This is a genomic window from Symplocastrum torsivum (assembly GCF_059505465.1).
Genome location: NZ_JCACKQ010000051.1, coordinates 1 through 48888, shown reverse-complemented (window position 1 = coordinate 48888; position 48888 = coordinate 1). Strand labels below are relative to the sequence as shown.

Below are 48888 nucleotides of genomic sequence, written 5' to 3'. Positions count from 1 at the left end.
GCTAATGATTAAAAGGCTTTCAGCCTCTTCTTAAGATCTCAAATGGGTTCTATAGGGAATATCTGAGATTATTCATTCACTACCTCGCTTGTTTTTTTACGCTCATAACCAACAAAATCCAAGTAATTCCTCAGTTCCTGAACCTTAGCAGAGCTAAGCTTTCGTCCTTGCAAACTGTCCTCTCGATCTTTCAAAGGACTACTTTCCTGAAGACGGAAATCGTAATTGTCCGGATCTACAAACTGAGGATCTATCCATTGATAATTAGCTTCTTCCGTAACATTAGCCCAACCTTGGATATCGGTCATCCTATTTCTCTTAAAGCCTAAGCCAAAGACTTTTTTCTCAGGAGCCCAGTAAACGTTATCCGAGCCAGCATATCCTCGTTCAAGAAACTCGCGGTAGACTCGTGGGTCTCCGGTATCTTGGACAATCAAGGCTTGGTTCGAGGCACCCGCAATGATGATATTATTTTCAAACCGTGTCGCTCCCAGGAAGATGGGAGTTTTCGCACCGTCATTATCGCCTAGTATCTCGCCAATTTCGTCAGTGAAAGTGCGTGACTTAGCCGAGGTAAACTCGACCGGATTGCTTCCATTGACTCCATGGATGATCGAGTTTTCAAAAATGATGTTCGTTGCATTGGAAATTAAAAAATTCACCTTGTTGTCGTCAGCCACCAGGGCTTTACGTACCAAGAATGGACCTGGTGAAATCTCCAAAAATAAACCGCAAATATTATGGATTGCTGTGAGATTTTCAATGAGAATATTTCTATTGGCAATGTCAAACCATAATCCCCTTGTCATATTGCCAATAGACTGGTGACCTCGAAATATCCCGTTCCGGGTGTGGTGGATTTTGGCTCCTCCAATTGCCCAGCTCACGAAATCCCCCATGTAGCCACGCCAATTGTTAAAGCTAGTTTCGTTGTTTTCCCAGATTGTGTTTATGAGTAGATGAACTCCTATTCCCATAAAACCGTTGTAGTTCGCAGTATTTCGGTAAAGGGTAACGTTTTTTGTATTTAGTAAACTCAGACCTCTAGCGTTGTTCCAGAGAAAATTACAGTCTTCAATGAGAATATTGTTACCTCGGAACTCATTTTTACCATACCAGGGACCGAACATAACTGCTGCATCAACTTCGATCTCTCCATTGCTGTGCTGAAAGGTTAGATTTCGGAGTACCACATTTTCCATATGAAAGAATCGTAGTAGAAATCTCTTGTTAGCCACTTCCACCGTCGCTTTGGCAAAGTCAAGACCATCCTTAGGACGGATATAGATTTTGTTGCCGTTCTCGTCTAACTCGACTACTCCGAAGCTGCCAGGTTTCAAGACATATTTCGGCTCATCTAAGCCCATGTATTCATGATTGCCCCTCCCTCCCCAGCTATCCGGCCAGGTATAGTTGTACTTCTCCAGCAAGATTTGCTTTAGAGGCTGTTCGTTAAGAAAAACCATCTCACTCCGGTGGGCGATGACCTGTTTAGGACCATATTTGCCCCAAGCCCCGCCGCGATTGCCGAAGTCATAGAGCCAGTTATGTTCGTAGTAAAGAACCTTACCTGTTTTGTCTTTAACAGGCTTCCATGTATCGGGTTTCCAAAGGTCAGAACCGCTTAAGATTACCTTTCCTTTTTCTGCACCTTCAATAACCAGCAGGGCATCTTTAGCTTTTGAGCCAAGGGCTTTACCATTAATGACAAATTCTCCTTCTCGATATACACCAGGGTGGACTAGAATTTTAATTCCCTTGCCTTTTTTTAAATACTGCTTTGCCTCTTCAAGCGCAGCGCCAAAAGTTTTTAACGGCTTTTCGTTTAAGCCTGGATTTTTATCGGATGCGGAAGGATTATTAATATCAACATGGATGACTTGCTGAATTTTGCTTTCGTTAATTTGGGCACCCGTAATTCCCTTAGAGTTAAACGTTTTATCAGTCCAATTTAGAGAATGGAATGGCTCACCCCAACTTCTATAATGAACAAATTGCAGACCAAAAACTAATGCAAAAAAACAGATAACTAAAATAAATTTATATTTTTTACGTCTTATGATTTTCATTTTTGGCTCTTCAGTACCTGTTATGCAAAAATCCAATATGGAAAATCTCTAAGCCTTACGGGGCAAGGATTTTCAGGAAGTAAATATTTTTTTAGGCTATGAGCCTTGCCCCGTAAGGCTTTTTGGCTGATTTTGCATACTAAGTACTGAAGAGCCTCATTTTTTTTTAAAAGTATGCTGAAAGCGACAGTTGATGCTATCTTAAAACCTGAGCGCTTTCTTATAATCTTGAAAGCGAACTTGCGGCTCGGTTCGTACGAGGGTGGGAACTCCACTAGGAGGCGTGATAGTTGCAGTCAACAGCAGTATATTAAATTGATTCCTCATAGTGACACTATTCAGGTGACGTGTGAGTGAGAGAATTACAAGAGAATTAATTGTACGCAATAACAGATCCTTTAAATGGTTCTTTTTCAGCTTCTATTACCATTTACAATTAGGTAGAGCCGTGGAAATTTCTACTATTTCTGTTTTAAGTTTGAGGAAGTCCCCTTACAGAGAAAGTTTTATTTAACCGATTGTGGATTAAACCTTAGTTCTTTCCCCTTGTTTAATCTGCTGTCTGAGAAGACGATAGAAGAATAATGGATTTCCGATAATATAGCGCTCCCATAAGCGTTGTGGTTCTGTAAAAAACCGGGTTATCCATTCTAGTCCCCGGTTAGTCATCCAACGCGGTCCTCGATATACATTACCTGTATAGAAATCAAGACACGCACCTAGAGGTAAAAATACGTGAGCTCCTATTCGATCTATATTGTCCAAAATCCAACGTTCTTGTAGTGGCATGCCAAATCCTACATACAAAACTCCTGGGTTGAATTCATTAATTTTTTCAATAACAGAATTGTTTTCCTCCCCAGATTTATCAAAATGTCCATGATGTCCTTGTATTCTTAAATTAGGCGCGATCGCTATTAACTTGGCAATTGCTTGGTCTACTACTCCGGGTTTTCCTGCAAGCAGAAATATAGAGACATCTTGCTTTTCACAGGCTAGTGCTAAGTCCTCTATGTAATCAGGGCATGTCATCCGATGTACGGATTGTAGAGGGTATCCTTGTAACTTTGCACCCAATAAAACGCCGAATCCATCACAAAATACTAGATCAGCGTTGTTTAAGAAATCTCGGTACCAAGAAAACTCAGAAGCAAAGTTCATAGCCCGGACATTCACATTGCCCACAACTGTCTTCTTTTCACATTTTGCTGCTTCTACTACATATTCTATTAGTTCAGTTACTGTTACTTTATGAAACCGCGTTTGTAAGAGAATTACATCATCAAAGTTTTTCATTGCCGCCACTTAAGTAATAAATATAGTAATTTAATCCTATCCACTACATTAGCCCTCAAATCAACTTGGGGTTACACTAATATAACCCTGCCACAAGCAGCAGTTTCTCAATAACTCAACAAAACACCCTTCTTCCTGATTTATGCATTTAGACGAGTGCTAGATATTGAGGATTTAATAACATCCTGAGAATGACATCAGCCGTGTATTAGCTTACCCTTTGCCATTATTGGCACCTTAATGTTTCTATGTTGTAGTGCGTCTTTAATAACTCACAACTCGTGAATTGCACGAGCTACATCACAAATAAATTTATCTCGCCGAGCCTGATACCAGTCCCGTGCCTCTTTAAAGGCTTGCGGTACATCTGGAGAAGCAATTGCTGAGACTAGAAGTTTAGCGAAATCCTCTGGGTGTTCAGCTACTTGCACTGTTTGTGGGGGATCGAAAATTCCACGCACAGCCACAGGAGTTGCCACAATTAACGACCCTGAGGCGATCGCATCTAGCGTCTTGATCTGTATACCACCACCGCTAAGGGTAGGAATAGCTACAACTTTTGCTTGAGCCATGAATTCCTGTGCATCAGGCACAATACCTCGATAATGAACATTTTGGTATTTTCCAGTTAACCAATCAGCCCCCTTCCCAGCAATATGGATTGACAGACTATTTGGTATTTTAGGATAAATGGATTCGAGAAACCATTTTAGTGCTTCTTCATTCGCTCTCCATGTCCAGCTGCCTAGAATACCAATATCAAAGTTTTTTCTTAGAGGCTTATTTAGTAACTTTTCCGAAGCAGGAGGCAGAGTAAATGCTATTGCTCTAGCTGCACCTGCAAGGCTAGAGCAATACTTAGCATCATTTTCCGTAACCGTCCAAACTTGATTAACTCTAGTGACTAACCTATCTTCCTGAGATTTTATCAAGAGCGCTTCTCGTCTGTAAATTGACTTTAATAGAAAGCTATTTGTCTTCCTAGCTGTTTCTTGATAAAGCTCATGTTCAAGATTATGAGAAATAGTTATTTTTTTATCTATACTTTCAATAAGATTTTCAAGCCAAAATAACTGAGGATGATCTATGACTGCAATATCATAGCTTTGACTTAATAGAAGGTTTTTTACAGTTCTTATATAGTTGTTTGAACAATATTTCACCGATGAATAAGGAAGCTGCTTAAGGAAGCTCCATAAAATCCAATAAAGTGTATAAAGCTTTGCAGTTTTCGTCTCAGTATAGCGTTCAGAAACCACGACGATATCTGGATCGGTATGTTCTATAGAATCACCCTTGCGAAGGTATCCGACAACTGAAACTTGATGTCCATTCGCTCTAAAAGCATCAATAAAACATTGGGTTGCAACTTCACTGCCGTTGCGTTTTTTACTAAGAAGAATCGTTGTCAAAAATAAGATTTTCATAGTTTTAATTAATTAAGAGTATTAGTATAAGGATTTCCTGAAAAATAGCTAGGTTGTAGGTTCTGGAAAATTACACTTGCAAATTTTTTCGCTTGATTTTGCTCTGCAAATCGTTTCATCTTTTCTTGATCGTACAACTTGCGTGGAGGTTCAAGGAGGAAACTCTGTAAACCTTTGGTAATTTCACTAGGTACGCTCGAATCTACTGTTAGACCCAGTCCATATCGACGAGTTACTTCTCCCATCAGTCCAAAATCTGAAGATAAAACTGGCTTTTGTGCGGCAGCAGCACGCACCAAGATAGCACTCATTCCAATATGACGCTGGTAGGGAGCAAGTATAACATCTGCTATTTGGAAGTAGGGCTGTATTGCTTGATCGGTGACAAATTCATGACGACCAATAATTTGAATCGGTAAGGATTGGGAAATCTCTGCAATACGCCTCTTTATTTGTTCTTGGGCGTTAAGCTCAAACGGTCCTATCAATAAAAGGCAAAGTTTTTGAGCAAGATTAGGTTGTAAAAGATTAATAGCATCTAGGAGCTGATGAATACCTTTCCGTTCAGTCAGTACCCCAAAAAAGAGAAATACTTGTCTGTCAGGCTCAATACCTAAACTATTTTTTATTTTTTCTAGTTGAGTCTCTGAGTCATTGTATATTTGCACTGGATCTGGCAAGTAGACCATTTGTGCCTTGCTCTGAAATTTATCAAGCTGTTCTACAGCAAAAGGATCAAGGCAGAAAACAGTTTGAAGCTGTGGATTGTTTAAGAGACGGGGTAAACAAAATTTATCACGCCATTGCCAAACACCTTCTTTTCCAGCAGGTACATAATTGGCAAAATCGCGATAATGAAATATCGGTCTGAAGTAAATACTGGAAAATAGGCAAGGAAACTTGGCTCCTAAAGCTAACCGTAATAGAATACTATCGAGATACATAATCAGGCAGTGAGTAGTACCTAGCGATATTGCATATTTACGAAGTAAATACAACTCCTGAAACGCCCGTTGGATACGACCTGTAAATGAATCAGCTAATTTTGGTCCTTCAACAAGTGCAGCTTCTTCTTTACTACTAATTGGAATAAATTCGATATTCTTCTGAGTTGAATTTAAAGCGATATCTACAATATTGGTATGTTGCTGCATGAATGTTGGTGAAACGAGCAGATCTAAATGCCCGGAAAATTTCTGCTCGCACCAATATTTAACTAAATGTTGAACATAGCCTGGATGATGTCCTCTATGATCGAGTTCAAACACCATGAATTTATCGCTACCACCTCTCTCGTTGTCTGAGGCATACTGTTTACCTTGACGAGGCGCTAACATAACGTACCTTCTCCTGAGTTAGACGGTGGTATTGATGATGGAATTGGCAGAGGCAACTCTAGGTATAGTTGCCCCAAATCCCTAGCTCAGCACTAAAGACGCGATATCTCTAGAAGAATCATCCTGTAGTGGCATAACGCTCTTTTTCTGCTTTAATTATTTCCTGGAAAATGTCAGTAAGGCTACGAGTAATTCCCCACTCTGGAAAATGCTCCTTAAGCTTACGCAGATCTGAGATATAGCAGATATGATCGCCAATACGGTTCTGATCGACGTAGACCCAATTTACCTTCTGACCTGTGAGGTTCTCGATTAAGTCAAAGGCTTCCAATATAGACACGCTGTTGTCACGACCCCCACCTAAGTTGTACACTTCACCCGGTCTTGGATTGCGACGAAACGCTTCAAAAGCTTGGATCACATCATAGCTGTGAATGTTATCTCGCACTTGCTTGCCTTTGTAACCAAAAACTTTGTAAGTACCGCCAGTGAGAGCGACTTTTACTAGGTAGGAAAGGAAACCATGCAGTTCAACACCCGAATGGGATGGTCCAGTTAGGCAACCACCTCGGAAGATTCCTACCTTCATGCCGAAGTAGCGACCATACTCTTGTGCCACAACATCACCAGCGGTTTTAGATGCACCAAACAGAGAGTGCAGACAACGGTCAATCCTGCACTCTTCAGAGATCCCGTTATAGTCCTCAGGATTAGCGTAGTCGTAGCGCTTTTCTAACTCAATGCGTGGAACTTCATTTGGAGCATCACCATAAACCTTGTTGGTACTGATGTGAATGAAAACGGCTTCCGGACAAAATAATCGAGTTGCTTCCAGGAGATTTACAGTGCCTAAGGCATTCACTTCAAAGTCCAGTAGCGGAATCTGACAAGCTTTATCGTGGGAGGGTTGAGCGGCGCAGTGGATAATTAAGTCGAAGGGATTAGCCTCAAACAACTCAAAAATACTTTGGCGATCGCGGATGTCGATACTGTGGTGTTCAAAATTTTTAGTAATGCCTTTTAATCGACCAAGGTTCCATGAAGTATCGCCCTGACTACCAAAAAACTCAGCCCGCATATTGTTATCCACACCCATGACCTGATGACCTTCACTGTCATAGTATTCGACGGCTTCGGAGCCAATTAATCCACTTGAACCTGTTACTAATACCTTCATCTACTTCCTCTCATTTTCAGATAAATATAGAACAAAAAAAGAATGCTTACCTAATAATTTGGGTTCTTCATCACTTAGTATGCCAAACTCTCAGATTAAATCGCTAAAAACTATGCTGTTCCTGAATTTATGCCTCTGCCGCCTAAATAATCTAAAATAATGCCCAAAAATCTTGCTAATCAAGATTTTTGGGCATCGCATCAGGCATTTTAGCATAACAGGCACGGAAGAGCCATAATCTTGAATTTATTGAAATTACTATTGCTGTGAATGTACCTAATATTGTTTGGATACAGGCAAGACTTCCTGATAATACATAGATATTTTAAGCGCTTTTTTTGACCAAGTTTGTGTCTTGGCAAACTCATATCCAATCCTGCCCATTTCTAGGCGTTCCTTTGGATTTCCATACATGTATTCGACTGCCTGAGCTAGTGCGCTGATCGTTTCAGCGGGATTTGTCACGGGAACTTTAATACCAGCACCATTAGGAATGAAATCTTGTGCGCCATGATGGTCTAATGTGACTACTGGTAGTGCTTGGGACATGGCTTCTAGCAATTGAGCACCAAAGGAGTCGCGTAAACTTGTGAAAATAAAAACATCATTTTCCAAATATGCGTTCTTGACTTCTGTCCAAGGAACGTGACCACGGCACTCTACTTTGCCTTCTAAGCTAAACTCTTTGATCCAACCAGGAACGTAATGGTCTAGAGAACCACTACCTAAGATAGTTAGCTTAAAAGGTATCAAAGAATTTACTTTTGAAAGTGCTTCAAGGGTTAGAAGCAATGCTTTCCTTGGAATTACCTTACCAACCCAAAGTAGTCGTAGCTCCTGAGAGGCTGTTCTAGTCGGAGGAGTTTGAGGAAAGTATTCATCAGGTAAGCCACCGTCTAAAAATAACTCAACACGGCGTGCTCCGAATCGTTGAGCTAGCTTAGCAGTGTCCTGGTTAGTCACCAAAACCAAGTCGGTATGACTAAAAGTTTTACGCAATGAAGGAATGAGGAAGATTAATCGTTGATAAACGAAAGTACGCATAGCTTCTGCACTCCAACTAGCGAGAAAGTACTCCTTGAAGGCGGTCGGAGCTACTTGTCCACCGCCAGCAGGACCAAAGATAAAGGGTTTGTTGAGGCGCCAAAGCCAGGAGCCACCCTGTAAGCTAGCCATAGTTAGATGGTGGACGACATCGAATCCATGCTCTTTATCCAGTTGCTGTGCAGCATCATACGCCTGTCTCTGCCATGCGAGGTAGCGTAGGATACCCCAAAATTTGTTATTAATGTGAGGCTCGTAGCGCTTCATCCAAGCAGGATGATCGACAGAGATAAAGTGCAGTTTTGGTTTTGGATGAGATGCTAATACCTGTTCGATTTTGACCATAAGTTCGGCAGTGGTCATTACCCAAACTTCATGACCTATCTCAGCAAGATGCCATGGGCAGTTCCAACCACGTCCTTCTTCTCTACCTTGACCAGGAATACATGCGTAAGCACAAATCAATATCTTCATATCTATTTATACTGCTCTACTTTTGTGCTGCTTGCATAATGGATATAAGAACTAACTATATAGTAGGAGGATTTTGATGGCTTTAGAATATCTTTAAGCCAAGCATTTCGTTGAATTTTATTCCAGTACATAATTATTGTATTTATTTCTCAAAAGTTTTGAACCTTGCTTTTTCCTAGTTCTGTCTTGCTGCAAAGCTGTGGAAAAAGCTATTGATACATACATAATCCACAATGAATGATTCCCTACAAAAGTCTTAGCTTCACTAAGATTATAAAGTACAAAAAGTGTCGTGCTAATAAGTAGCCAAAAACTTTCTATTGTTGGAATCAAAGGTATAAGAAAGAATAGTCTTAAAAAGACTCCAAATAAATGTAGTATAAAAATTGACACTCCTACAACCCCTAATTCCAAAAACAGGTCTATAAAACCGTTGTGTGCGTGAAAGCGAGCTTCTTCTTTTGCAGCAACTGATGCCCACGTATTATGTAGGATATATAATGCTTCATCTGAAGTCCAGAATCCCGCATAACCATAGCCTAGCCAAGGTCGTTTTAATCCTGCTTCGATGGACAAGTTCCATATCGGTACACGCCCGTTAAAGTCCATGTCCTTTCCCAAAGTATCAACTACTATGGTTTCTATGTTACTCAGTATTAATATAGCCACGACACTAGCTATCAGTAAGACAACAATGTAGAAAAACACTTGAAGTTTATAGTCTTGTTTAATAACCTTAGACAAGGGCACTACAGATAGAGAGAAGAGTAAAAGTATTAAAGCTGATTTGCTCTGAGACAGCAAAATTAGAGCAACCGCTAGCCCAGCTCCACTTAGTGCAATCCAACGGTGCTTTCGCTCATAAAAAGCCGTGAGTACAAAAAGCCCAGCCCCTATGGTCATCATTCGAGCTAGATATTGTTTGTGTACAAAGATACCTCTCCATTGACCTTCAGAATTTATCCCGTAGGCTGGTAGAACTAGGCTGGCAGGTACACTTAGAAGTGCGGATATGCTGAACAACCAGGTGAATATGTGCCTCTGCTCTCTCAGGGAGTAGCGTGTAGCCAAGTAAACTCCGAATAGAGTTGCACGTAGCACAGCTTTAGTTTCGTCTGAAGTATATTCCGGAGCCGCCGACCAAAAAATTGAGGATAAGGTGATTGCAATCAAGAGCAATAGAAGAATATCTCTTGTGATAACGTATATAAATTTCTTCCAGTGCCCAAGTATTAACAAAAGTAGAAATAGGTAGCTTCCTGCATTGATAGCTCCGCGTGTTAATGGGAGAAACGGTGGTATGGAAAAATCCCAGAAGCATAGAAGGAAGAAAACAATTATCACAGGTTCTAGCTTCTTTACAAAATGCCAGAGTTTTGAAATTTTCAATTTTCACCTCATAGTTATTTCCAATAGTTCTAGTGTTGCTAAAATTTATCTTTTGTCAGTTTTCGAGAATCTTAATCACACTCAGTAGCCAAATTTTAACTTTAGTAGTTTTAGCGTTCGCCTCCAACTAAAATTTCATAAAGAGACAAGTAACGATGCGCTTGGATGTTTAAGGTAAATTCTTGCTCTGCCTTCTCACGAGCGCGGAATGATAGTTTCTGATGACGTTCTTGGTTCTCTATCACCCAGGCAATTCCTTGAGCTAAGTCTTCAATTTTATAAGGTTGGGCTAAATACCCATTTTTCTGATGTTCAATCATATCTGGCATACCACCAATATCAAAAGCAACGCAAGGAATTCCACACGCGATTGCTTCCATGACGGTATTTGCCAAGTTTTCTTGAGTAGAAGGGAGGATAAAGACATCGGCTGCTGAATATACAAGGGCTAGTAAGAGATCGTCGCTTAATGTCCCCAAGTAGTTAGCCTTGAAACCAAAGTCAGGCGGGTTTTCCGGCTGAGATGCACCGAAAATAACTAGCTCTAATCTATTTTTCCACCCATACTTGCTTAACTCTTGTAATGCTGGTTGTAACAAGTAGAGTCCTTTCCTCTTATCACTAGTTGCCTTGAGTGAACCAAAAAGAATTAATTGCTTATCTTGAGGCAACTTGAGCAACTCTCTCGCTACCAGACGATTGATCGGTCGGTATATTTCAATGTCAAGACCATTAGGGATTATTTGAACTCGCAAATCCCTGAAAAGTGAACTGGAACTGGCAGATTTTGCTAACCATGAACTAGGAGAAACAATAGTCAGATTGAGGTTTTTCCAGCTCCTGGCTTTGCGCTTCCACACCCAATGGGATAAATCCCAGTCTCTACTGCTGCCAAGTTGAGGACAGGCACCACACGAAGCTGTGTAGCGGTCACAATCTGGACTGTAGTGGCATCCCCCAGTAAACGCCCACATATCATGAAGTGTCCAGACAAGAGGTCGCTTGAACTTGGCAACTGTTTCAATCTGAACGAATGCTTCATTAAGCCAATGCAGGTTGATGATATCAGGATTAATCCGTGCAGCTCTGGGAGCAACTGTATCTGGAAGCCACTGAGAAGAAAATCGAGGACTTTTCTGACGCTGAGGATAAAGTTTGTCAGGTAAATTATCAAAAGTTATCCTCATTCTTGCAATACCCTCTGAAACCCTATTGTTTGAGGAAACTACTGTTCTATCATTACTAGACTGGTTTTGCACCAACATTTTAGAATTTACACCAATATCCTGCAATCCCTGATGTAAGCGATAAGCAGCACGACCAGATCCACCAGTAATATCCGAATTGTTGAGTTGTAAAACCTTCACTTGAGTACCCACTTTTGCTGGAATATCAACTCTTTCTAGTATTCGACACCCTGTATTTTATCCATAAAGTTTTTAATTCTTAGCCAGGATTTAAATTCAAACCACTTAGTTTTTTAATAAAATTTTTCTAATCTTTTCTTTGAAGCGTGTCGGCAATTTTTTTTTATATAAAGTATTATGCGTAAATTTATCAGCTTGCACATCGCGAACTATATAGGGTGGATGTTTTAAGGGAAAGTCAATAGCTTCTACAGGCATACTGTCATATCGATGGGCAAATCTACCTTTCTTAGTTTTGATGTTAGTTCCCTCAGCACCAAATCCTATATTAGAAACTAAATTCACGTTAGAGAGAATACTTAGACCACTCTGAATCCAGCAAGCAAATGTCCATCGACAAGCCCAGAGATCTAAATGTCCATCATATGCAGATTGAAAAATGTCAGTCCAAAACTTTACTGCTTGGGGGTCTCCTAATATATCAGAAAGAAAACCTCCCGCTTTAATTTCTGACCAAAGCTTCATGTCAAAGTCGAAGTACTGCCAGGAGCGTCTCCAAGTAGCCCAACCCCAACAGTGGTTGTAGCGAGAGAAGTAGTAACTGTATTCAGTTCGTTTATGCCCAAACTGAACATTTTGACCTGAAATAGATACGATTCGGTTGTCGTATCTATATCGTTCAAGCATTTCCTCGCAGAAGCGAAAAAATGTAGGATGAGGAACACAGTCATCTTCTAAAATAATTGCCTCCTCAACTTTGTCAAAAACCCAATCTAGACCACTAGAAACACGCTTGGCACAACCCAAATTAGTCTCCGAGTAGTTCTTTAAAACCTCACAATCCCAATCAACACGCTCAATAATTGCACGGGCAGCAGCACAGTTTTCTGCCTCACCTGATCGCTCTACACGAGCACCGTCTGCAATTACTAATAGCTTTTGTGGTTTTGCTTGGCGAATTACCTCAAATACTTTCTCCGTAGTGCTCGGTCGTTTAAAGATGATAAAGGCGATCGGAGTTTTTAACGGCAAATTAGGCATTTAAGTTCTTATTTAACCAGTAGTTGTTGGTACATCTCAACCCGTCGATCATTAAGCTTATCGATATCATGGGACTTTTCCACATAGGCGCTATCTGCCTTGCCCATCTCCAGCCAGACTTCTGGGTGTTCAATTAAACCTGTAATTTGATTCAGAACAAAGGTCTGCGATAGGATTGGAAACTCTATAACAACAAAGGCTACTCTCATATTACTTATTGTTGACTATGGATTTCTTAAGCCAAGACCTATTGCTACTTGTTTAAAAAGTTCCCTGTAGCCTATCTGGACATTTTTTTCAGTTGTCAAAAGCTTTTTTTACCAGAACTCATGAACTCCATCAATGTTCCTCCTCCTGTTGGACAGAAAAAAATGCTTTTTATTTTTTATATCTCTAAACTTTTCTCTAAAACAACTTCTTGAAAACTACCTGACTTCACCACACGACCTTTCTCAAGCACATAAACCTGATCGCAATGCTCAACAGTAGAAAGACGATGAGCAATAATAATCAGAGTTTTTGTACCAGCCAGAGATTTAATAGCCTCCGTAACAAGGCTCTCAGTCTCGTTATCTAGTGCAGCCGTCGCTTCATCTAATACTAAAATTTCTCTCTCATGATAAAGTGCACGGGCAATTCCTATCCGTTGTCGTTGTCCACCAGACAAGCGTATTCCTCTCTCACCAACCCTAGTTTTAATCCCATCCGGGAGTTGATCAACAACATCAGCTAGCTGAGCAGCTTTAATAGCCTTATTTAATTTACTCGAATCAATTAAATTATCTGGAACACCGAAAGCAATATTTTTTTCAACTGTGTCATCCATCAAAAAAATCGATTGAGGAATATAGCCTAGTAGATTTTGCCAAGAACGTACCTCATTGTATATAGATACACCATCAACCTGAATATCTCCGCTTCCTGGTATTAAAAGCCCTAATATCACATCAACTAGTGTTGTTTTACCTGCTCCGGATTTCCCAATAAAGGCAATAGACTGACCCTTGTTGATAGTTAAAGATATGTCATTAATAGCATTTTCTGTAACATTAGGATAACGATAAGTAACTTTATCCAAAACAACCTGGTCTACAAATGTTATTGGTTGAAGTTTGAGTTCTTTAGAGAACAAGCCACTTTTGATTGAATCAGGAGCAACATCTAGGCGATTGCCTATTTTTATCTCTTCATCTATTTCTTTTAGATCCAAATAAAGCTTGTCAAGGATATAGCTGTTGTTCTGAAGCTGACCCACTGATCTTAAAACGTCGCTAAATGATGGTATCAGCCGAATTGAAGCTACTGCAAAAACACCTAGAACAGCGGTAATATTTTGCGTATTCTCCTCAAAGAAATTTATAGATACAGCTACAAAACTTATCAAAAACGTAATTAGAATCGCCTCAACTGTAATACGAGGTAGAGATTGAAAAGTGTGAAATAAACTAGCCGCCGTTGCATACCTTTGAGCTTCCTTACTTATTTGAGCTTCAAAGTATTGTTGACAACCAATGATATGTGTCTCTTTTAACCCTCCTAGACCATGGTTGATAATCTGAATCATTGCAGCATTAGCCTCAGAACCTTCCCTACCCCATCTCACTATTTTTTCTTTGGCTCTATAGTAAAGAAAAAATGCAAGGAGGAGAATTCCAAACAACCCTACTACAAGTACTAAATTTGCCTTTGCTAGCAGCAAAACTAGGATAAAGACTACAGTTAAACTTGCGGTTAACCTTAACAGAGGAATTATGCAGTCTTGACAAAATTTTTCTGTTTCGGTAGCTATATTTTTAATTATTACAGCCGAATTTCTATTTAAGTGAAAAATATAGGGAGCGGTCAAATAAGCATGAAGTAATCTTGCACATAACTTTCCCTTCTGAGTAAAGCTAAATTTGTAAATAGACGCTTGACTCAAATAGTATAAATATGCCTTCACACAAAAAATAACAATAATGATTAATCCTAGTAAAGAAATAAATTGACTAATAGAGTTTATACCTATTTGCTTATAAGCCCAATTTAGCCAAAAATTACTGAAAATACGCTCTGGCTCAGTCACTAACAATATAAACGGTCCTACAAGCCCAATCCCCACAGCTTCTAAAACAGAGGTTAATAGAAATGTAAAGATTAGAAGAAAAAGACTAGTCTTTTTCTCGTCCATTACATATAAAACTTTTGAAATATAGTTGAGCATTTAGTTTCCTCTCTGATGTATTAGTCTGCCAGCAGAAGTGTCGTCTTCTTGCTAATTTAGCAACAATCTATAAAGCTGGGAATTGTAGCTGAACTTAAAGTAGATGATTGTCAATAAGCTAAAAAGGCATTGGTTGGGGTAAAGTGATTAATCAGTACCCAGGAATAATAAATCGAGCATCACGGTGAAAGCTGGTAATTGAGCGAACGATTGCAGGGAACGGAAACGTTGAATCTAGAACAAGTGTTACAACAACTGATTGAGCTATTTCCCAGCAATTACATAGATTTGGCATAAGTTATGTCAACTATCGCTCTACAGTAGTTTAGGAGTTCTCAAGACCACGGCTAACACCAAGCGTAGCTTCTTCCTTAGTTGCAGAAATAGGCTTTATGTAGCGCTCATTGGTGTAGTAGAAGTAGCTGTCGGGTTCATTCTTAATACTCACGCCGTTGGCTACTAAACCTAAAACATTCTGACCCGATCGCTCTAAAAATTCCTTAGCCGCCTTAGCACTAGTAGCATCTACCACTCCAGGTCGGACTACCATTAAAATACCGTCAGCCATTTTGCCTAGAATAGGAGCATCGGCAAGACCAGCCAGAGGAGGACTATCAAAGATGACAAAATCATAGTTTTTTGAGAAAGTTTCAATTAATGAAGCCATCCGTTTGGAGTCGAGAAGAGCGACTGGATTTGGAGGTATTACCCCAGCAGGAAGAACATCTAGCCCAACCCTAGCTTCCTGTACAGTTCTACTGAGTTCAGCTTCACCAACAAGAATGTTGCTTAGTCCTGTTAAATTTGTTAATCCCCAGATATGATGCTGAGATGGATGGCGCATGTCCGCATCCACTAGCAGTACTCGGCGTCCAACTTGAGCAATAGTTGCGGCTAAATTAGCAGATACTTCAGACTTTCCTTCTTTAGCAACCGAACTCGTTACCACAATTGCTCTAAGTTCTTCATCTGAGCTAAGAAACTTCAGATTAGCTTGAAGCATTTGGTAAGCATCATTAATTGGAGAATGGGGAAGATCTCTAGAGAATATCCGAGGAATAGTCTGCTCCAGCTTTCCACTATGAATGCTAGGTTTTCCAGATTTGTCTGAGGCAGGAATAACTCCCAGAAGAGGGTAGCCAAACAGCTCTTTTGCCTCTTTGACAGTTTTAACCGATTTGTCTATTAGGTCTAGCAAAAATGCAATAGCTATACCAAGTAAGGTGCCTCCTAAGATCCCCCCTGCCAGATATTTCTTTTTACTAGGACCAGCCTTCTTATCAGGAACCTGAGCCTTTGAAATAATCCGAGCGTTACCTACTGTTTGATTTTCTGCTACCCGCGCTTCTTGAAGCTTGTTCAAAAGAGTTTCATAGGTAGTTTGCGATGCATCTACTCGCCGCTCAAGTTCCCGCTGGGTTTGCGCCAATTGAGGCAGGATGTTAGATCGGTTTTTATAAGCGGCTCGTGTCTTATACAGATCATTGAGCTGGTTACTCAAACCAGAACGCTGCACTTCTGACCGAACAAACTCTCCTGTCAAGCTTTGCTTGAGTTCTCCAATTTGTAAATTCTTAACAGCCACATTTTGTTGGCTCCCCAAAACTTGATCAACCCGCTCTTGCAGTAAAGTACTGAGTTCTACTTCTTTGCGCCTTAGCGCGATTACTGGCGGGGCTGTATCAAGAAAGCGTCTCCGCTCAGCCGCCAACTCAGTTTGCACCTTTTGGAGTTCTGTAAGTACCTCCTGTACCCCAGGCGACTGAGAGAGAGAAGTAACAGCTACAGCTTCCTCTCGATTTAAACCCAGTTGGTTGCGGAAAGATTCAGACTGGGCACTCAAATTTGCAAGTTGAGCCTGAAGTTGAGCGATTTGTTTATCTAATTCTGATATTGCTTTGACTGCTTCTGTTGATTCCTCTTGCAGGACTACCACGCGATTCTTTTCTTTAAATTTACGCAGCTCTGCATCGGCTTTCATAACAGTCTCTTCAACGCTAGGTAGTTGATTACTAATGAACTTGCGAGCTGTAGCAGCTTTTTCCCGGTTAGTGTTTATATCGTTCTCTATGTAAAGCCCCATAATTTTGTTGACCGCTGCTGCAGCAACTTTGGGGTCAGTGTCCTTAAAAGTGAGTTGTAGAACATCTGTCCCAGTAACAGGATTCACTTTCAGCTTTTTCGTTCTCATGATGCTCTTTGGCTCAAGGGGCTTACCCTCTTCGTCTCTGAGAGCTAGTGCATTTATAGTCTTTTCTAGAATGGGGAGGGACTGAATAATTTCTGCTTCCGTAGATAGCGGATTGCTCTTATCCCCAATAGAGGCAAGCTCTCCTATGTCGTTCTTCAAGCCTGTTAACGATGAAGAGCGGTCAGGCTTGAATAGAAGCTTACCTTCTGCCTCATAGATAGGCTTTTGTAGGAATGCAGCTAGAGTGGCGAGTCCAACAACAATTCCAAAAACTCCCGTTGCAGGAAGCCAGCGCCGTCTAAGAACAAGCCAGTACTTTTGAAAATCTATCTCTTCTGTAAATTCTGGGGATTCCATAAGCACTTAGGAAGAAGGGTCAGGAGCAGTAGGCAGTGTTAGGCAAGAAAACAGGCAGAAGTTCCTGAATTGAGCCAGTTCTCACGATAGCGTTAACGTAAGTATCCAGCTCGTCTTGTTGTAGCATCAGTTACATCACTTTCAAACACTCTTTGGTATGAGCCTAGTCTCGTTTCGAGCCAAGATTAGGAAGGTAATGTTTGTTCTGCTTGTCTAACATAGCCCGCTTTGTATTATATTAAACGGCAGAGTAGGCAGAGTCATTCCTTGTCCCTTATCTATTTTCCCATCAACTACTTAAAAATAAGTGATTTTTTGTTTGTCTTCACCAAAAAATCACAAAAATGTCGTAGTTCCCAATTAAGTTTCTATAATATCAGATGATTATACAGGTAATCATTCCTAATTTTTTGACTAAAACCTAAATTCTGAAATGTGATTCTTTAACCGAACACTAGTATTCAACCGTTTGCTCTGAAGCAGTATTCGTTTTTGGGAGAATGCGTAACCGCATAGATAGATTTAATACCTGCCATACGAATAGGTAAGCTATATGTAAAAAAAACGCTCCTGAGCTGAAGTATAAATTTATTTTGGTATTGTGCAATACGGTGCTGACACGGAATAAATCGGTTGACTTTGTAAATTTAGTGAATGGGGTGTCAATCATGGAACGTTCAGTCTTAGAAAAGTCCAAGTTAGATTTACGTGCTCCGCTTTCCACAAAACTACGCCAGGATACCTACGCTGTATGGCTACGGTTAGTAACTTTGCTTGTAGGTGATCTAAGCTTTCTGTCGCTGGCATGGATGATAGCAGTGACCTATGGTACTCCTGCCGATTCTTTCTTGAGAAATCCGACAGCCTTATTGGTAGTCCTTCCCCTTGAAGTCGGGATAATTGCTGCACGGGGACTATATCAATCAGGAGAACGGCGCTGTGACTATTTGGGTCTTACTAAAGCAATCATTTTGGCACACATTCTCTTGCTAGTTGTCGCTTTTTTATATCAACCCAACTTGCTCGCTGCTTCACGATCTACTTATCTTTTGTCTGCCATATGCAGTGTATTACTTGTATGTGTTGATCGATTTGGGATAGATCTACTACTCAAGCAGCTTCGTAAGCGTGGTGCAATTCGTTATAACACGGTCTTAATTTGTCCTCCAGAAGATGCTGAAAAAGCTTATAGTATACTAGAGAGAGAGGATTGCTATAGAAGCATTAAAATAGTTGATGCTTGTGCCCTTTCATTAGATAAGTCTAATGTTAAAAACCTCATTGAAGCTATACGTAATCTAGGTGTAGCGGAAGTCTTCGTTTGTTCTTGGACTAGTATGAAAGATCGAATGTTCCTTTACTGGAGCCTTCGGAATGCTGGTGTTTCCCTAAGAATTTTGAGCCTGGATTTAGAAGCATTCTATCGTCGATCAAAGATTTTGATGCTCGGTGGAACCCCTACCCTTAAGTTCTCTCCTCCTTTAGTTACCGGCTTTGATTTTTTGGTGAAGCGATGTTTTGATTTTGTGGTTTCTGCCTTGTTGATTATTTTAATTTTTCCCATTCTTTTATCTATTGCAATAATTGTTAAACTAGATTCTCCTGGACCTTTTTTTTATAAACAGGAACGTGTTGGTCTACATGGTCGTTATTTCAAAGCTTTGAAATTTCGGACTATGTATATCAATGCAGATAAACTCCAAAAGGAGTTGGAAGCTCGTAATGAGATGCAAGATGGTGTTCTCTTCAAAATGAAGGATGATCCACGTATCACTAAAGTTGGAAAGTTCTTGCGTCGTTCAAGTTTAGATGAACTACCACAATTGTTCAATGTTCTCTTAGGAGAGATGAGTTTAGTCGGCCCTCGACCTTTACCAATTAGAGATGTCCAAAAATTCTCTGAACATCACTTTATTCGCCAGGAAGTGTTACCGGGTATAACAGGTCTTTGGCAGGTTTCTGGTCGCTCAAACATTACTAGCTTTGAAGAAGTAGTGCGTTTGGACACGTTCTATATTGAAAACTGGTCGATTTGGTTAGATATGCAGATTTTACTGCGAACAGCCTTAGTTCTTTTGCAAAAGAAAGGTGCTTATTAACGGGACTGTCAGGAAAATGGTCTTGTTGTAACACCCTTCAAAGCAGGATTTGGGGAAAGATTATAGGCTCCCACAACCGACGCTTGACAGTACAAAGCTTATAATTGAGCCGTTCTAGCTTAAATGACACAGTTTATATGACTAAGGCTATTGCCGCTCGGTTTAGCTTAGCTCTCCTTGTTCCTGTAACTTTCTTAGCAGTGAGCTTAACTGCAGTGGCAGCAAGAGCGCAAGATCGACTCTACAATCCGATCACGATTCCTCCTAGTAACGAACTTTCTGATACGCTCACAGAAAACGATATTCCTACGGGCGAGGGGGGCTTTGCTCGTGATTACACCATTAACTTAAATGGCGGTGATCAAGTTGCTATTGACTTAATCTCTGAAAACTTTGACACCATTGTCACCCTTTTAGCATCCGATGGCTCTACCGTTGCTGAAAATGATGATGGTCCAGATGGTAGTACCAACTCTCTTTTATTTGCTCGGATTACTGAAACGGGTAAATACTTAATTCGAGTGCGTGCTTTTGGCGAAACGGGTGGTGGGGCATTCCAGTTGAAGGTGACGCGGCTGCGACCAATTTAGTCTATTAAAAATTTGGGTGAGTTTATTTAGATTTCTGGTCTTTTGCCGGTGGTCAGTGGTTTGTTGCTTCTGACCACTAAATAAGGGGCAAAGCAATAGAAGAGTTTGGCAACAAGCTTAACGCTAATCAAAATCTATTGAAGGCACTGTAGCTTAGTGAAAGAAGCTGGTAAGGAGACAAAGAAACAGTGCTTCTGTCCATTCCACTACGGCTCCATAAGTGTCGCCCGTGTGTCCACCGAGTTGGCGGTTAAAGTAAGCCCCAGTAAGGAGTGCGATCGCACTTCCTCCCACAACCATACCCAGCGATCGCCACCAAGCGCTCCCGTACAACCAGGGTAAGCCGCATAAACCTAGTAGCAAGAAGAATCCTACTGAGAGAATATCTTGGGGTGTGCGAATTGCCTCTTTGTGAAATGCGCCCTTACCCGTAGGTTTGAGATAGGGATAAAAGGCGATCGCAACGACTTGCCCCCAACGTCCCCAGCCTGCTGATGCCATCAACACCACACCACGATAGGTTTCCACGTCGGTCAAAGCAGCAGTTTTTAATAATAAAATAGCCGTTGCTGCCATTGCCCCAAAAGCACCCGTGGCACTATCTGCCATTACTTCCAGACGCCGTTGTCGGTCTTGAACCGCTAAGCCATCCGCTGTATCCATCACACCATCCAAGTGCAGTCCTCCAGTCAGAGCAATCCAGCTAACCACAATAACTGCACTCCGAGTCAGTATCGGCACTCCCAACTGTTGTAGCCCACTATCTACAATTCCCAGTATTGCCCCAATTAACAATCCAATTAACGGTGCCCAACGAGCAACCCATCGAAACTCTAACGCCCAACGAATAGGAATTGGAATGCAAGTGTAAAATGCGATCGCCCCAAGGAAGGAACCCCAGAATCGGCATCCCCATTGCCCCAACCGTCGTAATGTGAACCGCTTCATTGGGGACATCCAGTCTAGAATTTACAAGATTGCCGTATGACCAGTGGAGAATCTTAGGATACTATTGTCTCATACCCTACTGTCATACCTTCATTGTCTTACCTGTACGACACAGGTAATATCAAGTAGAAATCTAAAAAGCCCTGCGCCGTGTAGCCTTCTGAGGTATTTATTCCTGCCTAGTTCATCTTTGTCTTTACCTTTGCAGAGGCTATGATCTAAGCACCCGGTATTGAAATGTAGGGTTTGAACGAAGCGGTTACATCAACCTACCGCATGGAAATGTCAGCCCTTATTGCATCCTACGGCTTTTACCCATGAGTCATCACCAACCTCCGCATCAGCTTCCAGCCCCATGCATCATTGACACTGGCACCATCGTCAACAAGCAAGACATGGGACGCCTTCTCACAGATTTGGGTCGCGTCCGCTATATTCATACTCTCGATGGTAAGCTGCAAAATGAGGGAGAAGGGTGTGTGCTAGAAGTCTTTGCTGACCCCAACCGCTCTACCATAATTGCTAACCGAGCGCTTTACCTGAATGTTCAAAGTTTTGATTATTTGCAGCTAAATCAGTCCCCTGAACAAGAAACTTACTTTGATCTCATTCAAGATAATCGTCAGTTACGCCTGATTCCCCTATCAAACCCTTATCAAGAGCAATCTAACCAGCAACTTAATGCTGACGCTCTAGAAACGATGGTGGCACAAGTTCTTAGTGCTAAATGGGATGTGCAAATCGACGACGAAGGCGAGTGCCCGTTCTAAGCTATCAACCCTTTGGATCTTTGAGTTTGGATTAACGCTTGAGATCAGGTAAAAGATTGAGATAGCTGATGAGAAATATGAAACCTAGGCTTACACCTTGATAGAGAGCGTTGCAGCAACACAAAGCTTCATTTTCATTTCAATGTCAGGCATCCTGTAGCCAGACAAAGGCCCGTGCTGGTGTTTTTACTACGCCTCATGGCTGGGTTGAAACGCCCAGGTTTATGCCTGTGGGAACCCTAGCAACTGTCAAAACATTAACACCGGAACAACTAAAAGCCGCAGGCTCACAGATGGTGTTGGCGAATACCTATCATCTCCACCTGCAACCAGGAGAAGACATTGTGAAGCAAGCAGGTGGACTGCATCGATTCATGGGTTGGCAGGGACCCATTCTCACGGATTCTGGAGGCTTCCAGGTATTTAGCTTAAGCCAGCTACGAACGATTACGGAAGAGGGGGTGATGTTTCGCTCTCCCCGTGATGGACGGATGATCAATTTAACACCAGAACGGTCAATTGAGATTCAGAATGCACTGGGGGCAGATGTCATTATGGCGTTTGATGAGTGCCCTCCTTACCCTGCTGAACGCTCAGAAGTTGAGGCAGCAACAGAGCGTACCTATCGCTGGCTAAAGCGCTGCATTGAGGCTCACGCACGTCCTGTTGACCAAGCACTGTTTGGCATTGTACAGGGCGGTGTTTACCTAGATTTGCGTCGTGCTGCAGCTCAATCTTTGGTTTCATTAGATTTACCAGGTTATGCCATTGGTGGGGTTAGCGTGGGTGAACCCGCTGAATTCATTCACCAGATTGTTGAAGCTACTGCACCTTATCTACCAGTAGATAAACCGCGTTATCTGATGGGGGTTGGTACCTATCGGGAAATGGCACGAGCGATCGCATCTGGGATAGATTTGTTCGATTGTGTGATTCCTACACGATTAGGGCGTCACGGTGCTGCCTTAGTACAGGGAGAGCGTTGGAACTTAAAAAATGCTCGGTTTCGTGAAGATTTCACTCCCTTGGATGCCAGTTGCCCTTGCTATGGTTGTCAGAACTTTAGCCGCGCTTACCTGAGTCATCTGGTGCGCTGCAAGGAAGTTCTTGGTTATACATTGCTCTCCTTACACAACGTCACTGAATTGATTCGCTTCACCCAACAAATTCGAGCGGCAATTTTAAGCGATCGCTTTTTTACAGAATTTGCTCATTGGTTAGACACCCCAACTTCCGCTCAGCTGTGACCGGGTTCATGTTACGATCCATGTCAATTCTGAAAACTGTGTTGGAAAGGTAATTTAAACATGGAAGCTGCACTGCTGTTGGCGAAACTGCCTGAAGCCTATGCGATCTTTGACCCACTAGTAGATATCCTCCCAGTTATCCCTGTCTTCTTCTTGCTGTTAGCCTTCGTTTGGCAAGCGGCTGTAGGGTTTAGGTAGAAAGGATTAGGGGCTGGGGGATTAGGGAGTAGGAAAGACAACCCTGTCTACAGGGTGCTTGCTATAGCTAATTTCTCGATCTCTCCAGTCCCTAATATCATCAACCCCTACCGTCGTGCCCCAATCCCCTTTTGAAATGCAGGTCGTTCTGAGAGACGCTTGATGTAATCTACAACAGCCGGGTATTCGCTCAAGTCAAGCTTCAACATCATTGGTATGTAAGCCAAGATTGATCCAACTGCCACATCCGCTACACTCAACTCATCTCCTAGCAAGAATGGCTGCTTCTCCAGGATTTGATTGAGTGGCATCATCAATTTAGGCATCTCCCGTTCTCGATTTGCTTCCACAAAGATTCCTGGTCCCAATGTGGCATTAGCGAACAAGATCCACTGGATAATTGTTGATTTTGCTTCTAACGCTGCCGGAAGCTTGCCGTACTTATCAGCGAGATACATCAGAATTGCTCCTGACTCCCAAAGCTTAAAATCTCCATCTACAATTGCTGGGACTTTCCCAATCGGGTTAATCTCTAGGAATTCAGGTTGCTGATGTTCACCGGATTGCATGTCCAGCAAGATAAATTCGTAGGGTTCTCCTAGTTCTTCGAGGTACCACTGGACAATAGATGCCCGACTCCTCGCTCCTCCGTAAAGTTTTAACATTGTAAACTGCCCTCTAAAGAACTTTGTGAGTATATTCGTGTTGTTTAACGTCGTCTTCCTTACGGACAACGCGAGTTTGATTCAATACACGCTTACGTTCTGTAGAGTAGTTGAAGTCATTGCGCGTTGTGCCAAGAGGAATATGGGATTGCGCTTCCTGACGACTTTGGTAAGTACGTGCTGCCGCGATCGCACGGGCGGGAAATTCATCACAAAACTGTGCCTCTGTGGGAAACGCAGAGGGTTTCTGTGGTGTTTCACTAGTGAACAACTCACCGAGAGTAGTTCCACAAGCTGATGAATATGAGGTAGGAATTCCTTTGAGGATAGCTTCTAGCGCGGCTGAAGGGATGGGTTCGATGACTTTGACTTCATGAACTTCACCATCTTCTTTCAGAAAGCAGGTGGCTAAACCAACTACGAGATAGCTATCGGTTGAGACATCAGGAGCCTGATCTAAGGACGTTGCAGCTGCCATAGGATTATTCTTTGTTAACGAGCATAGAAACCAAGACAAATCAATGGCTTCGGTTGCATTTTACCAGCATCTCCACAAGCTCGGAGCAGGAACGTACACCGACTGGAGATTTGTCTCCATCCAATTGGGTGATTAAGGCTGAGAAGTTCATCTTCTTGTGCCAATTTCTTAAAAGTTACACACAGACAAAATCTACGAACCCTACTGATGGGGGAAGTAATTCTTAATGTCCCAGAGATATTGTTTCAGGAAAGGAGTTAAGCAGGATTGTAGTCTCTTTTAGAATGTCCAAATTTAGGACAGCTTGAGTGGTTTGTTGTTGACCTGAAGACGCATTAGTAAGTGACACACTCAGACCAACGAACAGGGTGCTGCAAGCCGTAATGTTGATTATAGATAGGCCGCAGGTACTGTTGAGGAAGATATGAACGCTGACACTTCTGTAAGCCGGAAAGACCAAAATAGACAGTGGTCACAGATGCCACACAAAAATCAAAGGCGTTTAACTCCAGTCAAACTGGTACCCAGAAAAAGCCCACAACTGTCAGATCAAAGCCTACGCGCCTCTGCACATAGCAGAGCAAAGCAAGGGGACTATGCTGGGGCGATCGCATTATTTAACCAGCTAATTATGCGTAACCCCGTCGATCCGATCAACTATAACAATCGGGGGTTGATTTACTTCCAAAGTGGTCAACACGACAAAGCACTGGCTGATTACAACAAGGCACTAGAACTCAATCCTGAATTGGATAGTGCCTACAACAATCGTGCTAATTATTACGCCTCGACTGGACAACTTGCAGAAGCGCTCACAGACTATGAGCAAGCGCTTGACCTCAATCCTGGAAATACTCGTACTTGGATTAACCAAGGTATCACGTTCCGTGAATTGGGACTTTATGATCTGGCGCTAGAAAACCTTGATATGGCTTTAATTCTGGGATGCTTAGAAGACTATATTTACGCCGAACGAGGTCGCACTTACCATTTACGTGGTGACTGGAACTGTGCGATCGCTGATTATCAACGCGCCTTGAGTCAGCTATCACACTCAGGTAGTTCTAGCCGTCTGCGTCGGAAAGTTGAAACCTGGATGAGTCAGCTGCTCAAGCCCCTAAGTGCTTAATTCATTTAATTGTTAACTGTTAGCAAGTTGACAAAAAGTTGCATCAAGGTTTTATGCAACAGACAACAGATATGTAAGCGATAACCCTTCAAGCAAGCTTCTCAAACAAGCCTGCTTGAAGCCATTAAAATCCATACATTCTTGCTTTCTCAGAACTTGTCAAAAACGTCTGCTCTTGTTGCACTAGTGATCATCCTTCGTACTGGGATCTTGCCAGACGATCTGACGCTGAGTTGGGTCAACCCGATAACTCTGCTCATGCATCACGCTTTTGGCTTGTCCAGGATCAAAAGAACGGCTGAAGTCAGTACGCAAGCTATTGACTCGTGTCTCCGTGCGCTTCACTTCCGCACTGACTTCTCGCAACTTTCCTTGCTGTGACAGGTGATAGGGCAACAACTGAATTAGTCCAGTGAGCGCGGCGGCTGAAATTACCAAGTTGACGACCAACTTCGCTGTCGTTTCACCAGCAACGGCACTGTAAGAATGACGACGCTGAGGGCGTTGAGTCCGACGAACCTTCCGGTGAGGTTCTAACGGTTGTCCAGTTGGTCTTGGGGGTTGAATTGCGTTCATCAGTGTTAGGCTACCGCGCTGGGAGAGCCAGCGCTGAAGGGTTCCAGTATAGCGTTAAGGTATGCGCTCCTGATGTGATCTCGCTGCTTTGTGTTTGACGACAATAAGAGCCAAATGAACAAAGAGCCTATCAAAGGCAGTAGCACGCCGATGTTATCAGATAATTTACAGCGTATTACTGTAATTATCCGGAAAACTTAAGCTGCGGGCTTTGAGGGAAGGATGTTGCCTGATGCTAGTTGCTGCGCTAACGCCCTCATTTGGGAGAGAACTTTCAACGCCAACTCATCAATCGCCTCTTGTCTGCCTTTGATAAGCTCTCTGTCACTTTTTTTAAGGGAACTCTACTTGTACAGTTCCGTCGCTAGCCGGAATGCCATGATACCGGGAATTAGGGCAACGACAAGAGCCACGTAAACCTGGACATCTGATATGGATGACATTATTTAACTTCTCCTTATTTCAAAGGTAATTACCCATTAATTTGCGTCAAATTGAGCATTTGCGAAATATCTTGTTACAAGATGCAATATAAATTGCTTCCTGGCTGTTAGAGAACGGGAATCAGGAGGTTGTCTGGAAGTGGAAGCTGGGCAACAGAGCTTAGAGTTGAGAAAGCAATAACTTACTGCCCTTTTTCCATTTCCGACACCCCAGTTCTCAGTAAATAGCTAGCGATTCAAATTTTGCAGTCTACTCGCTCGTCTTCCGCCTTTTCGTCAGAAACTACCCATGAGAGGTTAAGCTAAGTTAAGGTAGCCGTGGTTTTCGCGTATTTTAGAGGATCGCGTACTAGACGAGCTTTTACAACTTTATCTATTTAAAATCGTTACTTAATGCTAGACCAAGTTTTTAACTCCCCTTTTCATGCAGGAATTGAAGCCTCGATAGTGCTGTTGATTCTTGTTGCACTAGAGGCAGTGCTTTCTGCAGATAATGCGATCGCATTAGCTGCGATCGCGCAAGGTTTAGAAGACGGCAAACTCCAGAATCGTGCCCTCAACTTCGGCTTAGTAGCGGCATACGTCTTACGCATTACCCTAATTCTCACAGCGACTTGGGTGGTACAGTACTGGCAGTTTGAGCTACTTGGCGCTGCTTATTTGCTTTGGTTAGTCTTTCAGCATTTTAGTGCTGAGGAAGATGAAGAAAATCAACATCATGGTCCTCGATTTACTTCACTCTGGCAAGCGATTCCACTAATTGCTGTAACCGACTTAGCATTCTCTTTAGATAGTGTAACGACCGCGATCGCTATTTCTGACAAAACTTGGCTCATTGTTACAGGTGGCACAATTGGTGTTATTACCCTGCGGTTTATGGCGGGGTTATTTATCCGCTGGCTCAAGGAATATGCCCATCTTGAGGATGCTGGCTACATTACCGTTGGCTTTGTCGGCTTGCGACTCTTAGTAAGAGCGATTAAACCCGAACTTGTGCCACCTGAATGGTTGATGATTGCTGCCATTGCCTTAGTGTTTGTTTGGGGATTCTCTGAACGCATTGAGCCTAAGCCAGTAGTAGAGGCTGAGACATCGGCTATTGAAGCCCAGACAAAGGAACCTGAAGAAGTTAAATAAGATTCCAGTTCCTCATCCCCAACCCCACTCCCAAATCGACCTTACTTGAGAATAATTGACAATTAGATTAAGAGAATTCTATAGTTAGTCTCGGAATAATTAGTAATAGTTAGCAATAACTTAAGTGACAGCTACTGTCCATGCCAAAACTGCCTCTAATTGAGCAAGGCAAGCCCTTCTCGCGCCGTCAGTTAATTAAGTTAGGGCTAGCAGGTGCTGGTGTTGCTGGTGCAGCGCTAGCTTTACCGTCTTTGACCCGAAAACAAACACAACCTGCAAAGATTCCGCCTCTGTCAAGTGAGGCTCCGGCTGTGGCTGCGGGGTTCAACCCAATGGCAATTGTCCGGGACTTTGACTATGGGACAGTGAAAAAAGAGAATGGACGTACTATTCGGGAATTTCGGATTGTTGCTGGAACGACCAAGTTGGATTTGAATAGTGCCGTTTCTTTTATTACTTGGAACTTCAATGGTCGTGTGCCGGGACCGACACTACGCGCCAAAGAAGGCGATCGCGTTCGGGTAATCTTCCTCAATAATGGTGGACACGCTCACACCATGCACTTTCACGGTATTCATCGTGCAGAAGTTGATGGCATTCGACCTGTTCGCAATGGTGCAGCAACGATCTATGAATTTGATGCTGAACCTTATGGAGTTCACTTATACCACTGCCATATTGCCCCAGTAACGCGACACATTTCAAAAGGGTTGTATGGGATGTTCATCATTGACCCCCCTACAGCGCGTCCACCTGCTGATGAGATGGTGCTGGTGATGGCGGGGTATGACGTGAATGATGACCAGCGAAATGAACTTTATGCCTTTAATGGGTTGCCAGACTACTACATGATGCACCCGATCCCGATTTACCAAAATCAGCTAATTCGGTTGTATGTGCTTAACTTGATTGAGTTTGAGGCAGCGGCAACCTTTCATTTACACGCCAACTTCTTTGATGTCTATCCCACAGGGATGACCCTTACACCAACACAGAGAACGGATGTCATCACGATGGGAACGGCTGAACGGCATATTTTGGAGTTTGCCTACCGCTATCCCGGCAAGTATATGTTCCATCCTCACCAAGATGCGATCGCAGAGGCTGGCTGCATGGGTTTGTTTGATGTAATCGAAAGCTGACTTTATCAACCCTCTTCTTTACAACTAGTTGACAAGAATTCTCAATGGTTTGACAATAAGTCCTACTTGACGTTGTTGCAAATCTTTCTTAAAAATTAGCAATTGAACGCTTCAAGTTTGATGAGAAATTTTGACTTATTGATATGAAAGCAATCCTTCGTTTTTTTGCTCTCGCTCTTGCTGGTGCCTTGTTGGTTGTTCTCACGAACTGTTCTCAGACACCAAGCACGAGTGATGCTTCAAACTCTTCGCCTGCTTCTGATTCAAGTCCTGCAGCCACTACGACTGAGAGTAAAACTGCTGCTGAGGAGAAGATCAACATTAACACGGCGATTCTGTCGGAGTTAGATAAATTTGAAGCAGCATTAGGTGTCCCGGCATTATCAAACAAGATTCAAGCAAGTCGCCCCTATGGTAGCCCTGAGGAACTGGTATCAAAAAAGGTGATTACTCAAGAGCAGTTCGATCAGATTAAAGATCAGGTGACTGTTGAGGATGTTGTTCTAACGGGTGTTGCCAAAGATGTCGATTACATGACCAAGTTGGGCTTGATGAAAGGACATATGATGGTTGCCAAAGAACTGCTGGATCAGGGTAAGCCCGATCAGGCAGAACCGCACATTGGGCATCCTGTAGAAGAAATCTACGTTGATGTCGAAGAGCAATTTCAAGAGCGCAACGTTCCGGAATTCAAAACAGCATTAATGAGCTTGCAAGATTTGGTGAAATCTAATCCTAAAGATGCCAAACTAGCGGCGAATTTTGAGGAGTCCATGCAAGCGATAGATGGAGCGATTCAGGTTTTGCCGGAGCAACAGCGTCAGTCTCCTGAGTTTGTGCTGCAGGTGATTGATGGGTTATTGGATGCGGCTGGAGCTGAATATGGTGCGGCAATTGCTGATAACAAAATTTCTGCGGTAATTGAGTACCAGGACTCGCGGGGATTTGTAAATTATGCAGATACCCTGAACAGCAACATCTCTGACTCGTTAACGAAGGAAAATCCGGAAGCCCAAAAAGCGATCGCCCAGAGCATGAATAAGCTAAAAACAGCCTGGCCCTCAGCGCAAGCCCCTGCAACACCCGTGCTTCCCCCAGAGGAAGTATCTCAATTGATCAAAACCATTGAGCAGAACAGCCAGGAAGTAGTTAACTAAGTGAATCGGGGTAAACTGCATAGCCTTGAGGCGTTTGCCCTGAAATTTTCTGTTCTACACGTTATCTCTACCATTAGTTGTTAAAGTTTTTGAGATAAATTAATCACAATGTGAGTACATCTACTCGTTGTAAAATCGGAACTCATGAAAGACCTTGACCTGAAAAAGACCATTAACCTATTGAACTCCATCATGGAATTTGAACTTGCCGGGGTTGTGCGTTACACCCATTATTCCTTGATGGTGACTGGACCTAACCGGATTCCGATTGTGGACTTTTTCAAGGCGCAAGCCAGTGAGTCCCTACTCCATGCCCAACAGGTAGGAGAAATTCTCACCGGGTTAGAAGGGCATCCTAGCCAACGGATTGCTCCAATTGAGGAAAGCTACAAGCATTCTGTGCGGGACATTCTGGAAGAAAGCCTCAACCATGAGAAAAAAGCGCTGGAGATGTATAAAGAGCTACTCAGCGTCGTGGAAAATGCCAGCATTTATCTAGAAGAGTTTGCCCGTACCCAAATTGGTCAGGAAGAAATGCACAGCATTGAAATTAAGAAGATGTTGCGCGACTTTAGTTAATAGTTATTCGTTATTAGTTCAGTCGTCAGTAGATTCCCTCGACTTTCCTCTACGCATAGTGGAGAACGAGGGCAACTGACACAGGTAACGGGCGAAAAACGCACAGCTAACAACTGACAAAGAACAAATTATGGATTTTAGTGCTGCTTTACCGACCTTTGTGATTACCCTGCGAGAAGGGGTCGAAGCTGCCCTTGTGGTGGGGATAGTACTAGCTTGCCTAAAAAAAGCCAAAGCCGAACAGCTCAACTCATCGGTGTATGCAGGTGTAATAGCAGGGATTGTTGCAAGTGCGTTGGTTGGTGTTCTGTTCAGCTGGGGCATTCAAGCCTTGAGTACGACATACCCAGAGTATTCACCCATAATTGAGCCATTACTAGAGGCAGTCTTTGGGATAGTTGCGATCGCCTTACTCAGTTGGATGCTGATTTGGATGACTCAACAGGCGCGATCGCTCAAAGCTGAAATTGAAGGCAGTATCACCTCTGCCATTCAACAAGGTACGGGTGCGGGTTGGGGTATCTTCAGCTTAATTTTCTTTGCTGTCTTGCGAGAAGGCTTTGAAACGGTTGTCTTTATCATCGCAAAGTTTCAACAAGGACTTGTACCAGCCATCGGTGCGATCAGTGGTATAGCGGTAGCTGCCGGGATTGGGGTTCTCCTGTTCAAGTGGGGGGTCAAGATTAACATCCGCCGATTTTTCCAGGTGATGGGTGTTTTTCTCATCCTGATTGTCGCGGGTTTGGTAATCGGAGTACTGGCTCATTTCGACCAAGCCATTGCATCACTCGCGCAGATGAATCGCCAGTCAGAATCGTTGTGTTTCTACTATGAACACTTTGCCAAAAACCCCTCTTGCGTTCTAGGACCAATGGTTTGGAATACAAGCAGTGTCCTGCCGGATGAAAAATTTCCGGGTTTAGCACTCAAAGCCTTATTTGGCTACCGCGACCAAATCTATGTAGTTCAAGCTGTAGCTTACCTGCTGTTTTTATTCACAATTAGCATCGTTTATTTCAACAGCTTGACGGTGCCAAAGGTTGCCAGTGCTAAACCTCAGCCTTCAATGGATAAGAAGTAAACTATGTGGCGTAGCCTATAAAGTTTTCAGTCTAGTGACCTTGCCTAAGATGATTAGAAAAGTGCGATCGCTAGCTAAGATTTCTTCTTTTTAAGTTCAGCTTCTTTGCGCTTCACCTCTTCATCCATCGTTTTTAGCTGCGCTTGAACTTCAGGCGGCGGGGGAACAGCAACCCCCATATCGCCAATCAAGACATTCGGTTGTCCTTTAACGATGGTTGTTGCTACTGGTACAGGAACCCCCAAAGGGCCAATAGTAAGCCCATTGACCATAGACGTCACCCGTGCTGCTGGTCGTCCACCAATTAAAACAGTAAACCCCCCTGTTGCAATAATCCCAGGAGCGTAGTTGATGACAAGTCCGGAAACCTTATCACCAACACAAGCAGCAGGTAATCCTCCAATCAGGACAGTAGGGACACCAGGAGGAAGAATGGCATCTCCTGTGACAGTCAGATCACCAACTCGTGCGGCAGGGAAAGACATAAGCAATTAAACCTTAAATTGGGAATTGGGAATTGGCAAGAGACTTAGATGTACCTCACTCTCAACAAGAATTGCTATAAATCAACCGAAGCAGACTGACTCAACATTAATTGAGCTTAATTAATCCACCAACAACTTGAACAATGCCCCCCTTCACATTGGTCGCGGCGCCGCCTTGGATATTAATTGTCGCGGCTGTCTGAATGCTGATGCCTGCTGGGGTAACTTCAATAGTACTGGCTCCCACTTTCAACGTAATGGCTTGGATACCAGAAAGAGCGATTTCCCCTGCGGCTAAACTGATTTTGTTAGAAGTCCCTGTGCGTCCCGCCTTGACAGAAACGTCACCCGTCGAAGTTAGGCTAATAGTTTTGTTCCTATCATCAAGGCGAAGGGTATGTCCTCCACTGGTTTCGATTTCTACAAACTTCTCGCTATCATTCAAGCGACACCAGTGACCTTCTTTCGTCTTGATGTAAATCCCTTGCTTACTGCTAGCTTTATCCTCCTCCACAAATTGGAGACTATGCCCAACACGGGTCTTGATAGTACGCAGACGCACCTTACCATTGTCAACCGAATCACTTACCTTTTCAGGCGGGGCATCCTTACCATTCCAGACATTGCCAATTACATAAGGACGATGGATATCGCCGTGTTCAAACGCGACAAGTACTTCGTCATCAATTTCGGGTAAACAGTCAAACCCCCGACCTGAACCAGCACCTGCACCCACGACCCGCGCCCAATTACTTTCGTGTTCCTCGGTCAACGTCGGAAACTTTACCCGCACTCTGCCCCAACCTTCAGGGTCTTTATTATTAGTGACTCTCCCCACTAAGAGCGTTTGTCCAGGTTCGAGGTGGGTGGGTGGGGATAAGGTAGCAAGGAGGTCGCCTCCACGCAATCCCCGTACACTAAATTCTGTTTTGTAGGTGCGTTCGCTAAAAATGTGACGGCTTTCTGTAACGTAGTATTTGCCGTCGTACTTCCCCATATTTTTTAGTTTCACAACCCGCCCAGGTTGAATTTTGGGATTGCCTTGGGCTTGGGCATCAGCATGGACAAATTCTCCCCCTAATTCATCTAACAGGGCTTGGGCAAGGGTATCCGCTTCTTTGGCTGTAAAAATTGGCTGATCTACCACAACCACTTTAGGATCGTTAGGTTTGCCTTGAAAGGCTTTACTTGTCTTACTTCCCTTGCCATGTTTGGTTTTTGTCATCACTTGAGCAGAGGATTTAGTCGAGACTATCGTCTGCTTTTGCTTATAGTCCCATCCGCGCACTTCTACACTTTGCACTTGTTCCGCACTACTGACGCGAACATGGAAACTGCTCAGGTTTGTTAACCATTGGAGTTCTAGAGTCTCGTCCACTTTCGGTTTACAAAAGTTTAGTTCACCATTGTGTACAAACAACTCAAAGCCATTCCGAGCTGCTCGTTCTCGCAAGAATTCCATATTTGTTTGGTTTTCCTGAAAGACGTAATCATGGGGTGTTCCACTCTCATCAATTGTGCCGACAGTTATCCCTACTTCCTGAGCAATCTCTTTAACAATGTCTGTATCTGTGTAATTTTGAAACGAGCGGTTGTGCCGCCCTCTGTGTAGGCGATGGGATATGTCATAGCCGCCAATAATCATGGGTGCTTGGGAGCCAGAGGTAAAGTGAGTTTCTAAGCTTGTAATTTCCCCTTTGAAAACACTGCCCTTCACCTCTTCCTCAAATTCCACTGATGCCGTAGTACTCGCTTTAAACGCAATGTCAATCGACTTACCAATGGCAAATAAATTTTCGTGCGCCCACGGTCGCTCTGGCTCGTCTTCTGGAGAGTTCGGATGTTGAACTTTTCCTGAAAAGTAAGGATTTTGAATAACAAGCGTAAACATTGCAGGTCGATGTAAACTCTCCTCGACATAGATTTGCAGGATGTCTTCCATCAGGTCTTTTGGAGCAATTTGACCATCAATTTTTAGAATTACCTGGTCTGTGTAGGTGGCTTTGTTGTTGGCGTTGACCATGATGGACTCAAAGGATAACGGCTAACGTGAAAGGAAGGTTGAACGATCAGAAGCTTCGCGTAGACTCTGGCTAGGATTGGTAGTCCCTTGACCCGGTCTGGGGGTCGGAGAATCAACTTGCTCTAGCGATAAATCAAGCACTGCTCGCACTGGTGTGCCATCCGGTAAGAATAGGGTCAGTTTGAAGCTGAGTGTTTTGACAAAGCATCGGAGATACCGCTCCTTGCCCCAGGTAAAGAGATAAATGGGCGGACGCTTATCTTTTCCCTGACCGCCTTGAGAAAACTCAACAGCTTTTGTGAACTTCCCTACATGATCAAGGACACTCCTTCCTGATTCGTAGGTGTCGAGGAGGATGTTGCTGATTTTGAGGGAATAGGGATTTGGGTGTTTAAAGCTAGTTTTGTTCTCCCCTTCTGTTGTACGCGCCCCTTGTGCCTGTTCTATGTCGATGCTTCGACTAAAGTCCAACTGGTTCGGGTTGAACATGAACTCAATGTTTTCTCCACCGTCAACGGCGATGAGTTTGGCTTTTTGTAACGTCATAGGTATTCACTTATTAACTGAACTATCACCACGGTAAGCGACCGGAATAGGAGTTGCCGCTACGCTCCTGCTCTATCTTGAATCGCTGGCGGACTAAGCTATAAATTTCTCGTGCTAGCTTTTCGATTTGCTCCGGTGAAGCATCTGCGGCGGGTTCTGTCTCAGATGTGACTTCTGTAACGTTGCTCTGCTCCTCGTCTGTTTGAATAGTGGGTATGGTGTCTGCACTAGTTCGGCGCGTGGCTGACTCAAACTGAGGTTGAATGACTGTTTCGGTAGATCCAAACGGTTGGAGATCGGGAAATGGAGGACTAGCTTGAGCGGAGGGACTGGGAACTGAAAAGGAACTGCCGTTGAGTAATTCTGCAATGCTTGACCATTCAGTCGGGACATCTGCAACCACCCCTGTGTTCGATGAGGTTGGTGCAGTTTGGAGGACAGATTGGGAAGGCAAAGAGGATGAAGAGATTTGGGCAGGCGAAGATGTGGGGAATTGTTCAACACCACTCTCTGCATTATCAAAAACGTTGCTCTGTTTTCTGGCAATTACGGGTACAGGTTCATTAGGAGAAGCCATGTCTGCAAGGGAAGCGGTTTGAATAAGAGGGGTTGAGCCAAGGGAATCGAGTACGCTTAGATCCTGCAAGACGGTTGGTAGCGTGGGCAGTGTGTTGAGATTAGTTGAGGCAGTTTGCTGAAATGGCTGGATAAGGTCTGGCTCTGTTGCAGTTAAGCCATCTGTTGGCTGCGTATGTAGTACGCTTGTTGGAGTTTTCTCAGTTGTAAAGGGGGAAACAGGGGTGGTAGCAGAGGATGAATCAGTGATAGGTGCGATCGCTTCTTCTTCTCTTTGCACGGTGCCTTCCTCTGGCGCACTCGATTGCGAAGACGGTTCTTGAATAATTTCAGGAGCAGTTTGGAAGTCGGTAAAGTCGGCTTCCTTTGCCTGAATAGTAGACTGAGGGCTGCTTACAGGTTGATCTAGTGCGGGAGCGTCTGTTACTTGGCGTTGAACGGTAGTTGATTCTAATAGAGGTTGAAGGGTTGGTGCCTCTGTTGCTGTTGGCTGCTCCTTAGAGTCTGCGGAGACTAAATCAGAGACAGTTAGTTGTGGTTCTATTGTCAAGCCGGATGAGTCAGATTGCTGCGGTTCCGCTGTGATAGCCGTGTTTTCTACTTCACCCGTGAGAGGTTCTTGTATAGATGAGACGTGAGCAACTTCAGTAAGCGGTGCAGGGGTGGCTTCTAGTTGAGGTTGAACGCTGGCTTCTTCTAGATGAGTGGGAGATTCAACGGGTGAAGATTCCTGCATTGGAGCATTAATCTCAGGAGATTTCCTCACCTGAACCTCCGAAGTATCCAGCAATGAGCTTAGTTCAGTTGCAGAGGCTGGCGTTGCACTCGTCGAGTCTAATTCAGGCTGAACAATTGCTTCTGTTTCGGCAGTAGGAATACTGGCTGGTGGTGAGGTGTTTTGAGTGGGTACTGAGGGGGTAAGCTCAAGTGCGGATGGGAGAGAATCTGAATTGACTGTGCTGGGAAGAACTGCGTCACTCGGTTGTGCCGGACTGAGTAGAGGATGTTCTAAAGGAGAATGCGATCGCACTTTCTCCACCTCATCACCAATTGTCGGTAGTTGAGAATTTGTAGGTTCCTGAACTGACTCAGCAGCACGTTGAACAGTTTCTGGAGATGATAACTCTATTGCTTGGTGAGATACTTCTGTTACTACTTCACTTGGCAAGTCAAGCAAGGGAGGTGAGGTAGTTTCTGATTGGAGTGATGCAGACTCGAAACGAGGTTGAATCGTTTCTTGCTCAGTCGAGGTTGTCAGTTCTGGTGAAGTAGTAGGGACGTCCTCAACTGGCTCTACCAAAGTTGGGTTACCTGTTGTTTCAGGTGGGTTGGGAGTTGAGGGAGGAACGTTTGCAGTATTTGCCTGTCTTGGTAAATCGGTAAACGCCTCAGCTTGGAGTTCAGTCGTAGACAACTCCGGTACTTCTGGCTGTACTGCTTGTTCCAATGGAGAGACTGAGGCTGGGTAAGCTTGGATAATTGGTGCAATCGATTGAGGAGTTTCCTGTGATTGGGAATCTGAACTGAGCAAAGAAGTCGCAGAGTCTTCTAATCCAGTGATGTTCTGTATTGGAGGTTGACTCGGCTGTTGATAACTCGGCGACTCACCCAAGGGCATCATTCCCTCGGTAGCCTGTCTTATAGTGCTACTCTCAGCCTCTTGAGGCAAGTTGGTTTGAGCTGGTATCGCTTCGACCTCTTCGCGTTCATTGCTTTGGGGCTGTTCAGGTATAGCTTGGCGCTGAATTGTGGATGCGATCGCTGATTCACTAACAGACGAGATAACATCGGGTTGAGACGTTTGCGTTTGTTGTCCTGATTCTGTGGAGATAGCAGGAGCTTCCCCTAACCCTGAAGGTTTCTGAAGTGCTTCTGTGACTGGCTCCGTTGCACCTGTTGATGCTTCTACAGCCGGGGATTTGGGTGAAGAGGGTGCTGCTTCTGATTGTGATGATACTAGCTGAGTTTGGATGCTTGTATCAGTAGAGGATGAATTCTCCCCCCTTTTTAATGCCGGAGCTTTAGTGAGGAGCTGGGGGGGATCTAAATCTGACGGGGAAGTTTGAAAACTCTCCCTATTACCAGGTAGACTTGTCGGCTCTGATGCTGTCTGTGCTAATAGAGGCGGTTCTCCTGGGGATAGTTGCGATCGCTGAATGCTTGCTTCTAAATCTGCTGTAGGTGCAATCTCAGAACTGACAGATTCATTGGCAATTGGCTCATCTGGCAAGATTGGCGAATCTACACTTGCACCTGTCACTCTAGTCGGTTCACTAGCATCGACGCTTTGAACTTGTGCCTGCTGCTCTTGAACCCTAATCAGTTGATTTTCTAACGGCAATGGTGCGGGTGAATCAAGTGATACCGTTTGTCGTTGAATTGGCGTGTTCTGGGAGAAAGCTGTTGCTGTACTCTCACTTTGATGATCTATCTGTGAAGTCGGCTTAGGGGTGTCGAAAAACGGTGACTCGGCAAATGATTGCCCAATTTCAGCATACTCTGACCCTCCTTCGGGAAAAAAGATAGAAGGGTCAAGGACGGCGAGAGGTCGCGCCCCAAGCGGTAGCATAAATTGTAAATTAGGCTCCGTTTGCCCCAACGCCCTCGGAGGAAGTAAAGGGTTTTTAATCCCTAGAGGCTCAGAGCGATCAAGGGGTGCATCCAGAGGTTCTGCCATAATGTTTCATCCCTTGTCTCAACCACTCGAAAAGTATCCCAACGAGTCGCGCTGAAGTCCTGTAGTCGCACTCCCGCCACTGGGTTTCACAACAACCTTTAGACCTTCGTAAGCTAACGTTAATTCCTCAATGGCAACGGTGCTAGAGTTTGCCTGGAGAGACGGTGTTTTCCAACCCACAGGCACAGCACCAACAAGCGTCCAAGCCTGCATTGTTTCCCCAGCTTGGTTGAAGACGATAATCGTTACGTTACGACGCTCCTTCTTATCTGGGCTAAGGAATTTCTCCAGCCACTGCCAGAATATTACATCATCGGTAATGCCACGCTTGAGCGTCACATCGCTGAATTTAGCTTGTTTAAGAAAAATACGCTGTTGATCGTTAACCCCACCCTCAAAGTAGGTTTCTTTATCGAGTTGAACATCCAAGCCCGAACATTCACTAAATGATGCAGCGATACTGCCACCAATCTCGACATAAAAACGATTGGCAGTTACATAATTGAGTTCGTGGGTTTGACTATTTGTCATTAGCGTCGTCTCCCGTATCCTCGGTTACGCTCCCGCTCAATTTGCAACTCTTCCCGCAGGAGTTCAAAAACGCGATCGCTCAGTTTCCTGATTGCCAAAGGGTCTTGCAGAATTTTCGCAGCTAGTTTAGTTAGTGCAGCCCTATCCTCCTGGGTCTCACTCCCTTGAATAGAAGCAGGAGCCGCATAACCTACAGGAGAAGGAGATTGGCTCTTGGAGACAAGTATAGACTGTGCAGCAGCTAACTGAGAGGAGGAGCGCTCAACCATAGTAGAACTAAAGTTTTGTGCCAAGTTTATCCAAATGCGTCGAGGTTGGGTACTAGCGGAAGGTCGAACTTAGCCAATCCAGTAAGCAGATCTTGGAGAAATCACGCTACACCTAGATTACGCAAGTAGCACAACTTAGACAGACACTGACACTTGGCAAGCTTTTTAATTTATGTAGATAGGTAGACTGAAAGTAGTGCGATACTAATGGACAATTTACTACAGCGGCACATGCGTTCTTGACTTTCAAATCATAGTTACTGACACTCGAAAAGAAGTGCTGTTGTAAATTAACTTGATGGTGTTTACTAAGAGACGAAACCTGGGTGATTCTACCTCCATAGGTTTAACTGATACTGAAACGCGATCCATCCTTGCCAAAGGGGTAGAGATGGCATTTCAGTCAGGACAACAACGCTTTCAAGTTCTTCAAGGCATTGACTTGGAAATTAGAAGCGGCGACATCCAACTCCTAATGGGGCCATCTGGGTCAGGGAAAACAACCCTGTTGTCAATCTTAGCGGGACTACTAACACCCACTACTGGAAAAGTTTATCTACTTGGAGAAGAGATTACGAAAATGTCTCGAACCAAGCTAGCACGGTTTAGGCGGCAGAACATCGGCTTTATTTTCCAAGATTTCAACCTATTTCCAGCCCTGACAGCAGCGGAGAACATTGAAGCGGTGCTGAACATCAAAGGTATTCGGGGCAAAGTCGCACGATATCAAGCACATGCTCTGCTAGAACAGGTTGGTTTAGGTCTAAAAGCGAATCAAAAGCCTGGTGACTTATCTGGAGGACAGAAACAGCGAGTTGCGATCGCACGCGCTCTAGCAGGTAATCCACGGCTAATCATGGCAGATGAGCCAACGGCTGCCCTAGACTCTCACAGTGGGCATACTGTGATTGAATTACTGCGGCATCTGGCAAAAGAAGGGGGCTGTACTGTGTTGATGGTGACACATGATCCCCGTATTATCGATGTAGCTGACCGAGTGGCTTATTTAGAAGATGGAATTTTGAGAAGTCGTTAGTTGTTACTAGAGTTTAGACTAACGCGCTCTGTCTTAGCGACGCTGAGTGGAGCTGAACTCAATAAGCTTAATGGTGATGATGTAGGGCAAGGTTTCAGTTTCACTCAAGAAATTGGATGAATCGAACTTTTGGTTGAGGAAAATGGCTGTATTGGGTTGCTGTCGCTTCAATACGTTGAAGTTGCCCTAAGGCTAATGAACACGGCATCCCATATTTGGCAAGGACGCGATCGCTAGCAATCTTGAGTGATGTACGCGATCGCTCCACAAAGTCTTCAATCGCATACTCACTCTCAGGCGTGAAGTAGTCTTTGACAATCAGAGAAGGGGAATAGCAGGTTTCTTTGGAACCATCAGGCCACTGAATTTGGAAGCGAATTTCAGGCATAGTTGTTCAAGGATTGGGAGTAAGTGAGACGTTGTTGGTAGTGGTGTAGGTGCAGTTCGGCAGAGGCTTCCCAGGTATAGCGAGATAGGATGGATTGACTCTGCTGCACCAGGGAATGAGCAAGTTCGGGCTGGGTAATTGAGCGCATAGCCTGAGCGATCGCATTTGGCGAGTCGGGGTTAACCAGAAGTGCCTGAGTTTCTAAGAGAAATTCGGTAAATGGAGATTGGTTAGAGGTAATGATTGGGATACCCGATGCGATCGCTTCCAGCACCACGAGTCCCCAACCCTCCTTGACAGAAGGGAACACAAAAGCATCAGCTATTCGATAGAGGGCAGATAGTTCCGCCTCTGCAATTACCCCAGGTAAAATGAGAGATTTGCCGATTGGGACTCCTAAACGCTGTGCCAGAGCAAAAAACTCATCCCGATAGGGCTGATAGTCAAATAGGGTTGCTCCACCTGCGATCGCTAACTGTGCTTGAGGGTAATCTGCCAGTACCTCAGCAAATGCTTGCAATAACTTGATGGAATTTTTCCGAGGTTCAATCCCGCCTACACTTAGGTAAATGGGTGAACCGTCCAATCCTAATCGCTCCTTGAGCATTGCTTCAGAGCCGTTGTTAATTGGTGAAAATCGTTGGGTATTGACCCCGTTAATCACCCGTGGAGCGTTAATCTTGTAGTGCTGCTGGAGTTCGGCTTGAGTGCGATCGCTAACACACAAGCAGAAATCCGCTTCACGAATCGATCGCTCCTGACACTGCTGGAGATAAGGGCTACTAAAGTCTTCAATATGATGAACTGTACGAATGAAATGGGGAATGTGCTGGCGTTGCCGTAGGATAGCTAAAGCATTGGCGCTGATGCAGTCCTGAGCATGGTAATAGTCGTAGCTTTGCTCAGACTGGCTCAAATAATCGACAAATTCTTGAATACGTTGACCAATTAAAGCATCAATGTCTATAGGAGCGAGTTGAGCAGGGATAGATTGGTATTCATAGGATAAATCGCGATCAAAGCCCTTACCGTCTTTATCCAGTGCATAGACACAAACGTGATGACCGAGTGCCTGTAATGCCTCAGCAAGTTCCAGGGTATGAATAACACTACCTCTGGGTTTGGTGGAATAGGTAAGTAGCGCAATGCGGAGTTGGGTTGGTTGTGGAACGCAAGGCACTGCTTTGATACTCTCAATCATCGTTTCACCTTCTCCCTCGCGAACCCAGTCAAGCGTTGCTCAGATAAATCCCAGAACACGACAGATTCCTCCTGAGATTTGAGAATGAGTTCCTGAGTTGATTGAACCTCCCCGACAACCTCACAAACTAAGTCTCGGTAGCGGAATTTGGATTGAACGGTTGCCACCTGGTCAGGGCGAACACTCAAGAGAAAACCGTAGCTGGGAAAGCAGAGTAACCAGCGTTCCAAGGGTAGACCATCTGGACAAGGTACTCTGTCCAAATCCAAGATTGCCCCACAGCCAGAGGTTTCCAGTAACATTAGCAGCGTTCCAATAATGCCGCCCATGCTGATATCCTTTCCAGCATCACACAGACCCGCTTCAGCAAGTCGTGGTAACAGTTCTAAGTCTTCACGGAGTTGGAGTGGATCGGCTGCTGTCGCAGCATCCCAGAACGGATGCTTGGGATGGGGTTTACCTCGAAAGTCAGTGGCGACGAGTAGCAAATCACCAGGTTGGGCATTGAAGCTAGCAATCAGGCGCTTTGCTCGTCCTAGGATAGCGACAGACAAAGCATTATAGGGACTATGACAGTTGGTGTGTCCACCGACGATAGGCACGTTGTAGGTTTGGGCGGCTGCCTTCATCCCGTCCCAGAGGGGTTGGCTAGCGCTGATAGACTGGCTCCAAAGGGTATCGGCGAGGGCAATAGGACGACCTCCCATTGCATAGATATCGCAGATGTTGACCAGTACCGCACACCAACCTGCAAACCAGGGTTCGGTTTCCACGAGCAGGGGCCACATTCCCTCTGCTGCCAGAAGTAGGTATCCCTCTAAGTCTGGAATAGCCGCACAGTCATCTCCTAAAAGGATTTTCGTCGAGGAGTTAAACCCCACACTCTGCCCTAATGCCTGTGCTGCGGTTTGGATGTCTTGCTTTTGTAAGATGCCTAGGGCTTGTCGTAACTGCGCTGCTAACTCGGATAGCATCAGGATGCCTCTCTTGCCTGAAGGGGGAGAACAGGACGTGATTCGGTTCCAGGGGGATAGTAATTTAGGTCAGCTTCCATCAGGTGATGAGGGCGATCGCAAATTACGATCTCCTCCATCGTCTCCCAGTGAAGTCGCTGAAAAAAGCGCACATTTTGTAATTGCACCGTTGCTAAAAACTGTTTGCAACCCCAAGTATTTGCTGTAGTGACCGCTTTGTAAATCAAGCCTTTGCCGATTTGCCAGCCTCTGCGATAGTCCGGGTGCGTGCCCAATCTGCCACCATACCAGATGCCTGGTTCAACTTCATAGATTCGCACAACTCCGACTACTTTATTGATGTCAGTTGCGATCGCGGAGCCTTCCCTTTGGGAAATCGCCACAATGGGATATGCAATTTTGTCAATTTCATCAACATCATCTCCCTGAAATAGTTGTTGTTCTTCAGCAAAGATGGAGCGACGAAGCGCAAAGTAAGCAGCAATTTCCTGAGAATGTGTTGCCAGTTTGAATTGGTAAGTCTTCATTGAAATGGCGAATTGAGTTAAAAACTTGGGCTGTTCAGACCCCCGACTTCTTAAAGAAGTCGGGGATCTTGGGTTTACGTTTCAAAGTTGGAAAGAGCAGAGCAAGCACCACATTTGGCACAACCTGCTTTGATTTCCTCCGATGACATTCCTGCCTGCTTTAACATGGCACCCACTTGCTCATAGAGGGTAAACATAAACTCGCTCTTAGGGGCAGGATGATTGGCTAGTGGTGTTCCTGTGATGGGAACAAAGGGTACAACGAAGGGATAAACGCCGATTTGAATCAGGCGATCGCAAACCTCCAACAGTGTCTCTAAGCTATCTCCCAACCCTGCTAGTAAATAGGTATTCACCTGTCCCCAACCGAAAACCTTGACTGCTGCGGCAAATGCCTCAAAGTAATACTCCACAGGCACTGTTGCTTTACCCGGCATAATTTTTGATCGAACTTGGGGGTCAGCCGCTTCCAGATGCATTCCTAAAGTGTCAATTCCTGCCGCTTTCATGCGATCGAACCAAATGAAATCATCAGGCGGTTCGCACTGCGCTTGAATCGGAAGGTCTACTCTGGCTTTAATTGCTTTGGCACATTCTGTCAGATAAGCTGCACCGCGATCGCTTGTATTTGGTGTTCCAGTTGTCATCACCATTTGCTTCACTCCATCCAGTCGCACGGCTGCTTCTGCAACTTCAGCCAGTTGAGCGGGGGTTTTCCGGGCAATGGTTCTACCTGCTGCCAGCGATTGTCCAATGGCGCAAAACTGGCAAGAGTTCTCTGTATCGCTGTAACGCATACAGGTTTGCAGAACAGTTGTCGCTAAAACATTTCGACTGTGCAACAAAGCAATTTGACTGTAAGAAATGCCGTCAGCCGTAGTTAGGCTGTAGAACTTGGGTTGATGGGGAAAATTGATGGATGCGATCACGCTTGGCGCGGTGGCAGAGTCAATCGCTTCTCGATCCAATTGCACTAGCATTTGGTTGGTTGTTTTGTCAATCCCAACCGTGTAAGGCGACTGAGCGGCTGGGCTGTTGTAAATCGGCACCATTACCGTCGTGCCATCCACGGTTACAGCTTTGTGATCGGAAGGGCCTGCCCCACCTTTTCGTCCTGCTGCTCCAATTTCATGCTCAACTAGCTTCAGTCCATGAGTTTGAAGCTCTACGATTAACTGTTGCTTGTTCATAAAGCGGGTTTACGCTCCCATCGAAACTTTCTTTCAGACTCTTGAATGGGAACATCGTTAATGCTGGCTTCTCGCCTTTGCATCAAACCGTTCTCGGCAAACTCCCATTGTTCATTGCCATAAGCGCGATACCAGTAGCCAGAATCATCGTGCCATTCATACTCAAAGCGCACAGAGATGCGGTTGTCGGTGAAGCTCCAAAGTTCTTTTTTGAGACGATAATCTAACTCTTTAGCCCACTTACGTTGCAGAAAAGCTGCGATCGCTTCACGTCCACTGAAAAATTCGGCTCGATTTCGCCACTGGGAATCCTCTGTGTAGGCTAAGGCAACTTTCTGTGGATCGCGAGTGTTCCACGCATCCTCTGCTGCTTGAACTTTGATGAGAGCAGTTTCAAGGGTAAATGGCGGTAAGGGGGGTTTTGTTTCCATTAGGGAGTAGGTGGTAGGGAGTAGGGAGTAGGTTGTAGGTATGGGTCAATTGTTTCATCCGTTGCCTGAATGCCATCTGCTACTTCCATCACGTTTTGGGCATCTAAGTTAACCCGCAATTGCAATAAATCGGGGCGAGAATAGTGACCAACAGAATCCATCATTCGCTTGCGTTTGGTAATCAGGGAGAAATCCAAATCTGCGATCGCGATTCCCTCACCTTCTGTAATGGGTGTACACAAGTGATTTCCTTCAGGCCCAATAATTGCCGTATTGCAGCCACCACTCAACACTCGCTGCAATTTTTCATCGGAGGTAATTTGTCCAACCTGCTCTGGAGACAGCCAACCTGTCGCATTCACCACAAAACAGCCGGATTCGAGTGCATGATGGCGGATAGTTACCTCAATCTGGTCAGTAAAAATCTGTCCAACCAGCGAACCAGGGAATTGAGCACAGTGAATTTGTTCGTGCTGCGCCATTAAGGCAAATCGAGCTAGGGGGTTATAGTGTTCCCAGCAAGCTAAGGCACCCAGCTTACCAACAGCCGTATCTAAAACCTTCAAACCAGAACCGTCTCCCTGCCCCCAAACCATTCGCTCATGGTAGGTTGGCGTAATCTTGCGCCGCTTCAATAGCAGGGTGCCATCCGCGTCAAAGATTAGTTGGGTGTTGTAGAGCGAACCATTATCTCGCTCATTCACCCCCAGCACCACCACAATTCCATAAGAGCGGGCGGCTCTACTTACGGCATCAGATACTGGACCCGGAACGGTTACAGCTTCTTCATAAAGCCGCATATGTTCCTTGCCCATCAATACGGGAGGCTGCACAAAGGAAAAGTAGGGATAGTAGGGGATGAAGGTTTCAGGGAAAACGATCAGTTGGGCACCTTCTTTGGCAGCTTTTGCGATCGCCTGCAATACCTTCTCAGTCGTCCCATCCCGACTGAACAAAACTGGGCTGATTTGTACTGCTGCCGCTCGGACTGTACGTGAGTAATCCATCATTAGGTGGTAGGAGGTAGGTTTTAGGGGGTAGGTAGCAGGGAATAGGTTTTAGGGAAGAAGCTACAGCACTGGCTGGGAAAGATTAGGATTTTGGGTAGATTCTGCTCCTGATAAAGCCTGTAAATCTACCATCTAACACCTACCCCCTACCAACTCTTACACCGTCCAAGTATCCAGAATGAAGGCACCTTCTTTACGGTGCATTAGCATCAAATCCAGCACATCAAGGGGATTGATTGGGCGGATGCCAGGGATGAGAGAAGGTTCGCCGTGACCGTAAAGTGCTTGCATAGAAAAGCGACAAGCATAGACTTTGCCACCCTCAGAAATAAACTTGCTAATCTGGTTGTTAAAGTTTTGCTGACCAGGAAATGGCTCATCACCAATTTTGGGAAAGCCTCGTTGAATACCCAGCGTTATCCCTGGCCCGTACAGCAGAACCGAAGTTTCAAATCCCTTACGGAGCAAGCGAGTTGCTTGCAATAAATTCACTAGACCAATTGACCCTTCAAACGCAACGGTGTGAAATGTAACAAGCGCTTTCTCACCGGGTTCTGCTTTGACATCCGGGAAAACTTTCTCTTCGTAATCAACAAAGAAATCACCAGCTTTATGAGCGGGAGTGGTTACTTCAGGCATGATTTTCTCCTTATTATTCGTTGAAAATTGGAACGTTTAATAGTGGATTAAGAACTGATTTGTAGCTACTAAAATCCTTAAATCACCTAGCTGATGAAGGATGAACACTTAGCAAACTTATGTTGTGCTGCCAGATTAAGTGCTGGCAGATAAAGCGATTTGTATCTTTCACTACGAAACTTTTAGGTCTAACAATAAGACTAGGGGTAGCGATCGCAATATCTAAAACGATCTCAAACTATCACCAAGTACCTATCTAAATCGATAGGTTGTTGCTCGTTACTACGACCCCAGTAAATATTCATTGACGATGCTCCAAGCGCCCGAATACGATACTTTCTTCCTCGCTGTAATGTAATCAGCCAAGTAAGTAGCATCCCGTGCGACTCCCGAAAACCGTCCTGAACCCCACGTATACAACCACGGAAGTCCCAAGAAGTACAATCCTTGCACACCTGTTACACCGCGATCGTGACCAGGATACCCCTTGCCATCAAACACCGGAACCTCAATCCAACTAAAATCGGGCTGATACCCAGTAGACCAAACAACACCGCCTATATTCGCCTTTTCATAATCAAGCTTCAGAAATGCTTCATCTGGCTCCCAAACGGGTTTGTAAGTCGGTTCTGTAGGTGCTTCTATTTGATTTTTTTCAATGAATGCATCAATGCTTTTCTTGATGTTATTAGCAACCGCATCCGCTCGATCCAAATTTTGCTTCAGGTCGTCCCAAAATTCAAGATGACTACTGCTAATAGTCTTTAACCTTCCATACAGTTGCATACCCTCTAGAGAAAACTGCCGCAGATCGATCTCACGCCCACCATCGCGACCTGTAACATAGTGATTAGTATTGGTTCTAGCTTTCTCTTTCTGGGGATGTTCGTCGATTGACAAATCGTAGTACCCCATTTGGTCTAACCAATCGACAACATCTTTCCCACGATATCGGCGTGGCGATCGCGGGGCACTTCCTACACATAAATGGACTTTTTTACCTGCAAGGTGCAAATCCTCTGCAATCTGACAACCGGATTGTCCGGTTCCCACAACTAATACGCTCTTGTCAGGTAAAGACTCTGGGTTTTTGTATTCAGATGAGTGGATTTGCACAATATGTTCAGGAAGCCTTTCAGCGATTTTTGGTATCTTGGGAATGTGGTAGCTCCCCGCAGCAATTACCACTTGATCCGCTGTATAGTCTCCAATAGAAGTCGTTAATTCAAAGACATCCTGAGAACGGCTCTTCCGAACTTTTGACACTTCCACGCCTTCCTTTACAGGAGGGTCAAATGATTTAGCATAATGTTCGATGTATTTTACGATTTCATCCTTTTGCATAAAACCGTTAGGGTTATCTCCTGGGTAGTGATATCCAGGGAGCTTGCATTGCCAATTGGGTGTTACCAAGCAAAAGGAATCCCAACGTTTTGAGCGCCATGAATGTCCAATCCTATTTTTTTCAAAAACGATATGGTCAAAGCCTCTCTCCTTTAAGCAATAGCTCATGGACAGACCCGCTTGACCACCACCTACAATAATGACGGAATAGTGGTTTTTCATTGGCTCCCTTCTCGCTTGCTTGCTTCAATGTTTGCAAGATTAAGTGGTAGCAGAGAAGGTGTTTTGTATCTGTTAATACGAAAGGTTTAAGTCTAACAATAAGACAGGGATTAGCGATCGTGTTGTCTAAAACTCTGTCAACCAGCCATCAATCACTATCTAAATCGATAGGTTGTGGATTTTTTTGATAGGGCGATCGCAGGGTGAGACAATTCTGGTTTCTGTTACAGTTGATGATTGTTCTAATGGGCGTGTATCTCATGATTACTGTAATGTTGAGCTTGCCAATGAACTAATCCTGCATGAGTGAAACTGTTTACATCGAAACCAGCATAGTTGGGTATCTCACTATCAGACCCAGCAATAACCTGATTCTCATGGCTAACGCAGAGGCTACACGGGAATGGTGGGGTACTCGCCGCAGTCAGTTCACTCTTTATATCTCTCAAGTGGTTTTGGATGAGGTGGCACGGGGCGATGCAGAAATAGCAACCAGGCGACTTGAGATTTTGCAGGACTTTTCACTGCTTGCAGTCAATGAAGCTGTCCAGGATCTAGCAGCCCAGTTTCTTACCAAGAGCAGTCTTCCGCCTAAAGCGGCTGATGATGCACTCCACATTGCAGTGGCTACAGTTTACGGCTTGGACTATCTGTTAACGTGGAACTGTAGGCATATTGCTAATGCTCAAATCCAGAAGAAACTGCTGCAACTCAGCAATGATGCTGGATACGAACTACCAACTATTTGTACGCCCTATGAGCTAATGGGAGAGTAGAAATGTGGAAGGATGAAGTTCTCGAAGAGATTTACACAATTCGGGAAGAACACGCAAAGTCTTTTAACTACGATTTACAAGCAATTTGTAATGATTTGCGGAAGAGGCAGGCTGAAAGTGGAAGACAGATCATCTCAAAACCCATCAAACAGCGCAGTCAGCAACCTAACAAATCGCTGCACCCAACTGCATAGAAGTTATCTGTTGGGTGTTCCAGGTTAGCTACCGCTGCTGACCGTGGCAGCTAAACTACTGAATCGAGTCATTTACGATCGCATGATGGAGTGCCTGATAACAAGTTTGCGCTTTGAGCTTTTTGAGAGCATTATTCATATGGAACTTGACAGTAGTGTCACTAATTATGAGGCGATCACCAATAGACCTCTTGCAAAAGTCGTCGCTGGGGTAATATGAGGTCTGAAATTAGGCGAT

The 48888-nt window shown here is 44.2% G+C and carries 47 protein-coding genes; 14 read left to right on the top strand and 33 right to left on the bottom strand.

Going from position 1 to position 48888, the window contains the following annotated elements:
* Positions 1-68: 68 nt before the first annotated feature.
* The 12 genes from AC5JL3_RS17060 to AC5JL3_RS17005 all read right to left on the bottom strand — a co-directional run bounded on the left by AC5JL3_RS17060 (position 69) and on the right by AC5JL3_RS17005 (position 17372).
* Positions 69-2069: a right-handed parallel beta-helix repeat-containing protein gene (locus tag AC5JL3_RS17060; RefSeq protein ID WP_496075610.1), complete on the bottom strand. Its 2001-nt coding sequence runs from the start codon at positions 2067-2069 to the stop codon at positions 69-71.
* A gap of 525 nt (positions 2070-2594) precedes the next feature.
* Positions 2595-3365: a WecB/TagA/CpsF family glycosyltransferase gene (locus AC5JL3_RS17055; RefSeq protein WP_496075609.1), complete on the bottom strand. Its 771-nt coding sequence runs from the start codon at positions 3363-3365 to the stop codon at positions 2595-2597.
* A 272-nt stretch (positions 3366-3637) separates the two neighbouring features.
* Positions 3638-4792, bottom strand: coding sequence for a glycosyltransferase family 4 protein (locus AC5JL3_RS17050; protein WP_496075608.1), 1155 nt, complete (start codon positions 4790-4792; stop codon positions 3638-3640).
* An 8-nt stretch (positions 4793-4800) separates the two neighbouring features.
* Positions 4801-6129 carry a glycosyltransferase gene (locus tag AC5JL3_RS17045; RefSeq protein WP_496075607.1) on the bottom strand — a complete coding sequence of 443 codons (1329 nt, stop codon included), beginning with the start codon at positions 6127-6129 and terminating at the stop codon, positions 4801-4803.
* 118 nt (positions 6130-6247) lie between these two features.
* Positions 6248-7306, bottom strand: a complete 1059-nt coding sequence (locus tag AC5JL3_RS17040) for an NAD-dependent epimerase/dehydratase family protein (protein ID WP_496075606.1) — start codon at positions 7304-7306, stop codon at positions 6248-6250.
* 276 nt (positions 7307-7582) lie between these two features.
* Positions 7583-8824: a glycosyltransferase family 4 protein gene (locus AC5JL3_RS17035; protein WP_496075605.1), complete on the bottom strand. Its 1242-nt coding sequence runs from the start codon at positions 8822-8824 to the stop codon at positions 7583-7585.
* Between the two features lie 117 nt (positions 8825-8941).
* On the bottom strand, positions 8942-10213 hold the full coding sequence (locus AC5JL3_RS17030; RefSeq protein ID WP_496075604.1) for an O-antigen ligase family protein: 1272 nt from the start codon (positions 10211-10213) through the stop codon (positions 8942-8944).
* Positions 10214-10323: 110 nt separating this feature from the next.
* The gene (locus AC5JL3_RS17025; RefSeq protein WP_496075612.1) at positions 10324-11580 is read right to left on the bottom strand and encodes a glycosyltransferase family 4 protein; all 1257 of its coding nucleotides are present in this window, start codon (positions 11578-11580) and stop codon (positions 10324-10326) included.
* Positions 11581-11685: 105 nt separating this feature from the next.
* Entirely contained in the window at positions 11686-12621 is a 936-nt protein-coding gene (locus AC5JL3_RS17020; RefSeq protein WP_496075603.1) for a glycosyltransferase family 2 protein, read from the bottom strand.
* Between the two features lie 8 nt (positions 12622-12629).
* Entirely contained in the window at positions 12630-12830 is a 201-nt protein-coding gene (locus AC5JL3_RS17015; protein ID WP_496075602.1) for a hypothetical protein, read from the bottom strand.
* Positions 12831-13006: 176 nt separating this feature from the next.
* Positions 13007-14824: an ABC transporter ATP-binding protein gene (locus tag AC5JL3_RS17010; RefSeq protein ID WP_496075601.1), complete on the bottom strand. Its 1818-nt coding sequence runs from the start codon at positions 14822-14824 to the stop codon at positions 13007-13009.
* A 325-nt stretch (positions 14825-15149) separates the two neighbouring features.
* Positions 15150-17372, bottom strand: coding sequence for a GumC family protein (locus tag AC5JL3_RS17005; protein WP_496075600.1), 2223 nt, complete (start codon positions 17370-17372; stop codon positions 15150-15152).
* A 668-nt stretch (positions 17373-18040) separates the two neighbouring features.
* Between AC5JL3_RS17005 and AC5JL3_RS17000 the strand changes: the two genes are divergently transcribed.
* Positions 18041-19471, top strand: a complete 1431-nt coding sequence (locus tag AC5JL3_RS17000; protein ID WP_496075599.1) for a sugar transferase — start codon at positions 18041-18043, stop codon at positions 19469-19471.
* 137 nt (positions 19472-19608) lie between these two features.
* Entirely contained in the window at positions 19609-20061 is a 453-nt protein-coding gene (locus AC5JL3_RS16995; protein ID WP_496075598.1) for a PPC domain-containing protein, read from the top strand.
* A gap of 153 nt (positions 20062-20214) precedes the next feature.
* Here the strand turns inward: AC5JL3_RS16995 and cobS are convergent, their stop codons facing one another.
* Positions 20215-21009, bottom strand: a complete 795-nt coding sequence (gene cobS / locus AC5JL3_RS16990) for an adenosylcobinamide-GDP ribazoletransferase (RefSeq protein WP_496075597.1) — start codon at positions 21007-21009, stop codon at positions 20215-20217.
* A 317-nt stretch (positions 21010-21326) separates the two neighbouring features.
* Between cobS and AC5JL3_RS16985 the strand changes: the two genes are divergently transcribed.
* The 3 genes from AC5JL3_RS16985 to AC5JL3_RS16975 all read left to right on the top strand — a co-directional run bounded on the left by AC5JL3_RS16985 (position 21327) and on the right by AC5JL3_RS16975 (position 23224).
* Complete coding sequence (locus AC5JL3_RS16985) at positions 21327-21779, top strand: hypothetical protein (RefSeq protein WP_192217581.1); 453 nt, start codon at positions 21327-21329, stop codon at positions 21777-21779.
* A gap of 110 nt (positions 21780-21889) precedes the next feature.
* The gene (gene tgt / locus AC5JL3_RS16980; RefSeq protein ID WP_496075596.1) at positions 21890-23026 is read left to right on the top strand and encodes a tRNA guanosine(34) transglycosylase Tgt; all 1137 of its coding nucleotides are present in this window, start codon (positions 21890-21892) and stop codon (positions 23024-23026) included.
* 60 nt (positions 23027-23086) lie between these two features.
* Positions 23087-23224, top strand: a complete 138-nt coding sequence (locus AC5JL3_RS16975) for a photosystem II reaction center protein K (protein WP_192217579.1) — start codon at positions 23087-23089, stop codon at positions 23222-23224.
* Positions 23225-23331: 107 nt separating this feature from the next.
* Here the strand turns inward: AC5JL3_RS16975 and AC5JL3_RS16970 are convergent, their stop codons facing one another.
* The gene (locus tag AC5JL3_RS16970) at positions 23332-23889 is read right to left on the bottom strand and encodes a glutathione S-transferase family protein (RefSeq protein ID WP_192217578.1); all 558 of its coding nucleotides are present in this window, start codon (positions 23887-23889) and stop codon (positions 23332-23334) included.
* Between the two features lie 13 nt (positions 23890-23902).
* Positions 23903-24367 (bottom strand): hypothetical protein, encoded by a 465-nt coding sequence (locus AC5JL3_RS16965; RefSeq protein WP_496075595.1) that lies wholly within the window; start codon positions 24365-24367, stop codon positions 23903-23905.
* A gap of 424 nt (positions 24368-24791) precedes the next feature.
* On the opposite strand from AC5JL3_RS16965, the gene AC5JL3_RS16960 reads away from it, so the two are divergent.
* Entirely contained in the window at positions 24792-25496 is a 705-nt protein-coding gene (locus AC5JL3_RS16960; RefSeq protein WP_496075594.1) for a tetratricopeptide repeat protein, read from the top strand.
* 183 nt (positions 25497-25679) lie between these two features.
* Here AC5JL3_RS16960 and AC5JL3_RS16955 read toward each other — a convergent pair whose 3' ends face one another.
* Both AC5JL3_RS16955 and psaM read right to left on the bottom strand, forming a co-directional pair.
* Positions 25680-26072, bottom strand: coding sequence for a slr1601 family putative cell division protein (locus tag AC5JL3_RS16955; RefSeq protein ID WP_496075593.1), 393 nt, complete (start codon positions 26070-26072; stop codon positions 25680-25682).
* Between the two features lie 344 nt (positions 26073-26416).
* On the bottom strand, positions 26417-26515 hold the full coding sequence (gene psaM, locus AC5JL3_RS16950; RefSeq protein WP_192217574.1) for a photosystem I reaction center subunit XII: 99 nt from the start codon (positions 26513-26515) through the stop codon (positions 26417-26419).
* 393 nt (positions 26516-26908) lie between these two features.
* Here psaM and AC5JL3_RS16945 point away from each other — a divergent pair, with 393 nt between their 5' ends.
* The 5 genes from AC5JL3_RS16945 to AC5JL3_RS16925 all read left to right on the top strand — a co-directional run bounded on the left by AC5JL3_RS16945 (position 26909) and on the right by AC5JL3_RS16925 (position 31611).
* The gene (locus AC5JL3_RS16945; protein WP_496075592.1) at positions 26909-27652 is read left to right on the top strand and encodes a TerC family protein; all 744 of its coding nucleotides are present in this window, start codon (positions 26909-26911) and stop codon (positions 27650-27652) included.
* A 140-nt stretch (positions 27653-27792) separates the two neighbouring features.
* Complete coding sequence (locus AC5JL3_RS16940) at positions 27793-28794, top strand: multicopper oxidase domain-containing protein (protein WP_496075591.1); 1002 nt, start codon at positions 27793-27795, stop codon at positions 28792-28794.
* 143 nt (positions 28795-28937) lie between these two features.
* Positions 28938-29951: a ComEA family DNA-binding protein gene (locus tag AC5JL3_RS16935; protein ID WP_496075590.1), complete on the top strand. Its 1014-nt coding sequence runs from the start codon at positions 28938-28940 to the stop codon at positions 29949-29951.
* 144 nt (positions 29952-30095) lie between these two features.
* Complete coding sequence (locus AC5JL3_RS16930) at positions 30096-30530, top strand: ferritin-like domain-containing protein (protein WP_192217570.1); 435 nt, start codon at positions 30096-30098, stop codon at positions 30528-30530.
* A gap of 130 nt (positions 30531-30660) precedes the next feature.
* Positions 30661-31611 carry an FTR1 family iron permease gene (locus tag AC5JL3_RS16925; protein ID WP_496075589.1) on the top strand — a complete coding sequence of 317 codons (951 nt, stop codon included), beginning with the start codon at positions 30661-30663 and terminating at the stop codon, positions 31609-31611.
* Between the two features lie 74 nt (positions 31612-31685).
* On the opposite strand, the gene AC5JL3_RS16920 is transcribed toward AC5JL3_RS16925, so the two are convergent.
* From AC5JL3_RS16920 to AC5JL3_RS16895, 6 genes are all read right to left on the bottom strand, one after another.
* A complete protein-coding gene (locus tag AC5JL3_RS16920) occupies positions 31686-32096 on the bottom strand; it encodes a PAAR domain-containing protein (RefSeq protein WP_496075588.1) in 411 nt (136 codons plus the stop codon).
* Between the two features lie 106 nt (positions 32097-32202).
* Positions 32203-34119, bottom strand: a complete 1917-nt coding sequence (locus AC5JL3_RS16915; protein ID WP_496075587.1) for a VgrG-related protein — start codon at positions 34117-34119, stop codon at positions 32203-32205.
* A gap of 21 nt (positions 34120-34140) precedes the next feature.
* Positions 34141-34665 carry a CIS tube protein gene (locus tag AC5JL3_RS16910; RefSeq protein ID WP_496075586.1) on the bottom strand — a complete coding sequence of 175 codons (525 nt, stop codon included), beginning with the start codon at positions 34663-34665 and terminating at the stop codon, positions 34141-34143.
* 25 nt (positions 34666-34690) lie between these two features.
* Positions 34691-37918 (bottom strand): hypothetical protein, encoded by a 3228-nt coding sequence (locus AC5JL3_RS16905; protein ID WP_496075585.1) that lies wholly within the window; start codon positions 37916-37918, stop codon positions 34691-34693.
* Between the two features lie 18 nt (positions 37919-37936).
* On the bottom strand, positions 37937-38449 hold the full coding sequence (locus AC5JL3_RS16900; protein WP_496075584.1) for a phage tail protein: 513 nt from the start codon (positions 38447-38449) through the stop codon (positions 37937-37939).
* On the bottom strand, positions 38449-38718 hold the full coding sequence (locus AC5JL3_RS16895) for a hypothetical protein (RefSeq protein WP_496075583.1): 270 nt from the start codon (positions 38716-38718) through the stop codon (positions 38449-38451). Before AC5JL3_RS16895 ends, AC5JL3_RS16900 begins: the two co-directional genes overlap by 1 nt.
* Positions 38719-39109: 391 nt before the next feature.
* On the opposite strand from AC5JL3_RS16895, the gene AC5JL3_RS16890 reads away from it, so the two are divergent.
* Positions 39110-39754: an ABC transporter ATP-binding protein gene (locus tag AC5JL3_RS16890; protein WP_242058375.1), complete on the top strand. Its 645-nt coding sequence runs from the start codon at positions 39110-39112 to the stop codon at positions 39752-39754.
* Between the two features lie 100 nt (positions 39755-39854).
* On the opposite strand, the gene AC5JL3_RS16885 is transcribed toward AC5JL3_RS16890, so the two are convergent.
* From AC5JL3_RS16885 to AC5JL3_RS16845, 9 genes are all read right to left on the bottom strand, one after another.
* Positions 39855-40142: an MSMEG_0570 family nitrogen starvation response protein gene (locus tag AC5JL3_RS16885; RefSeq protein ID WP_496075582.1), complete on the bottom strand. Its 288-nt coding sequence runs from the start codon at positions 40140-40142 to the stop codon at positions 39855-39857.
* Complete coding sequence (locus AC5JL3_RS16880; RefSeq protein WP_496075581.1) at positions 40135-41343, bottom strand: MSMEG_0565 family glycosyltransferase; 1209 nt, start codon at positions 41341-41343, stop codon at positions 40135-40137. Before AC5JL3_RS16880 ends, AC5JL3_RS16885 begins: the two co-directional genes overlap by 8 nt.
* On the bottom strand, positions 41340-42317 hold the full coding sequence (locus AC5JL3_RS16875; protein ID WP_496075580.1) for a sll0787 family AIR synthase-like protein: 978 nt from the start codon (positions 42315-42317) through the stop codon (positions 41340-41342). The genes AC5JL3_RS16880 and AC5JL3_RS16875 overlap by 4 nt, the downstream gene beginning before the upstream one ends.
* Positions 42317-42844: an MSMEG_0567/Sll0786 family nitrogen starvation N-acetyltransferase gene (locus tag AC5JL3_RS16870; RefSeq protein ID WP_192217558.1), complete on the bottom strand. Its 528-nt coding sequence runs from the start codon at positions 42842-42844 to the stop codon at positions 42317-42319. The genes AC5JL3_RS16875 and AC5JL3_RS16870 overlap by 1 nt, the downstream gene beginning before the upstream one ends.
* A 74-nt stretch (positions 42845-42918) precedes the next feature.
* Positions 42919-44034, bottom strand: a complete 1116-nt coding sequence (locus tag AC5JL3_RS16865) for an MSMEG_0568 family radical SAM protein (protein ID WP_496075579.1) — start codon at positions 44032-44034, stop codon at positions 42919-42921.
* Entirely contained in the window at positions 44031-44465 is a 435-nt protein-coding gene (locus tag AC5JL3_RS16860) for a nuclear transport factor 2 family protein (RefSeq protein WP_496075578.1), read from the bottom strand. Before AC5JL3_RS16860 ends, AC5JL3_RS16865 begins: the two co-directional genes overlap by 4 nt.
* Positions 44465-45475 (bottom strand): Nit6803 family nitrilase, encoded by a 1011-nt coding sequence (locus AC5JL3_RS16855; RefSeq protein WP_496075577.1) that lies wholly within the window; start codon positions 45473-45475, stop codon positions 44465-44467. The genes AC5JL3_RS16860 and AC5JL3_RS16855 overlap by 1 nt, the downstream gene beginning before the upstream one ends.
* Before the next feature lie 156 nt (positions 45476-45631).
* The gene (locus AC5JL3_RS16850) at positions 45632-46114 is read right to left on the bottom strand and encodes an MSMEG_0572/Sll0783 family nitrogen starvation response protein (RefSeq protein ID WP_496075576.1); all 483 of its coding nucleotides are present in this window, start codon (positions 46112-46114) and stop codon (positions 45632-45634) included.
* A 282-nt stretch (positions 46115-46396) separates the two neighbouring features.
* Positions 46397-47680, bottom strand: a complete 1284-nt coding sequence (locus AC5JL3_RS16845) for an MSMEG_0569 family flavin-dependent oxidoreductase (protein ID WP_496075575.1) — start codon at positions 47678-47680, stop codon at positions 46397-46399.
* A gap of 302 nt (positions 47681-47982) precedes the next feature.
* Here AC5JL3_RS16845 and AC5JL3_RS16840 point away from each other — a divergent pair, with 302 nt between their 5' ends.
* Positions 47983-48456: a type II toxin-antitoxin system VapC family toxin gene (locus tag AC5JL3_RS16840; protein ID WP_496075574.1), complete on the top strand. Its 474-nt coding sequence runs from the start codon at positions 47983-47985 to the stop codon at positions 48454-48456.
* Between the two features lie 2 nt (positions 48457-48458).
* Positions 48459-48650: a hypothetical protein gene (locus AC5JL3_RS16835; RefSeq protein WP_242058361.1), complete on the top strand. Its 192-nt coding sequence runs from the start codon at positions 48459-48461 to the stop codon at positions 48648-48650.
* Between the two features lie 55 nt (positions 48651-48705).
* Here AC5JL3_RS16835 and AC5JL3_RS16830 read toward each other — a convergent pair whose 3' ends face one another.
* Positions 48706-48789, bottom strand: coding sequence for a hypothetical protein (locus tag AC5JL3_RS16830; RefSeq protein ID WP_496075611.1), 84 nt, complete (start codon positions 48787-48789; stop codon positions 48706-48708).
* Positions 48790-48888 lie beyond the last annotated feature (99 nt).

Bases quoted from the DNA above. Each gene is read 5' to 3' on its own strand.
- AC5JL3_RS17060 (WP_496075610.1), bottom strand. From the start codon at position 2,069: ATGAAAATCATAAGACGTAAAAAATATAAATTTATTTTAGTTATCTGT.
- AC5JL3_RS17055 (WP_496075609.1), bottom strand. From the start codon at position 3,365: ATGAAAAACTTTGATGATGTAATTCTCTTACAAACGCGGTTTCATAAA.
- AC5JL3_RS17050 (WP_496075608.1), bottom strand. From the start codon at position 4,792: ATGAAAATCTTATTTTTGACAACGATTCTTCTTAGTAAAAAACGCAAC.
- AC5JL3_RS17045 (WP_496075607.1), bottom strand. From the start codon at position 6,129: ATGTTAGCGCCTCGTCAAGGTAAACAGTATGCCTCAGACAACGAGAGA.
- AC5JL3_RS17040 (WP_496075606.1), bottom strand. From the start codon at position 7,306: ATGAAGGTATTAGTAACAGGTTCAAGTGGATTAATTGGCTCCGAAGCC.
- AC5JL3_RS17035 (WP_496075605.1), bottom strand. From the start codon at position 8,824: ATGAAGATATTGATTTGTGCTTACGCATGTATTCCTGGTCAAGGTAGA.
- AC5JL3_RS17020 (WP_496075603.1), bottom strand. From the start codon at position 12,621: ATGCCTAATTTGCCGTTAAAAACTCCGATCGCCTTTATCATCTTTAAA.
- AC5JL3_RS17015 (WP_496075602.1), bottom strand. From the start codon at position 12,830: ATGAGAGTAGCCTTTGTTGTTATAGAGTTTCCAATCCTATCGCAGACC.
- AC5JL3_RS17010 (WP_496075601.1), bottom strand. From the start codon at position 14,824: ATGCTCAACTATATTTCAAAAGTTTTATATGTAATGGACGAGAAAAAG.
- AC5JL3_RS17005 (WP_496075600.1), bottom strand. From the start codon at position 17,372: ATGGAATCCCCAGAATTTACAGAAGAGATAGATTTTCAAAAGTACTGG.
- AC5JL3_RS17000 (WP_496075599.1), top strand. From the start codon at position 18,041: ATGGAACGTTCAGTCTTAGAAAAGTCCAAGTTAGATTTACGTGCTCCG.
- AC5JL3_RS16995 (WP_496075598.1), top strand. From the start codon at position 19,609: ATGACTAAGGCTATTGCCGCTCGGTTTAGCTTAGCTCTCCTTGTTCCT.
- cobS (WP_496075597.1), bottom strand. From the start codon at position 21,009: ATGAAGCGGTTCACATTACGACGGTTGGGGCAATGGGGATGCCGATTC.
- AC5JL3_RS16985 (WP_192217581.1), top strand. From the start codon at position 21,327: ATGAGTCATCACCAACCTCCGCATCAGCTTCCAGCCCCATGCATCATT.
- AC5JL3_RS16975 (WP_192217579.1), top strand. From the start codon at position 23,087: ATGGAAGCTGCACTGCTGTTGGCGAAACTGCCTGAAGCCTATGCGATC.
- AC5JL3_RS16970 (WP_192217578.1), bottom strand. From the start codon at position 23,889: ATGTTAAAACTTTACGGAGGAGCGAGGAGTCGGGCATCTATTGTCCAG.
- AC5JL3_RS16965 (WP_496075595.1), bottom strand. From the start codon at position 24,367: ATGGCAGCTGCAACGTCCTTAGATCAGGCTCCTGATGTCTCAACCGAT.
- AC5JL3_RS16960 (WP_496075594.1), top strand. From the start codon at position 24,792: ATGAACGCTGACACTTCTGTAAGCCGGAAAGACCAAAATAGACAGTGG.
- AC5JL3_RS16955 (WP_496075593.1), bottom strand. From the start codon at position 26,072: ATGAACGCAATTCAACCCCCAAGACCAACTGGACAACCGTTAGAACCT.
- psaM (WP_192217574.1), bottom strand. From the start codon at position 26,515: ATGTCATCCATATCAGATGTCCAGGTTTACGTGGCTCTTGTCGTTGCC.
- AC5JL3_RS16945 (WP_496075592.1), top strand. From the start codon at position 26,909: ATGCTAGACCAAGTTTTTAACTCCCCTTTTCATGCAGGAATTGAAGCC.
- AC5JL3_RS16940 (WP_496075591.1), top strand. From the start codon at position 27,793: ATGCCAAAACTGCCTCTAATTGAGCAAGGCAAGCCCTTCTCGCGCCGT.
- AC5JL3_RS16935 (WP_496075590.1), top strand. From the start codon at position 28,938: ATGAAAGCAATCCTTCGTTTTTTTGCTCTCGCTCTTGCTGGTGCCTTG.
- AC5JL3_RS16930 (WP_192217570.1), top strand. From the start codon at position 30,096: ATGAAAGACCTTGACCTGAAAAAGACCATTAACCTATTGAACTCCATC.
- AC5JL3_RS16925 (WP_496075589.1), top strand. From the start codon at position 30,661: ATGGATTTTAGTGCTGCTTTACCGACCTTTGTGATTACCCTGCGAGAA.
- AC5JL3_RS16920 (WP_496075588.1), bottom strand. From the start codon at position 32,096: ATGTCTTTCCCTGCCGCACGAGTTGGTGATCTGACTGTCACAGGAGAT.
- AC5JL3_RS16915 (WP_496075587.1), bottom strand. From the start codon at position 34,119: ATGGTCAACGCCAACAACAAAGCCACCTACACAGACCAGGTAATTCTA.
- AC5JL3_RS16910 (WP_496075586.1), bottom strand. From the start codon at position 34,665: ATGACGTTACAAAAAGCCAAACTCATCGCCGTTGACGGTGGAGAAAAC.
- AC5JL3_RS16905 (WP_496075585.1), bottom strand. From the start codon at position 37,918: ATGGCAGAACCTCTGGATGCACCCCTTGATCGCTCTGAGCCTCTAGGG.
- AC5JL3_RS16900 (WP_496075584.1), bottom strand. From the start codon at position 38,449: ATGACAAATAGTCAAACCCACGAACTCAATTATGTAACTGCCAATCGT.
- AC5JL3_RS16895 (WP_496075583.1), bottom strand. From the start codon at position 38,718: ATGGTTGAGCGCTCCTCCTCTCAGTTAGCTGCTGCACAGTCTATACTT.
- AC5JL3_RS16890 (WP_242058375.1), top strand. From the start codon at position 39,110: ATGGCATTTCAGTCAGGACAACAACGCTTTCAAGTTCTTCAAGGCATT.
- AC5JL3_RS16885 (WP_496075582.1), bottom strand. From the start codon at position 40,142: ATGCCTGAAATTCGCTTCCAAATTCAGTGGCCTGATGGTTCCAAAGAA.
- AC5JL3_RS16880 (WP_496075581.1), bottom strand. From the start codon at position 41,343: ATGATTGAGAGTATCAAAGCAGTGCCTTGCGTTCCACAACCAACCCAA.
- AC5JL3_RS16875 (WP_496075580.1), bottom strand. From the start codon at position 42,317: ATGCTATCCGAGTTAGCAGCGCAGTTACGACAAGCCCTAGGCATCTTA.
- AC5JL3_RS16870 (WP_192217558.1), bottom strand. From the start codon at position 42,844: ATGAAGACTTACCAATTCAAACTGGCAACACATTCTCAGGAAATTGCT.
- AC5JL3_RS16865 (WP_496075579.1), bottom strand. From the start codon at position 44,034: ATGAACAAGCAACAGTTAATCGTAGAGCTTCAAACTCATGGACTGAAG.
- AC5JL3_RS16860 (WP_496075578.1), bottom strand. From the start codon at position 44,465: ATGGAAACAAAACCCCCCTTACCGCCATTTACCCTTGAAACTGCTCTC.
- AC5JL3_RS16855 (WP_496075577.1), bottom strand. From the start codon at position 45,475: ATGATGGATTACTCACGTACAGTCCGAGCGGCAGCAGTACAAATCAGC.
- AC5JL3_RS16850 (WP_496075576.1), bottom strand. From the start codon at position 46,114: ATGCCTGAAGTAACCACTCCCGCTCATAAAGCTGGTGATTTCTTTGTT.
- AC5JL3_RS16845 (WP_496075575.1), bottom strand. From the start codon at position 47,680: ATGAAAAACCACTATTCCGTCATTATTGTAGGTGGTGGTCAAGCGGGT.
- AC5JL3_RS16840 (WP_496075574.1), top strand. From the start codon at position 47,983: ATGAGTGAAACTGTTTACATCGAAACCAGCATAGTTGGGTATCTCACT.
- AC5JL3_RS16835 (WP_242058361.1), top strand. From the start codon at position 48,459: ATGTGGAAGGATGAAGTTCTCGAAGAGATTTACACAATTCGGGAAGAA.
- AC5JL3_RS16830 (WP_496075611.1), bottom strand. From the start codon at position 48,789: ATGAATAATGCTCTCAAAAAGCTCAAAGCGCAAACTTGTTATCAGGCA.